This is a genomic window from Parvibaculum sp., assembly GCF_030694575.1.
GTDB lineage: Bacteria > Pseudomonadota > Alphaproteobacteria > Parvibaculales > Parvibaculaceae > Parvibaculum.
The window spans coordinates 109,206-151,181 of record NZ_JAUYUS010000100.1 but is presented as its reverse complement, the minus strand read 5'-3'; the positions used below and the strand labels follow the sequence as shown (position 1 = coordinate 151,181).

The following is a 41,976-nucleotide window of genomic DNA, read 5'->3' as shown; positions in this document are numbered from 1 at the left end:
CTTCCGCACGACGGACGTGACGGGCGTGGTGACGCTGCCGGAAGGGACCGAGATGGTGATGCCCGGCGACAACGTGAAGATGAACGTGACGCTGATCGCCCCCATCGCGATGGAAGAGAAGCTCCGCTTCGCCATCCGTGAGGGCGGACGTACCGTCGGCGCCGGCGTCGTCTCCAAAGTGTTGAAGTAAACAAGGTGACTGGGGCGCGGGAGACCTCGCGCCCCCACTTCTAAAGTCGCGAAAGCGCAGGGCCGAGAGGCACGAGGACGAAAATGCAAAGGCAGAAGATCCGCATCCGGTTGAAAGGCTTCGATCACCGCGTGCTCGACGTTTCGACCCGGGAGATCGTCAATACGGCGAAGCGTACCGGCGCGCAGGTGCTCGGTCCGATCCCGCTTCCGACACGGCTCGAGAAGTTCACCGTGCTGCGCGGCCCGCACATCGACAAGAAGAGCCGCGAGCAATTTGAAATTCGGACACACAAGCGTGTGCTCGACATCGTAGACCCCACGCCCCAGACGGTCGATGCGCTGATGAAGCTCGATCTTGCTGCCGGTGTGGATGTCGAGATCAAGCTCTAAGTCGAGCCGGATCGTCGATCAAAACGAGGAATGGGACCCATGCGTTCCGGAGTGATTGTCAAAAAGGTCGGTATGACCCGTCTCTTCATGGAAGACGGTCGTCATGTCCCGGTCACGGTGCTGAAGCTCGACAACTGCCAGGTTGTCAGCCAGCGCACGGATGAAAAGAACGGCTATACGGCGGTTCAGCTCGGCACAGGCCGTGCCAAGGCGAAGAATGTTGCGAACGCCCAGCGTGGCCAGTTCGCGCGTGCCTCGGTGGAGCCGAAACTGGAACTCGTCGAGTTCCGGGTGAGCCCGGACAACCTGCTCGATGTAGGTGTCGAGCTCACGGCCGATCATTTTATCGCCGGCCAGTATGTCGATGTCAGCGGTACCTCGATCGGTAAGGGTTTCGCGGGCGTCATGAAGCGCCATAATTTCGGCGGCCTGCGTGCCACGCACGGTGTCTCCGTCAGCCATCGTAGCCATGGCTCGACCGGTCAGAACCAGGATCCGGGCAAGGTCTTCAAAGGCAAGAAGATGGCCGGCCACATGGGCGCGACGCGCATCACGACGCAGAACCTGGAAGTCGTCCGCACGGACGCCGACAAGGGTCTCATCATGGTGAAGGGCGCGGTGCCGGGTTCGAAGGGCGGCTGGGTGCTCGTGCGCGACGCCGTGAAGAGCAAGTTGCCGGAAGGCGTTCCCGTTCCGGGCGCGTTCCGCCGCAACGGCGAGGAAGCTGCCGCTGCTCCGGCCGTGGAAGCTCCCGCAGAGTCACCGGCCGAAGAAGCCGGTCAGGAAGGTGCGTGATGAAAATCGACGTAACGACACTTGAAGCGAAGAAGGCCGGTTCCGTCGATCTGACGGACGACGTTTTCGCGCTTGAGCCGCGCACCGATATTCTGCATCGCATGGTGGCCTGGCAGCTCGCGAAGCGGCAGGCCGGCACGCACAAGACCAAGGGCCGGTCCGAAATCGCGCTCACGGGCAAGAAGTTCGTGAAGCAGAAGGGGTCGGGCGGCGCGCGTCACGGCGACCGCAAGGCGCCGCAGTTCCGCGGCGGCGGCAAGGCTTTCGGTCCGGTCGTCCGCAGCCATGCGTTCGATCTGCCGAAGAAGGTTCGCTCGCTCGCGCTGAAGCTGGCGCTGTCGGCCAAGGCGAAGAGCGACAACCTCGTCATTCTCGACGAGGCGAAGCTTGCCGAGCCGAAGACGAAAGCCGCGAAGGATGCATTCGAGAAGCTCGGCCTCAAGTCGGTTCTCGTAATCGACGGCGAGGAGCTGGACGCGAACTTCGCGCTCGCGGCCCGCAACCTTCCGAATGTTGATGTGCTGCCGGTTCAGGGCATCAACGTGTACGACATTCTGCGCCGCGAGAAGCTTGTGCTGACCAAGGCCGCGGTCGAGAGCCTGGAGGCTCGCTTCAAATGAACGAGCGTTATTACGACATCATCGTGTCGCCGGTAATCACTGAAAAGGCGACGATGGCCTCGGAAGCGAACCAGGTCATCTTCAAGGTGGCTCCGGACGCGACGAAGCCGAAGATCAAGGAAGCGGTCGAGAAGCTCTTCGACGTGAAGGTGAAGGCGGTCAATACGCTGATCCGGAAGGGCAAGACCAAGCGGTTCCGCGGTATCGCGGGACGGCAGAGCGATTTCAAGAAAGCGATCGTGACCCTCGAAGAAGGTCACTCGATCGATGTGACGACCGGGCTCTGATCATGGCATTGAAAAAATATAAACCGACAAGCCCCGCCCAGCGCGGTCTCGTGCTGGTCGACCGCTCCGCCCTCTACAAGGGCAAGCCGGTCAAGGGCCTCACCGAAGGACTGACCAAGTCCGGCGGCCGCAACAACCATGGCCGTATCACGGTCCGGTTCCGGGGCGGCGGGCACAAGCGCAGCTATCGCATGGTCGATTTCAAGCGCCGCAAGTACGACATGCCGGCGACGGTCGAACGGCTCGAATACGATCCGAACCGCACGGCGTTCATCGCGCTGGTGAAGTACGAAGACGGCGAGCTCGCCTACATTCTGGCGCCGCAGCGTCTTGCGCCGGGCGACGTGGTCGTCTCGGGCAACCGCGTCGACGTGAAGCCGGGCAATGCGATGCCGCTGGCGAACATTCCGGTCGGCACCATCGTCCACAATGTGGAGATGAAGCCGGGCAAGGGCGGTCAGATCGCGCGTTCGGCGGGCACCTATGTGCAGCTCGTCGGCCGCGACCAGGGCTACGCGCTGCTCCGCCTGTCGTCGGGCGAACAGCGCATGGTTCCGGCGACCTGCATGGCGTCGATCGGTGCGGTGTCGAACCCGGACCATTCGAACATCACCATCGCGAAGGCGGGCCGTAATCGCTGGCTCGGCTGGCGTCCTCACGTTCGTGGCGTCGTCATGAACCCTGTCGACCATCCGCATGGCGGCGGCGAAGGCCGCACCTCGGGCGGCCGTCACCCGGTTACCCCCTGGGGCAAGCCGACCAAGGGCAAAAAGACGCGCGCCAACAAGGCAACGGACAAGTACATCGTTCGTAGCCGTCATCAGAAGAAGAAGAAGGGTTAAGGGAGCTCGATATGTCACGTTCTCTCAAAAAGGGTCCCTTCGTGGATGGCTACCTCCTGAAGAAGGCGGAAACCACGCGCTCTTCGGGCCGCAAGGAAGTAATCAAGATGTGGAGCCGCCGCTCCACGATCCTGCCGCAGTTTGTCGGCCTCACATTCGGTGTCCATAACGGCAAGAAGCACGTTCCCGTGCTCGTGACCGAGGACATGGTGGGCCACAAGTTCGGTGAGTTTTCGCCGACGCGGACCTACTTCGGTCATACGTCCGACAAGAAAACGAAGAAGGGCTAAGTCATGGGCAAAGCTGCAAACAAGCGTCGCCTGCCCGAGAACGAAGCGCAGGCCATCGGCCGGATGCTTCGGGTAAGCCCGCAGAAGCTCAACCTCGTCGCGCAGCTCATTCGCGGCAAGAAGGTCGAAACGGCGCTCGCCGATCTCACCTTCTCGCGCAAGCGGATCGCGGGCGACGTGAAGAAGATCCTGCAGAGCGCGATCGCGAATGCGGAAAACAACCACGACCTCGACGTCGACGATCTCGTCGTCTCCGAGGCCTATGTGGGCAAGAACCTGGTTATGAAGCGCTGGCACGCGCGCGCTCGCGGCCGCGTCGGGCGGATCGAGAAGCCGTTCAGCCAGATCACGATTGTCGTGCGCCAAGTCGAGGAGCAAGCCTGATGGGTCACAAGGTCAATCCAATCGGACTGCGCCTGGGCATCAACCGGACCTGGGATTCGCGCTGGTTCGCCGGCCGTCACGAGTACGGCAAGCTGCTGCACGAAGACATCAAGATCCGCGAGATCCTCGAGAAGCAGCTGAAGCAGGCCGGCGTCTCGAAGATCGTGATCGAGCGTCCGCACAAGAAGTGCCGCGTGGCGATCCACACCGCCCGTCCGGGCGTGGTGATCGGCAAGAAGGGCGCGGACATCGAAAAGCTGCGCCGCGAGATCGGTAAGATCACAGCGTCGGAAGTGCATCTCAACATCGTTGAAGTGCGCAAGCCCGAGATCGATGCGACGCTGGTCGCGGAGAATATCGCCCAGCAGCTCGAACGCCGCGTTGCGTTCCGCCGGGCGATGAAGCGGGCAGTGCAGTCCGCCATGCGTCTCGGCGCCGGCGGCATCCGCATCAACTGCGCGGGCCGTCTCGGCGGTGCCGAAATCGCGCGGACGGAGTGGTATCGCGAGGGCCGTGTGCCGCTGCACACGCTTCGCGCCGACATCGACTACGGCGTCGCGACGGCGAAGACCGCCTACGGCACGTGCGGCGTCAAGGTCTGGATCTACAAGGGCGAGATCCTCGAGCACGATCCGATGGCGTCCGAACGCCGCGCGCTGGAGGGTGGCGATTCCGGTGGTGGCCGTTCGCGCCGCGACGATCGCGGCTGATACGGCAAGAATTGAGCGAAGAGAGTTTCGACCATGTTGCAACCGAAGCGCACTAAGTTCCGCAAGGCCCACAAGGGCCGCATCCATGGCAAGGCCAAGGGCGGAATGAATCTCGACTTTGGGGCTTTCGGCCTCAAGGCGCAGGAGCCGGCCCGCATCACGGCCCGGCAGATCGAGGCGGCGCGCCGCGCGATTACCCGTCACATGAAGCGTGCGGGCCGCGTGTGGATCCGGATTTTCCCGGACGTGCCGGTTTCCTCGAAGCCGACCGAAGTTCGAATGGGTAAGGGCAAGGGCGCGCCGGAATACTGGGCCGCCCGCGTGAAGCCGGGCCGCATCATGTTCGAGATCGATGGCGTTCCGCTCGCGGTCGCCGAAGAGGCCATGCGTCTCGGTGCGGCGAAGCTGCCGATCAAGACGCGGTTCGTTGCCCGTCCCGGCGAGCACGCCTGAGAATTAAGACCCCGCCCCCGGGCGGACGAATGAAAGGGTAAGGCCATGAAGGCCAGCGATGTACGAGACCTGACGCCGGACCAGTTGCAGGACGAGCTCCTGAAGCTGAAGAAGACGCAATTCAACCTGCGTTTTCAGGGCGCCAGCGGTCAACTCGAGAAGGTTCACCAGATGCGCCAGGTGCGCCGCGATATCGCGCGGATCAAGACGATCCAGCGGCAGCGCAGCGCCGAGCCGGCAAGCAAGAGCTGAGGACACGAAAATGCCGAAGAGAATCCTTCAAGGTGTCGTGGTCAGCGACAAGAACGAAAAGACAATCGTGGTGAATGTCGAACGCCGCTTTCAGGACCCGCTCCTGAAGAAGATCGTGCGCCGTTCGAAGAAGTACCACGCGCACGACGAGAACAAATCGGCGAAGGTTGGCGATATCGTGAAGATCCGCGAGTGCCGCCCGATTTCGAAGCTGAAGAAGTGGGAAGTTTTTACGGACGAGGCCTGATCCTTTTTGGGATGCAGGAACCGGTTCGAGCAAGGCGGATGAAGTCATGATCCAGCAAGAGACCAACCTGGAGGTTGCCGACAACTCTGGTGCGCGTCGTGTGATGTGCATCAAGGTGCTTGGCGGCTCCAAGCGGAAGTACGCTTCCGTCGGCGACATCATTGTCGTCAGCATCAAGGAAGCGATTCCGCGGGGCAAGGTGAAGAAGGGCGACGTCATGAAGGCGGTCGTCGTGCGCACGGCGAAGGATATTCGCCGCGCCGATGGCAGCGTCATCCGTTTCGACCGCAATGCGGCGGTCTTGATCAATAACCAGGGCGAGCCGATCGGTACGCGTATCTTCGGCCCGGTGACCCGCGAACTGCGCGCGAAGAACCACATGAAGATCGTGTCGCTCGCGCCGGAGGTGCTCTGATGGCCGCGAAGATTAAAAAGGGCGACAAGGTCATCGTCCTGACCGGCAAGGACAAGGGCAAGAAGGGCGATGTCGTCGCCGTCTTCCCGAAGGAAAACAAGGCGCTCGTGCAGGGCGTCAACATGGTGAAGCGTCACGAGAAGCCGTCGCAGACGACGACGGGCGGCATCGTGTCGCGCGAGGCGAAGGTGCACCTGTCGAATATCGCGATCCAGGATCCGAAGACGGGCAAGCCGACGCGAGTTGGGTTCAAGACGCTGGAAGACGGCCGCAAGGTTCGTGTCGCCAAGGCGTCGGGAGAGACGATCGATGGCTGAAGCTCAATATATCCCGCGGCTGAAGGTTCAGTATCTGGAGAAGGTGCGTCCGGAGCTGACCGAGCAGTTCAGCTACAAGAACCTGCTTCAGGTTCCGCGGCTCGACAAGATCGTGCTCAACATGGGCGTCGGCGAGGCCGTCGGCGACTCCAAGAAGATCAAGAGCGCGTTCGAGGACCTGCAGGCGATTGCCGGCCAGAAGCCGGTTATCACCAAGGCGAAGACGTCGATCGCGACGTTCAAGCTGCGTGAGGACATGCCGATCGGTGTGAAGGTCACGCTGCGCAAGGACCGGATGTACGAATTCCTGGACCGGCTGGTCACGGTCGCGCTGCCGCGCGTGCGCGACTTTCGCGGCCTGAATGCGAAGAGCTTCGACGGCCGCGGCAACTTCGCCATGGGTCTCAAGGAGCATATCGTGTTCCCGGAAATCGACTACGACAAGGTCGATCAGGTCTGGGGCATGGACATCATCGTCTGCACGACGGCGAAGACGGACGACGAAGCGCGCGAGCTGCTTCGCAAGTTCAACTTCCCCTTCACGAAGTGATTTTTCAGCGGTCCGCGAATGGTGGACCCGACGGAGGTTTGAATGGCTAAGAAGAGCGCCATTAATAGGGATCTGAAGCGGCGCAAGCTGACGGCGAAATTCGCCGCCAAGCGGGCGAAGCTGAAGGCCGCCACGATGGACGAGGCGCTTTCGATGGAAGACAGGTTCCAGGCGCAGCTCAAGCTCGCCGAGCTGCCGCGCAATTCCTCGAAGACCCGTATCCATAATCGCTGCGAGATTACCGGCCGCAGCAAGGCTTATTACCGCAAGCTGCGCATGTCGCGTATCGCCCTTCGGGACCTCGCGTCCAAGGGTCAGATACCCGGCATGGTGAAGTCGAGCTGGTAGGAGACACGCGAATGACGATGACCGATCCTCTTGGCGATATGATTACGCGCATCCGCAATGCCCAGCTTCGCGGCAAGGGCAAGGTGGTGACGCCTGCCTCGAAGCTTCGCGGCTGGGTGCTGGACGTACTCGCCGAAGAAGGTTTTATCCGCGGCTACACGCGCGTCGAATACGCGGGCGGCAAAAGCGACTTCGAGATCGAACTGAAGTACAACGAAGGCGCTCCGGTCATTCAGATGATCGAGCGGGTTTCGACGCCGGGCCGCCGTGTGTATTCGTCCGTAAAGACGATGCCGACGGTGCGCAACGGCCTCGGGATTTCGATCCTCTCGACCCCGAAGGGCATCATGTCCGACGTGGCCGCGCGGGAACAGAATGTAGGTGGCGAGGTGCTGTGCCGCGTCTTCTGATGCGCGCACTGCATTCGATGATACTGACGACAGGAAACAGAGACCATGTCGCGAATTGGTAAGTACCCCGTCGAAGTCCCCAAAGGGGTGACGGTGACGCTCGACGGCCAGGACCTGGCCGTGAAGGGCCCGAAGGGTGAGCTGAAGCTCACGCTGGTGGACGATGTGACGGTCGAGCAGGGCGAGGCCGGTCTCTCCGTGCGTCCGCGCGAGGACACGCAGCGCGCCCGCGCGATGTGGGGCCTCAGCCGTACGCTGGTGCAGAACCTCGTTGCCGGCGTCACGAACGGGTTCACGAAGACGCTCGAGATCAACGGTGTCGGTTACCGCGCCGCGATCCAGGGCAAGAACCTGCAGCTGAACCTCGGTTTCAGTCACGACGTGCTCTATCCGATCCCGGAAGGTATCGACATCAAGTGCACGAAGCCGACCGAAATCGTGATTACGGGTATCGACAAGCAGAAGGTCGGTCAGGTCGCCGCCGAGATCCGCGGCTATCGTGGACCGGAGCCTTACAAGGGCAAGGGCGTGAAGTACGCCGGCGAATATATCTTCCGCAAGGAAGGCAAGAAGAAGTGAGCTGCGCGCGATGAGCAACATGAAAACACTCTCTCAACGCCGGGCCATGCGCAATCGCGCCAAGCTCGCAAAGGCATCGGTGATCCGTCCGCGCCTTTCGGTGTTCCGGTCGTCCAAGCATATCTATGCCCAGGTGATCGACGACACGCGCGGCGTGACGGTCGCGGCGGCGTCTTCGCTCGACGAGAAGTTCGGCAAGAAGACGGGCACCGACGTGGCAGCGGCGGGCGAAGTCGGCAAGCTTCTCGCCCAGCGCGCGAAGGAAGCCGGTGTCACCGACGTCGTCTTCGATCGTGGCGGCTACATCTATCATGGGCGCGTCAAGGCGCTCGCTGACGGCGCCCGCGAAGGCGGTCTCAACTTCTAAAGGATTTTTGCTGTGGCACGTAAAGAGAACAGAGACCATCGGGAAGAGCGCGACAGCGAATTCGTGGACAAGCTGGTCCACATCAATCGCGTCGCCAAGGTCGTCAAGGGCGGCCGGCGCTTCGGTTTCGCCGCGCTCGTGGTGGTCGGCGATCAGAAGGGCCGCGTCGGCTTCGGCCACGGCAAGGCACGTGAAGTGCCGGAAGCGATCCGCAAGGCGACGGAAGCGGCGAAGCGCGCGATGATCCGCGTGCCGCTGCGCGAAGGCCGGACGCTGCATCACGACGTGAACGGCCGCCATGGCGCGGGCCGCGTCGTCCTGCGCGCGGCGCCTCCCGGCACCGGCATCATCGCGGGCGGCCCGATGCGCGCCGTGTTCGAGACGCTCGGCGTCCAGGACGTGGTTGCGAAGTCGCTCGGTTCGTCCAATCCCTACAACATGGTGCGCGCCACGTTCGACGCGTTGAAGAACGAGCAGAGCCCGCGCATGGTTGCGGCGCGCCGCGGCAAGAAGGTCAGCGACATCGTCGGCCGCCGTTCGGATGCCGCCGCCGAAGCCGGCCTCGAATAAGCCGAGATCAGAGGAAGACGAGCGATGTCAGCGAAGAAATCCGCCAGCAAGGCGACAGTGACCGTGCAGCAGATCGGCAGCCCGCTTCGGCGCGAGCCGTCGCAGCGCCAGACCCTGATCGGGCTTGGCCTGAACAAGATGCGCCGTACGAAGACGCTGGAAGACACGCCTGCCGTGCGCGGCATGATCAACAAGGTGGCCCATCTCGTCCGCGTCGTGGACGAGGCTTAATTTCTGGACAGGGCGTAAGGCTCGCGAGGCAATCCGATGAAACTGAACGAAATCCGGGATAACGAAGGCGCTCGCAAATCGCGCATCCGCGTCGGTCGCGGTATCGGCTCCGGCAAGGGCAAGACCGGCGGCCGCGGTGTGAAGGGCCAGAAGTCCCGTACCGGCGTCGCGATCAAGGGCTATGAAGGCGGTCAGATGCCGATTCATATGCGCCTGCCGAAGCGCGGCTTCAAAAATCTTTTCCGCCCCGACTACAACTCGGTCAATCTCGGCCGGGTGCAGGCGGCGGTGGATGCCGGCAAGCTCGACAAGGGCGCGAAGGTCGATGCGGCGGCGCTCGTCGCCGCGGGCGTCATCCGCCGCGTGAAGGACGGTGTCCGTCTGCTCGCCCAGGGCGAGCTCAAGGCGAAGCTTTCCTTCGAGGTCGCCGGCGTCTCGGCCAGTGCGAAGGAAGCTGTCGAAAAAGCCGGCGGTTCGGTGACGGTCGTTGCTTCCAAGGCGAAGGCCGCGGCCGAATAAGGCAGCGCTTCGATAACATGCGCCTCCGGCTCCGGTGTGCACAGGGTGAGATGAATGGCATCAGCGGCTGAACAGCTCGCGGCGAACCTCAACTTCGCAGCCTTCTCGAAGGCGACCGAGTTGAAGAAGCGCATCTGGTTCACGCTGGGTGCGCTCATCGTCTACCGGCTCGGCACCTATGTGCCGCTGCCGGGTATCGACCCCGCTGCGCTCGCGCAGGTCTTCAGCCAGCAGCAGTCCGGCCTGCTCGGCGTCTTCGACATGTTCGCGGGCGGCGCCATCGGCCGCATGGCGATCTTCGCGCTGGCGATCATGCCGTACATCTCGGCCTCGATCATCATCCAGCTGATGACGACCGTCTCGCCCCATCTCGCGCAGTTGAAGAAGGAAGGCGAGCAGGGCCGCAAGCAGATCAACCAGTATACGCGCTACGGCACGGTGCTTCTCGCGACGCTGCAGGGCTACGGCATCGCCGTCGGCCTCGAAGGCGCGCAGAACGTCGTCATCGATCCGGGTATCTTCTTCCGCATCACGACGGTCATCACGCTTGTCGGCGGCACCGTCTTCCTGATGTGGCTCGGCGAGCAGATCACGTCGCGCGGCGTCGGCAATGGCATTTCGCTCATCATCTTCTCGGGCATCGTGGCGGAGCTGCCGCGGGCGCTTGCCGGGACGCTCGAACTCGGCCGCCAGGGCGCGCTTTCGACCGCCATCATCCTTTTCCTCGCCGTCATGGTCGTCGTGGTCATCATGGCGATCGTCTTCGTCGAACGGGCGCAACGGCGCCTTCTCGTCCAGTATCCCAAGCGCCAGGTCGGCAACAAGCTTTACGGCGGCGACAGCTCGCATCTGCCGCTGAAGCTCAACACCGCCGGCGTCATCCCGCCGATCTTCGCGTCCTCGCTGCTTCTGCTGCCGGTGACGATCGCGAATTTCACCGCGGGGCAGGGGCCCGACTGGCTCAACAGCGTCACGGCGCTGCTCGGCCACGGCCAGCCGCTCTACATGGCGTTCTATGCCGCCGGCATCATCTTCTTCGCCTTCTTCTACACGGCCATCGTCTTCAATCCGCAGGACACGGCCGACAATCTGAAGAAGTATGGCGGCTTCATTCCGGGCATCCGCCCCGGCCAGCGCACTGCCGAGCATATCGACTATGTGCTGACGCGGCTGACGGCCGTCGGTGCGATCTACCTCACGATCGTCTGCCTTCTGCCCGAGCTGCTGATTTCGCAATACAGCGTGCCGTTCTATTTCGGCGGCACCTCGCTCCTCATCGTGGTCAGCGTGACGATGGATACCGTCTCGCAGATCCAGAGCCATCTGCTGGCGCACCAGTATGAGGGGCTTATCAAGAAGTCGAAGCTTCGCGGGGGCAAGCGATGAAACTGATCCTGCTGGGTCCGCCCGGCGCCGGAAAAGGCACCCAGGCGAAACGGCTGGAAGAGGCGCATGGCCTCGTTCAGCTCTCGACGGGCGACATGCTCCGGGCGGCCGTCGCGGCGGGCACGGAAATCGGCAAGATCGCCGAGGGCATCATGGCGCGGGGCGAACTCGTCCCGAACGACGTGGTGGTCGGCATCATTTCCGAACGGATCGAGCAGCCGGATGCGGCCAAGGGCTACATTCTGGACGGCTTCCCGCGCAACGTGGCGCAGGCGGAGGCGCTGGACGAGATGCTGGCCGGCAAGGGCACCACGCTCGATGCCGTGGTCGAGCTCGGCGTCGACGACGGCATCCTGCTGAAGCGGATCGAGACCCGCGCGGCGGAAACCGTAGGCGGCCCCCGGGCCGACGACAATGCGGAGGCGCTGGCGAAGCGCCTCACGGTCTATCACGAGCAGACGGCGCCCCTGATCGCCTATTACAAGGCCAAGGGCAAGCTCAAGACCGTGGACGGCATGAAGGACATGGATGAGGTAACCCGCCAGATCGAGGCGGTCCTCGGGATTTCAAAAAAGGAAGGGAATTGGCTTAGCCGGTTGACTGGGAAGAAGTAAATTCTATAATCCCGGCCTTCGCGGCGGTGCTTTCAGAGAAAAAACTGGCTAACGGCTGAAAATGGCGGAATTCCGCGGTTTTCGGGCGCTTGGAGCCGGGTTTTTGCTCAGGTGCCGGGTTAGGCGATTCCCGTAGTTAGGAGATAAAAGTGGCTCGTATCGCTGGCGTCAACATCCCGACCAACAAGCGGGTGGTCATTGCGCTGACCTATATCCACGGCATTGGCAACACCAAGGCCAAGGAAATCTGCAGCACGGTCGGCATTCCGGCCGAGCGCCGTGTGAACGAGCTGACGGACGCCGAGGTCATCCAGATCCGCGAGTCGATCGACCGCGACTTCATCGTCGAAGGCGATCTGCGCCGCGAAGTAGCGATGAACATAAAGCGCCTGATGGATCTCGGCTGCTATCGCGGCCTGCGGCACCGCAAGGGTCTGCCGGTGCGCGGCCAGCGGACGCACACCAACGCCCGCACCCGCAAGGGTCCGGCGAAGGCGATTGCCGGCAAGAAGAAGTAACGCACTCGAGGCATTGAAGCCGGGGCGCGTTCCTGCGTTACCCGCGTGACACGAAGGTTTAAGACGGATGGCGAAGGAAAAGACGCGCGTAAAGCGCAAGGAACGCAAGAATATCTCATCGGGCGTCGCCCATGTGAATTCGACGTTCAACAACACCATGATCACGATCGCGGACGCGCAGGGCAATGCGATTTCCTGGTCGTCGGCCGGGTTGATGGGTTTCAAGGGCAGCCGCAAGTCGACGCCCTTCGCCGCGCAGATGGCGGCGGAAGATGCGGGCAAGAAGGCCATGGAACACGGCATGCGCACCCTCGAAGTCGAGGTTTGCGGTCCGGGTTCGGGCCGCGAGTCGGCGCTTCGCGCGCTGCAGTCGGTGGGGTTCACCGTCACGACCATCCGTGACGTGACGCCGATCCCGCACAATGGTTGCCGCCCGCCGAAGCGGCGCCGCGTCTAAAAGACCGGTATCTGGCTGGCGGTCCCCCGGGGCTCGACCGGTCACGTCTGTTCGCACGATTGAATGGTGGAGCGGACGTTAAAGAGATCAGGTGGCGGATGTCTCCCGCCCGGTGCGCCCTCGAAGCGTGCCGCAAACGACGACGAGGTACTTAAATTGATCCAGAAGAACTGGGAAGAGCTTATCAAACCGAACAAGCTCGAAATCAATCCGGGCCATGACGCGCAGCGTTTCGCGACCGTCGTGGCCGAACCGCTTGAGCGTGGCTTCGGCCTGACGCTCGGCAATGCGCTGCGTCGCGTGCTGATGTCGTCGCTGCAGGGCGCGGCCGTTACCGCGGTGCAGATCGACGGTGTGCTGCACGAATTCTCCTCGATCGCCGGCGTGCGCGAGGACGTGACGGACATCATCCTGAACATCAAGAATCTCGCGCTGCGCCTTCATGCCGAAGGCCCGAAGCGCATGTCGCTGTCGAAGAAGGGCCCTGGCGTCGTCACCGCCGGCGACATCACGGCCGGCGCCGACATCGAAGTGCTGAACCCCGAGCTCGTGATCTGCACCCTCGACGAGGGCGCCGAGATCCGCATGGAGTTCACCGTTGCGCTCGGCAAGGGCTATGTCGCCTCGGACCGTAACCGTCCGGAAGATGCGCCGATCGGCCTGATCCCGGTCGACAGCCTCTACAGCCCGGTGAAGCGCGTTTCCTACAAGGTCGAGAACACCCGCGAGGGCCAGATTCTTGACTACGACAAGCTCACCATGCAGATCGAGACCAACGGCGCGATCACGCCGGACGATGCGGTGGCCTATGCCGCGCGCATCCTGCAGGACCAGCTCCAGACCTTCGTGAACTTCGAAGAGCCGGAGCAGAAGCATGTCGAGGAGAGCCGCCCCGAACTCGAGTTCAACGCGGCGCTTCTGAAGAAGGTGGACGAGCTCGAACTCTCCGTTCGCTCCGCCAACTGCCTGAAGAACGACAACATCGTCTATATCGGCGACCTGATCCAGAAGACGGAAAGCGAAATGCTCCGCACTCCGAACTTCGGCCGCAAGTCGCTGAACGAGATCAAGGAAGTCCTTGCCCAGATGGGTCTCCATCTCGGCATGGAAGTCCCGAACTGGCCGCCGGAGAATATCGAAGAGCTGGCGAAGCGGTACGAAGACCAATATTGAGTAAGCAACGCCGCGTCCTGACGACGCCGCACTAAACTGAGGAGTAGGGCCCATGCGCCACGGAAATTCCGGCCGCAAGCTCAATCGGACCGCAAGCCACCGCAAGGCCATGTTGGCGAACATGGCGATCGCGCTCATCAAGCATGAGCAGATCGTCACCACGCTGCCCAAGGCCAAGGAGCTTCGTCCTTACGTCGAGAAGCTCGTGACGCTCGGCAAGCGGGGCGACCTGCATGCGCGCCGTCAGGCTTATGCGGCGCTGCCCGACAAGACCTGGGCGGCGAAGCTGTTCGACATTCTGGGCCCGCGTTACCAGGAGCGTCAGGGCGGTTACATCCGCGTGCTGAAGGCGGGCTTCCGCCACGGCGACAGCGCCCCGATGGCGGTCATCGAATTCGTCGACCGCGACGAGAGCGCCAAGGGCCAGGACTCCGGTCCGGTGCTCGTCGAGGGCGAAGAAGAAGCCGCCTGATCCTTCGGGCGCTTCGGAAGATTTAAGGGCGGTGCTTCGGCGCCGCCCTTTTTCTTTTCCGGCCTCTCCCTCACCATGACAACACCGTAACGCTTTCCTCCCCAATTCCTCCTTGTCAGCGCGCACGGCGCCCACCAAAATTCCCCCGCGGCATCTATCGGGGGCTTTTGAGGCCGAATGCCCGTCCTTGTGCCGGGGCGTGCGCAATGGTGGTGGAAATGTTGTCGGAGTCTTCATACGGGGGAGCGTTTTCGATGGCGCTCGCCGCCGTCGTGCTGATGGCGGTTCTCGCCTTCTTTCCCTGGGCCGCGCGGGCGCAGGATGCGAGGGAGGTGCCGTCGAGCCGGGGCCAGGTTCAGCTTTCCTACGCGCCCGTCGTGAAGCGCGTCGCGCCCGCCGTCGTCAATGTCTACACCAAGCGCGTGGTGCAGGAGCGGGCGGGCTCGCCTCTCTTCAACGATCCCTTCTTCCAGCAGTTCTTCGGCAACCGGTTCAGCTTCGGCGTGCCGCGCGAGCGCGTGCAGCAGTCGCTCGGCTCGGGCGTCATCGTCGATCCCTCCGGCCTCATCGTCACCAACTACCACGTCATCAAGGACGGCCAGCAATTCACCGTCGCGCTTGCCGACCGGCGCGAGTTCGACGCGCAGCTCGTGCTCTCCGACGAGCGCACCGATCTCGCCGTGCTCCGCATCGACGCCGGCAAGCAGAAGCTGCCGCATCTCACCTTCAAGAATTCGGACTCGGTCGAAGTCGGCGATCTCGTGCTCGCGATCGGCAATCCGTTCGGCGTCGGCCAGACGGTGACGTCGGGCATCGTCTCGGCACTGGCGCGCACGCATGTCGGGGTTTCCGACTACCAGTTCTTCATCCAGACGGACGCCGCCATCAATCCCGGCAATTCCGGCGGCGCTCTCGTCACGATGGATGGGCGTCTCATCGGCATCAACAGCGCCATCTATTCGCAGACCGGCGGCAGCATCGGCATCGGCTTCGCGATCCCCTCCAACATGGTCGAGAGCGTCGTCGCTTCCGCGCATAATGGCGATCATGTGCGGCGGCCCTGGTTCGGCGCCTCGCTTCAGCCGGTCGATGCGGAACTCGCGCAGTCGCTCGGGCTCGACAGGCCGGGCGGCAGCCTCGTCCGCGACATCTATGCGGGCGGCCCGGCGGAGAAGGCGGGGCTGAAAGTCGGCGACGTCATCCGCACCATCGACGGCTTCGACGTCGAGGATCCGCAGGCGGTGCGCTACCGCTTCGCGACCAAGGGGCTCGGGGGCAAGGCGAGCGTCGGCTATACCCGGGATGGCGCGAAGCGCGAGGCGCAGGTTGCGCTCATCGCGCCGCCGGAAGACCCGCCCGCCGACGAAACGAAAATCGCCGGCCGCAATCCCTTCGCCGGCGCCACCGCCGCCAATCTCTCGCCCGCGATTGCCGACAAGCTCGGCCTCGACATCGTCGGCGAGCAGGGCGTCGTCATCGTGAATGTGGAGCCGGGCTCCGCCGCCAATCAGATCCAGTTCCAGCGCGGCGACATCATCGTCGAGGTCGCGGGCACGAAGATCGGCACGGTGCGCGATCTCGTCCGCGTAACGGCGGCCACACGTCCGCAATGGGACTTCTCGGTGAAACGCGGCGACCGCGTCTTCTCGGCGACGGTGGGCGGGTAGAGGCCCTAAGACCCCTCGCTGTCGCCCATCTGCGATTGCAGGTAGTTCTCCAGCCCCACCGACTTCACCAGGTCGAGCTGCGTTTCGAGGAAGTCGATATGCTCTTCCTCATCCTCCAGAATGTCCTCGAAGATTTCGCGGCTCACATAGTCGCGCGCCTGCTCGCAATAGGCGACGGCCTCCTTGTAGAAGGCGTGGCCCTCATATTCGAGCTTCAGGTCGCATTCCATGCACTCGACGACGTTCTCGCCGATCAGCAGCTTGTCGAGGTCCTGCAGGTTCGGCAGGCCTTCGAGGAAGAGAATCCGCTCGATCAGCTTGTCTGCGTGCTTCATCTCGTCAATCGATTCGCGGTATTCGACCTCGCCGAGCCGCTTGAACCCCCAGTTCCGGAACATCCGGGCGTGCAGGAAATACTGATTAATCGCGGTCAATTCGAGCTTCAGGGCCTTGTTCAGGAACTCGATGACCTTGGCATCGCCACGCATGTTCAACCTCATTCATTCGCATCTCGCACAAGGGTATGCCGGAGACGCAAAAGATCAAACCCGCATTTCAAAAAATGCAGTAATTACAATCAGTTGCAAATGAGTTTGAGAATATCTCGCGGGATCAGTCGGCGGCGGCGAGGATGTTTGCCAGCGCCGCTTCGTTACGCGCTTCCTCGATATAGGAGGCCAGCGCGGGCAGGCAGCGGCCGCATTGGGGCTTGCAGCCCATGGCGCGGTGAACGGCGGCGGGGGTTTCCAGATGCGGTGCCTCGGCCAGCGTCTCGCGGACGGTCCGGCAGTTCTTGGCATTGCACACGCAAACGATCATCTGAACTCGTTTCCCGCCCGGCTTTTTTGCCCAAATCCGGGGGTTTTCCCCTCGGAGGTGGGTACACTGCCAAAAGTGCGAATGGTTTGCAATAGCGTTGTGAATGCGAATCCATTGCATAAGTGTCGCAGGGGGTCTGGCCCCGTGAGGGGCCGCCGGAAACGTGCTAGATAGCGGCCCATGAGCAATCTTTTCGAAGCCGCCGGAATGGACGAGGGGGCGCCGCGCCCGCTGGCCGACAGGCTGCGGCCGAAGGTGCTCGAGGAGGTCGTGGGGCAGGAGCACCTGATCGGCCCCAAGGGCCCGCTCGGGCGCATGCTGGCGCAGGGCCATCTCTCCTCGGTCATTTTCTGGGGCCCGCCCGGCACCGGCAAGACCACCATCGCGCGCCTGCTGGCGGATCGCGTCGGGCTTCATTTCGAGCCCATGTCGGCGATCTTTTCCGGCGTCGCGGACCTGAAGAAAGTCTTCGAGGCGGCGCGCGGCCGCCGCTCCACCGGCAAGGGCACGCTTCTCTTCGTCGACGAGATCCACCGCTTCAACCGCGCCCAGCAGGACAGTTTCCTGCCCGTCATGGAGGACGGCACGGTGACGCTGGTCGGCGCCACCACCGAGAACCCCTCCTTCGAGCTCAACGCCGCGCTGCTCTCGCGCGCGCAGGTGCTCGTGCTTAACCGGCTGGACGATGCCGCACTCGAGGAACTTCTCGCCCGCGCGGAAAGCCACTACGGCGAAAAGCTGCCGCTGACGGAGGATGCCCGCGCCTCGCTCCGCGCGATGGCCGATGGCGACGGGCGTTATGCGCTCAATCTCGCGGAAGAGGTTCACGCCCTCCGGGTGGCGCAGCCGATGGATACGGCGGCCCTCATTACCGCCGTGCAGCGCCGCGCGCCGCTCTACGACAAGGGGCGGGAGGGACACTACAATCTCGTCAGCGCGCTGCACAAGTCGATCCGGGGGTCGGATTGCGACGCCGCGCTCTACTGGCTCGCGCGCATGCTGGTCGGCGGCGAAGACCCGCTCTATATCGCGCGCCGCCTCGTCCGCGCCGCGATCGAGGATGTCGGCCTCGCGGACCCTGAAGCCGTGCATCAGGCGCTCGCCGCCAAGGACGTGTTCGATTTTCTCGGTGCGCCCGAGGGCGAACTGGCGCTGGCGCAGGCTACGATCTATCTCGCCACCGCGCCGAAATCGAACGCCGCCTATGCCGCCTTCGGCGCGGCGAAGCGGTCCGCCCGCGACACAGGCTCCGTCGCGCCGCCGGCCCACATTCTCAACGCGCCGACCAAGCTCATGAAAGAGCTTGGCTATGGCGCCGGCTACGAATACGACCACGACGCGCCGCAGGCTTTTTCCGGTCAGGATTATTTCCCGGAGGAAGTCGGGCGGCAGGAATTTTACGAGCCCGTCGAGCGCGGTTTCGAGCGCGAGATCGGCAAGCGGCTAGCCTATTGGCGAAAGCTGAGAGAGGAGAGGAACGAATGAATTCCATTTTCGCCGTCGCCGTGGGCGGCGCCATCGGTGCCGCTGGCCGCCATTTGTTCAATCAGCAGATGGCGCGGCTTTTCGGGCTGAACTTTCCCTGGGGCACGTTCGGCGTGAACATTCTCGGTTCCTTGGTCATGGGGCTCATCATCGGCTTTTTCGCCCTCAAATACGATCCCTCGCCCGTGATGCGCAGCTTCATCACCACCGGCATTCTCGGCGGCTTCACCACCTTCTCGGCCTTCTCGCTCGACGCGGCCAACATGATCCAGCGCGGCGATCTTGGCCTCGCCGCGCTTTACATGGCGGGCTCCGTCGCGGGCGCCATCGGCGCTCTTTTCATCGGCCTCTGGATCGTAAGGGCGCTTTTTCCGGCATGAATCAGGTATCCCAAATCGACGTCTCGGAAGAAGAAGACGGCCTCCGGCTCGACCGCTGGTTCAAGCGGCGTTTTCCGATGCTCACGCATGGCCGCCTCGAAAAGCTGCTGCGGACGGGGCAGGTGAGGGTCGACGGGGCGCGGGCGAAAGCGAATGCGCGCCTTGCCACGGGACAGGTCGTGCGTGTGCCGCCGCTCGGCGAGGATGCGGAGAAGCAGGCGCCGAAGGCCGTTCACGGCCCGAGCGAGAGCGACGCGGAATATCTCCGCTCCCTCGTCATCCACAAGGACAAATCCGTCCTGGTACTGAACAAGCCCGCCGGCCTCGCCGTGCAGGGCGGCACGAAGACCGAACGGCATCTCGACGGCATGCTGGATGCGCTCACCTTCGAGGCGAAAGAGCGTCCGCGCCTCGTGCACCGGCTCGACCGGGACACGTCGGGCGTCCTCATCCTCGCGCGTACGGCGAAAGCCGCCGCCGCGCTCGCCCGCGCCTTCAAGCAGAAGGACGCGCAGAAAATCTACTGGGCGCTCGTCGTCGGCGTGCCGTCTCCGCGTCAGGGCACCATCGACCTCGCGCTGTCGAAGCAGGGCGGCCCGCGCGCCGAGCGCGTCTTCGCGGCGGAGAAGGGCGACGAGAACGCGCGCGACGCCGTCACGCATTTCTCTACCGTCTCGACGGCCTCCTGGAAGCTTGCCTGGGTCGCCTTCATGCCGCTCACCGGCCGCACGCACCAGATCCGCGCCCATGCCGCCGCCATCGGAACGCCCATCGTCGGCGACGGCAAATATGGCGGCGTCGACGCGCATCCGGGCGGTGAAATTGCGCGCAAGCTTCATCTCCACGCCCGCTCCATCGACATCGCGCATCCGGATGGCGGCCGCCTCTATGTCGAAGCGGGCCTGCCGCCCCACATGAAGGCAAGCTGGCAATTGCTCGGCTTCGACGAGCGCGACGCAAAGGATGCCTTTGCGGGGCTGGAAGAATGACCTCTCCCCTCCGCCTCGTCGTCTTCGATTGCGACGGCACGCTGATCGACAGCCAGCACATGATCGTGGCCGCGATGCACCACGCCTTCGAGGCGCATGGCCTCGATCTGTTGCCGCGCGAGCAGGTGCTTTCCATCGTCGGCCTTTCGCTCGACGAGGCGATCCATACGCTGGTGCCGCATGTAGAGGAGCCGCTTCGCCGCCGCCTCACCGAAGCCTACAAGGGCGCCTTCCATGAATTGCGCGTCCGCAAGGATCTTGCCGAGCCGCTTTTCCCCGGCGTGCGCGAGGTGCTGGAGGCGCTGGCCGCGCGCGAGGACACGCTGCTCGGCATCGCCACGGGCAAGTCGCAGCGCGGCCTGCGCCACGCGCTCGAAACGCACGGCCTCGGTCATTATTTCGTCACGCTGCAGACGGCAGACGACGCGCCCTCGAAGCCCCACCCCGAAATGCTCCGCCGCGCCATGCGGGCGGCGGGCGCCGCCCCTTGCGATACCGTCCTTGTCGGCGACACGAGCTACGACATGGCGATGGCGCGGGCGGCGGGAGCACATGCGTTCGGCGTCGATTGGGGCTATCATGAGCCCGAGATGCTGCGCGTCGCGGGCGCACATCTTGTGCTGTCGGATTTTTCCGGCCTCGCGCCCGCGCTCGATGCGATCTGGACTGACAGCGATGTCAGGGAGTCGGAAACCGCCGGAGGAGCATAGGCCATGAGGAAATTTCTTCGCTTCGTCGTCATCGTCGCCGTGCTGCTCGCGGGCGCGCTCTATGCGCTCACTTTCGTCGATCTCGGCCGCTTCAAGCCGCAGATCGAGGCGGCGGCGAAGGATGCCACGGGCCGCGTACTGACGATCGAGGGGCCTCTCCACATCGGCTTCTCGCTGGTGCCGACCGTCGTCGCCGAGAAAATCCGTTTCGGCAATGCGGATTGGGGCACGCGGCCGCAGATGGTCAGCGCCGAAAAGCTGGAACTCCAGGTGGCGCTGCTGCCGCTCCTCACCGGCGGCATCGACGTGCGCCGGGTGACGCTCGTCGGCGCCGACATCTGGCTCGAAACCGATAAGCGCGGCCGCGGCAACTGGGAATTCGGCGAGGCCGCCGCGCCCGCGCCGGAAGCGAAGACAGAAGGCGGCATGTCGCTCGCGCGCGTGCCGCAGCTCGACATTTCCGATCTCAAATTCGCCTATCGCGATGGCGAAACGGGAAAGGTCAGCGAAGCCGCCTTGCAGGAAGTGTCGCTCGTCTCGAAAGGCGCGGGCTTCCACGCCATCGTCGAAGGCGATGTGAACGGCTCGAAGGTTTCCTTCTCCGCCGACATTTCCGGTAACACCGAACGGGCCTCCCTCAGCGATGCCTCGCTCACCGTCGCGGATACGAGCATCGGCGGCGATCTCGCGCTCGACCTCCGCAAAAAGCCGAAATTCACCGGCGCGCTCACGGGCTCGGCCTTCGACGTGACGCCTTTCCTTGCCGGTGGCGGGGGAAGCGGGAAGGGCGGGCCGGTCTTCAGCCGCGATCCGCTGCCGCTCGACGCGCTCACTGCCGCCGACGCCGACATCGATTTGTCGCTCGGCGAGTTGCGCTACGGCAAACTGGTGCTCACCGATCTCAAGCTGCCGCTCAAGCTCGACAGCGGCAAGCTCGCCGCGCCGCTCACCGCCAAATATCGCGGCACGCCGGTCAAGCTCGCGCTCAGCGCGGACGGCGCCGCCGGCCGCGTCGGCATCGATGCGAATGCCGCCGGCTTCGACATGGGCAAGCTCCTCACCGATCTCGACCTGACGACGATGTTGAACGCGAAAGCGGATTTCGGCGCGAAGCTCAACGGGCGCGGCAAGTCGCTGCACGCCATCGCCGCGTCGCTGTCCGGCCAGACCAATCTCGTCATCGGCAAGGGCACGATCAATTCGCGCGCCTTTGCCATCGTCTCCGACGATCTCGTCAATGTGCTGATCCCGAACGGCGAGAGCGGCGACACGGCGCAACTCGTCTGCGCCATCAGCCGGTTCGATTTCAACGGCGGCGTCGGCAAGGCGTCGGCGCTGGCGCTCGAAACGTCGAGCCTCGTCACCACGGGTTCCGGTACGGTCGATCTCGGCAATGAGAAGATCGACCTCCTGTTCAAGCCGAAGCCGAAAAAGGCAAGCCTCGTCAGCCTCGCTTTCCCCGTCCGTCTGTCCGGTCCGCTCACATCGCCCACCGCCGGTCTCGACCGCACGGGTGTCGTCACGGGCGTTGCCACCGCCGTCGCGGGCACGGCGCTCACCGGCGGCGTCGGTGCGCTGTTGCCGCTGATGAGCACCGGCTCGGAGTCGGTCGCGGCCGGCGGCGATTGCAGCGGTGCCGCCGCCGCCGCAAATGAATCCTCCGGTATCGCCGGCACGATCGGCGGCGCCGCCGAAGGCGCGGCGAAAGGCGTCGGCGGCGCGATCGAGGATATCGGCAAAGGCCTCGGCGGCATTTTCGGGAGGTGAGGAGGAGGAAGAGGCTTCGTCATTTCCTTTCTTCCCACCCTCCCCCTGTGGGAGGGTCGAACGATCGAAGATCGTTCGGGGAGGGGGACTCCGCTCCGACAAAGAGAACGCGCTCTCGACTGAATTTTTATTTTCTTTCGCAACCCCTCCCCAAACGGCTTGCAGCCGTTTGACCCTCCCACAGGGGGAGGGTGAAGAAGAGGGAACACACGGACACCAATGACCGACAACGATAAAGCCGAAGACGCAGCCGCCGCCATTTTCGATCTGGCGCGCAACCGCACGCTCGACGAGCAGGTCGCGCATCCGGGCCGCGAGAAGCGCCGTGTACTGAAGCGCTTCTATAAAAGAGCCGAGGCAGCGCCGCACGAGAAAGGCCACGCGATCCTGCTCGACGGGCGCACGGTGAAGACGCCCGCGAAGGAGCCGCTCGCCGTGCCGGTTCCGGCGCTCGCCCGCGCCATCGCCGATGAGTGGGAGGCGCAGGCGGAAGAGATCGACCCGCGCGTCATGAAGCTCACCAAGCTCGCCAACACCGCCATCGACCTCGTCGCGCCGCGCCGCGACATGGTGATCGGCGAACTCGTCACCTATGCGGGGACGGACCTTCTCTGCTACCGGGCGGACGCCCCCGCCGAACTTGCCGCGCGCCAGTCCGCGCTCTGGGACCCGATGCTCGCATGGGCGGCCGGGCTCGGCATTTCCTTCACCGTCACCACCGGCCTCATGCATGTCGCGCAGCCCCAGGCCGCGCTCGATGCCTACCGCGCGCAGGTGGCCGCGCTCGACCCCTTCCGCATTGCCGCCCTCCATAACGCCGTCACGCTTACGGGCTCCGCCGTCCTCGGCCTCGCCGTCGTCCTTGGCCGCCTGACCTCGGACGAGGCCTTCGCCGCCGCCCATCTCGACGAGGCCTGGCAGATGGAACTCTGCGGCGAGGACGAGGAGGAGGCCGCCCGGCTCGCCGCCCGCCGGGCCGAGCTTCTGGAAACCGGCCGTTTCCTCGCCCTCATGGATGCCTGACGCAGCGTCCTTCCGGCCTTCCGCCGGTTCATTAATTGCTTCCGCCCCCTCAATAAGAATGGCGTCCAAGCCATTGGCAAAAACGAGATTTCGGTGCTATTCAGGTCGCCTCGCGCGACGCGACAGCGCCAGCGGGCCGCTTCACTTGAAGCCCGTATCCCGGCGTTCGGAACAAGGTCAGATACCCGCCCCTCGGGTGGCGGTTTCTCCGGTTATTGAGGGGGCGGCATGAAGGACATTCTTCGTCGGCTTGAAGAGCGGCGCCAGGAGGCGCGGGCAGGCGGCGGGCAGAAGCGCATCGATGCGCAGCACGCCAAGGGCAAGCTCACCGCGCGCGAGCGCATCGAGCTGCTGCTCGACGAAGGCTCCTTCGAAGAGTTCGACATGTTCGTCGAGCATGACAGCCATGAATTCGGCATGGAGAAGCAGAAGATCCCCGGCGACGGCGTCGTCACCGGCTGGGGCACGGTCAATGGCCGCCCCGTCTTCCTCTTCGTGAAGGACTTCACGGTCTTCGGCGGCTCGCTGTCGCGCAGCCACGCGAAGAAGATGACCAAGGTTCAGGACATGGCGCTGAAGACCGGCGCCCCGATCATCGGCCTCTTCGATGCGGGCGGCGCGCGCATCCAGGAAGGCGTGGACGCACTCGGCGGCTATGGCGACGTCTTCACGCGCAACGTCATGGCGTCCGGCGTCATCCCGCAGATTTCCGTCATCATGGGCCCCTGCGCCGGCGGCGACGTCTATTCGCCCGCCATGACCGATTTCATCTTCATGGTCCGCGACACCTCCTACATGTTCGTGACCGGCCCCGATGTCGTGAAGACGGTGACGAACGAAACCGTCACCTCCGAACAGCTCGGCGGCGCGTCGATCCACACCACCAAATCCTCCGTCGCCGACGGCGCCTGGGACAATGACGTGATCGCGATGACGCAGATCCGCCGTCTCGTGGATTTCCTGCCGCTTTCCAACAAGGACGAAGTGCCGGAGCGCCCCTTCTTCGACGACGCGCTCCGCGTCGAGACCTCGCTCGATACGCTCATCCCCGCCAACCCCAACATGCCCTACGACATGAAGGAGCTGATCCTGAAGGTCGTGGACGAAAGCGACTTCTTCGAAATCCAGGAGAGCTTCGCGAAAAACATCATCACGGGTTTCGCGCGCGTCGAGGGCCGCACCGTCGGCATCGTCGCCAATCAGCCGATGGTGCTCGCCGGCGTGCTCGACTCGGATGCCAGCCGCAAGGCGGCGCGCTTCGTGCGCTTCTGCGACTGCTTCAACATTCCGATCGTCACCTTCGTGGACGTGCCGGGCTTCCTGCCGGGCACCGCGCAGGAATATGGCGGCCTCATCAAGCATGGCGCCAAGCTTCTCTTCGCCTATACGGAAGCGACCGTGCCCAAGGTCACCGTCATCACGCGCAAGGCCTATGGCGGTGCCTATGACGTCATGTCCTCGAAGCATATCCGCGGCGACATCAACTATGCCTGGCCGACCGCCGAAATCGCGGTCATGGGTGCCAAGGGCGCGGTGGAAATCATCCACCGTCAGGACATCAAGGACCCGGAAAAGATCGCGGCCCATACCAAGACCTATGAAGACCGCTTCCTCAATCCCTTCGTCGCGGCCGAGCGCGGCTATATCGACGAAGTCATCATGCCGCATTCCACGCGGGTCCGCATCGCGCGGGCCCTCGCGCTCCTTCGCCACAAGGAGCTCGAGAACCCGTGGAAAAAGCACGACAACATTCCGCTCTGAGAGGCGATCCCATGTTCAAGAAAATCCTGATCGCCAACCGGGGCGAAATCGCCTGCCGCGTGATGAAGACCGCGAAGAAGATGGGCATCAAGACGGTGGCCGTCTATTCCGACGCCGACAAGGACGCGCTCCATGTCGAGATGGCGGACGAGGCCGTACATATCGGCCCGCCGCCCGCCGCACAGTCCTATCTCATCATCGACAAGATCATCGCCGCCTGCAAAGAGACCGGCGCCGAGGCGGTTCACCCCGGCTACGGCTTCCTGTCGGAGAATGCGAAATTCGCGCAGGCGCTCAAGGATAACGACATCGCCTTCATCGGCCCGAACATCAAGGCCGTCGAGGTGATGGGCGACAAGATCGAGTCGAAGAAATTCGCCAACGCCGCGAAAGTGAACACGGTGCCGGGCTATCTCGGCGTCATCAAGGATGTCGCCGAAGCCACCAAGATCGCCAACGAGATCGGCTATCCGGTCATGATCAAGGCCTCGGCCGGCGGCGGCGGTAAGGGCATGCGCATCGCCTGGTCGGAGAAGGAAGTCGCCGACGGCTTCACCTCCTCCATGTCGGAAGCGAAATCCTCCTTCGGCGACGACCGCGTCTTCATCGAGAAGTTCGTCACCCAGCCGCGCCACATCGAAATCCAGGTGCTCGGCGACAAGCACGGCAACGTCATCTATGTGATGGAGCGCGAATGCTCCATTCAGCGCCGCAATCAGAAGGTCATCGAAGAGGCGCCGTCGCCCTTCCTCGACGAGGCGACGCGGAAGGCGATGGGCGAGCAGTCCGTCGCGCTGGCGAAAGCCGTCAACTACGAAAGTGCGGGCACGGTCGAGTTCATCGTCGACAAGGACCGCAATTTCTACTTCCTCGAAATGAACACGCGCCTGCAGGTCGAGCATCCGGTGACCGAGCTCATCACCGGCATCGATCTTGTCGAGCAGATGATCCGCGTCGCCTATGGCGAGAAACTCTCGATCAAGCAGTCGGATGTGAAGATCAAGGGCTGGGCGATCGAAAGCCGCGTCTATGCGGAAGATCCCTACCGCAATTTCCTGCCGTCGACCGGCCGCCTCGTGCGCTACCAGCCGCCCGCGGAAGGCACGCATAACGGCCTCACCGTCCGCAACGATACCGGCGTCTACGAAGGCGGCGAAATATCGATGTTCTACGATCCGATGATCGCCAAGCTCTGCACGCATGGGCCGGACCGTCTCGCCGCCATCGACCACATGGCGGTCGCGCTCGACCAGTTCCACATCCAGGGCATCCAGCACAACATTCCCTTCGTCAACGCGATCATGGAGCATCCGCGCTTCCGCGAGGGCCGGATCACCACGGGCTTCATCGCCGAGGAATATCCGGATGGTTTCCACGGCGTGCCGATGTCGGATGACCGCGCGGTGAAGCTTGCCGCCATCGCCGTCTTCATGAACGAGGTTCATGCCGCGCGCGCGGTGCAGATCAGCGGCCAGCTTGCGGGCCGGCCGCGCAAGCTGCCGAAGGAATGGGTCGTCTCGGTCGACGAGTGGAACCAGCGCGTCGAGGTCGAGGATGCGGGCGGCGCCTGCCGCGTCGTCTTCCTCGACGAGAAGGGCGGCCGCAAGGAAACCCATCTCGTCCGTTCGGAATGGGTGCCGGGTCAGGCCGTCTTCCGCGGCGAGGTCGATGGCGTCACGATGGTGGTCGAGATCGTCCGCGCCAAGCAGGGCTATCACCTGCGCTATCGCGGTGCCTCCGCCCATGCCGTCGTGCGCACGGCCGTCGGCCACCGCCTCAACGCGCTGATGCCGGAGAAGATCGCCGCCGACACCTCGAAACTCCTCCTCTGCCCGATGCCCGGCCTCGTGAAAGCCATTCACGTCGAGGTCGGCCAGGAAGTGAAGGCAGGCGAGGCGCTCGCCGTCGTCGAAGCGATGAAGATGGAAAACATCCTCCGCGCCGAAAACGACTGCACCGTCGAAAAGATCAACGCCGCCCCCGGCGACAGCCTCGCCGTCGACGCGGTCATCATGGAATTCGCGTAGGCCCCTCACCCTTCCGCCGTCTGACGACGGCTCCCTCCCTCTCCCCAAAGGGGAGAGGGAAGGGGCCCGCCCAAGGCGGGAGGGGTGAGGGGGCGCGCCACCCGCTGCCTTCAATGCAGCAGCCCCCACAGCACTGTCTCCCACCTCCCTCCCGCGCTATAGTCCTCCGGGGGCGGCAAGAATCGCAGGGAGATACCATGCGCGGCGGAATCCGGTCGGCCTTTTTCATCCTCGTTCTCGTCCTTGCGGGCGGTCCGGCCCTCGCGGCGCCCGAGGCGCCTGCCAGCCGCGCCGTCGAATGGAAAAGCGGCGACGATGTCTTCGCCGCCGCCGAGGAACTCACCATCGACCGCGAGATCGCGGGTTCGCTCACCGCCGCCGGCCAGATCGTGATCCTGACGCGCGACGCCGACATCGCGGGCGACACATGGATCGCCGGCCGCCGCGTCGCCGTCGAGGGCGAGATCGGCCGCGACCTCTCCATCCGCGCGCAGGAGGCCCTCGTCAATGGCCGCGTGAAGGGCGATGTCAGCTTCTACGGCCTCGACCTCGCGCTGGGCCCCGATGCGCGGATCGACGGCAACGTCACCTATTACTCGCCATCCGCCGCCGAGATCGACAGGGGCGCGCGCATCGCCGGCGAGATCAACGGCAATGCCTTCGAGCCGCCGGCGGAGAAGGAGCCGCGCGGCGTCACGCGCGAGCGCTGGCGAGAGAACCACATGCGAGAGCAGTGGGACGGCCGCGGCCTCGCCGCGCCCGGCTATCACATGACGGCGGGGGGCGCCGTCTTCTTCGGTGCGCTCGCCGTTCTCTTCGCGCTCGCCGCGCCCGTCACCTCGCGGCGGATGCGCGACGGCCTCGCCGGCGAGCCCGTGCTCGCTTTCGGGCTCGGGCTTCTCTGGCTCGTCGGCGTGCCTGTGCTGATCGTCCTCGTCGCCATCACCATCGTCGGCCTGCCGCTCGCCTTCCTTCTGCTGCTGCTCTGGCCGCTCGGCATGATCTTCGGCCTCGTCGCCACGCTCGCGGCGTCCGGCGAATACATCGCGAGCCGGTTGCGCGAAACGGGCAAGGGCACGCTCGGCCGCATCGTCGGCATCATCCTCGCGACGGCCATCATCTGGATCGGCATCTCGATCCCCGTCCTCGGCGCGCTCATCTGGCTCGCCGTGGTCGCGCTCGGCATCGGCCTCCTCTATATCGGCTTCCGCACGATCGAGCGCACGCCATTGTGAGCCTCGCAGCCGATGTCATCGCGCGCCACCCCGCGCTCCTCCCCGGCATCAAGCGGCAGGCGGAGGTGCTGCTGGCCGCCTATGACGGCAATCCTCGCCTGTCCTCCATCTTCGCCACCCAACAACGCTGGCTGATGGCGCACATCGGCCTTGCACTTTATTTCCGGCGCGGGCCCGCCGACCTCCGCAACGGTCTCACCGTAGCGCGCTTTCTCGACAAGGTCAGCGATCACGGTGTGGCGAGCCAGAACACGGCGGATGCCTTCGCCAGGGAAATGCTCAAATATGAAATCGTGCGTCTGCTGCCGAACGAGTACGACCGGCGCCTCAAGCCGATGGAGCCGACAGAGGCAACGCTCGACGCCATCGCGAGTTGGGTCGCGCTCCATCTTGCGACGCTCGACAGTCTCGACGGCGGCGCGCGCGCTGCCGATTTTGCGGCGAATCCAGCCGCACTCGCCGCGCTTCAGCCAATGATCGCCGAGGGGTTGCTGACGCTGGATGCCATTCGCGAGCCGGCGGGCACGTTTTCGCTCTTCACCTGGCTCAACAATGGCGGCGTCGTCATGGAACGGATGATTGCCGGTCTCGGCGATGCCGAAGCCGGCGTCCCGCGCGTGCCGACCTCCATCCATTCCGTCGCCGGCATGGCGGAGTGGTTGCGCCTGTCGCGCACACATCTCACCCGCAAGCTGCGCGAGGCGCAGGCGCTTGGCAGCATCGGCTGGGAAGGCGAGCGCGGCCGCTCGCCGATGTGGGTGTCGGCGGATTTCCTCGCCGAGATCGCCGCCGCGCAGGCAGCGAAACTCGCCGTGATCGACGCGGCATACGATGCGTGTTTCGGTGGTCGGGAAATGTTGACGGATTAAAGCCAGTCCCCTTTCTTCCACCCTCCCCAAAATTCCCCCCAATAAAAGTCAGCCCGGAACCGTTGCGGACAATTGACCGCCAGCAAGCGCCCTCATAGCTTCTGCGCATCGGCCGACGCGCGAATGGGGTTGCGTCGGCCGTCATCGGAAAATAGCGACATCGGCGGCGATGGTGCGTCAGCACCGTCCATGGCGGAGCCTTGCCTGGCGCAAGGCGGTCGCGTGAGCGTGGGAAAACGGGGCAATGAAACAATCTGCAATACGGAACTCTGGACAGAACGCGCGCACCTTCCGTGCCGCGCTCCTTGTCACCACGGCGCTCACCGCCTGCGTCTTCGCCGCCTCGCCCGCCGGCGCCACCGACTGGACCGGCGCCATCGGCGATTGGTTCGATCCGGCGAACTGGAACAGCGGCGTCCCCACCTCCGGCGATCAGGCAAACATCAACAATGGCGGCACGGCTGAGATCGGGGCCGATGGCGCCGCCGCGTCGAGCGTCTGGATCGGTCAGAGTGCGGGGCAAAGCGGTGCCGTCGAGGTGACCGGCCCCGATGCGGAGCTGACGGCGGCCGGCGGGGTCGTTGTCGGATTTTCCGGCAGCGGTGCTCTCGATATTACAGATGGCGGCATCGTGAACAGCGGCGCCGGCGGCGGCATTATCGCACTCACGGCTACCGCGACGGGCACCGCCACGGTGGACGGTGCCGGATCGGTCTGGACGGGCGCCAACTTCACGGTGGGCAATCAGGGGAACGGTTCGCTTCACATCACCGGCGGAGGCGCGGTCGATGCCACTTCCACAAGCGCGATCGGCTTTTCCTCCGGCGGTGTCGGCACGGTAACCGTCGACGGAGCGGACTCGACATTCAGCACCGCTTACAGCGTTTACGTCGGTTATGAGGGCGAGGGTACGCTCGACATTACGGATGGTGGCAGCGCAAGCAGCCAGTCCGCTTTTGTCGGCTTTCTGTCCGGCGGCTTGGGTCATGTTGTTGTGGACGGAGCGGATTCTGCATGGACGGTCGATTGGGATATCGCCGTCGGTTATGAGGGCGACGGCACTCTCGACATATCCGGCGGCGGCATGGTGAGCAGCTTCAGGGGCTATATCGGCCAGGAGGCCGGCGGAAGCGGCGCCGTGACGGTGGACGGCGAGGACTCGACATGGATTGCTGACTCTGCGATCGAGGTCGGCGGTGCGGGCACCGGTACGCTCACCATCACCAATGGCAGCACGGTGAGCGCTGACAACGTCTATGCCGGCAACCTGGGAGGAAGCTCGGGCACGATCACGGTGGACGGCGAAGGCTCGTCCATGACCGGTAGCGATACAATCCATATCGGGAACTACGGCGATGGCGTCCTGACGGTCGCCAATGGCGCGACGGTCGAGTTTCTCTACGCGGTCGCGGCCCTTGGTTCGAATGCCAGCGGTACCATCAACATCGGCGCGGCGGCCGGCGATTCTGCTGTCGCCGCAGGCGCATTCAATGTCGACGAGCTCCATTTCGGTTCCGGCACGGGCGAGCTTGTCTTCAATCACACGAATTCCGGCTATGTGTTCGGTACGGATATTTACGGAGCCGGCGCCTTGCGTGTTCTTGATGGCAGTACGACGCTGTCGGGCAACAACTCCGGCTTCTCCGGGACGACGACGGTCGAGGCGGGGACGCTCATCGTCAACGGTTCGCTCGGCGGTACACTCGACGTCGCCAACGCGCGGCTCGGCGGCTCCGGCACGGTCGGCACCACGGTGCTCGGTGCAGGCGCCGTCATCGCGCCGGGCAGCTCGGTCGGCACGTTGACCGTCGCGGGCGACCTCACCTTCGACGCCGACTCGACCTATGAAGTCGAGGTGGGCACGTCATCGAACACCGTCGATCTCATCTATGTGACGGGTACGGCATATCTCAACGGTGCCAGCGTCGCGCATGTCGGGCTTGCCGGCTCCTATCCGTGGTACCTGACGCGGACGATCCTGACCGCCGATGGCGGCCTCGACGGGACGTTCGGCGGCATCGCATCCGATTTTGCCTTTCTGACGCCGGACCTCAGCTACGATGCGAACAATGTCCGCATGACGCTCCTGCGCAACGACATCGACTTCGCCGAAGTCACGACGACGCCGAACCAGCAGGGTGTTGCCTCCGCCACGAACGGGCTCGGGCCGGGCAACCCGATCTATGATGAAATCCTGACGATGACCGAAGAGGAAGCGCGCGCCGCCTTCGATGCGCTGTCGGGCGAGGCTTATGGCAGCGCGGGCAGCGCCGCCTTCAATTCGGCGCAGCAGTTGCGCGACGTGCTGCAGGTCCGCCTGCAGATGTTCTCCGGCGCGCGGGTCGCGTCGTCGGCGGGATACGCTCCGGCGGCGGGCGACGCGCTTGCCGCCGATGCGCCTGCCGTCTGGGGCCAGCTCTTCGGAAGCTGGGGCACCAACGACGCCACGGCGACGGCGGCGAAGCTCGACCGCCGCTCGTCCGGTTTCCTCGGCGGTGCCGACAAGGCGGTGGGCGAGAATAGCCGCGTCGGCTTCGCGCTCGGCTACAGCCGTTCGACATTCGACGTATCGGCGCTGTCCTCCTCCGGCGACAGCGACAATTTCCACGTCGCCGGTTATGCGGGCGCGACGTTCGGGGTCATCGATCTCGGCGCCACGCTCGGCTACAGCTATGGCCGCTCGGAAGCGGAGCGCACCGTCATCGTTGGCGGACTGACGAATGATCTTGCCGCGGACTATGCATCTCACACAGTCCAGGCATCGGTTGAGGCCGGCATGGATGTCGGCATGGGTTCCGCCGTGCTGACACCCTTTGCCGGCCTCGCCGTCACCCATGTCCGCAGCGAGGGCTTCACGGAAACGGGTGGGCCCGCCGCGCTCACCATCGCCGCGTCGGACAACACCACCGGCACCTCGACCCTCGGCCTGCGCGCCCGCCGCGAGACCGGCCAGGTCGCGCTCTCCGGTTCGCTCGCCTGGCGCCACGCCTTCGGCGATGTCGATCCCGCCACCCGCGCGGCCTTCGCTTCCGCGCCCGCTTCGCCCTTCACCACGCGGGGTGCGCCGGTCGCGGAGGACACGCTCGCGCTGGGCGGGGATATTGCCTTCCGGCTTGGCACCGATACGAAGCTCACGCTCGGCTATGCGGGCGAATACGCATCGGACGCCCGCGACCACGGATTGAAGGCGGAGGTGCGCGTCGAGTTCTGAGGCGGGGGGAGGAGAGGAGAGCGGATCGAATTTATCCCCGCGCACTTATCCCCGGTGCCGCCATGCGAATCTCGTCCAAAGGACCGGGGATAACCGGTTGTCAATCCGTATACGGATTATATGAAACCGTGATTTGCGACGGTTCGATGACAGTCGCGTGACAGTCCCTGATCCATCGTGAGGGGATAGGCCCGCAAGCCGCGCTGCGGAAACGGAAATCGGACTTGTCCCCGTTTCCATCCGTTTGCTGACGAAAATCAGTCCCGTCCGAACACGCCGTCGAAGGTTTTTCGGAGCGCCATGTCGACATCGGCCATGGTCGCCGTCCGGCCGAGATCGGCGAGGCTCGTCACGCCGAACTGGCTTATCCCGCACGGCACGATCCCCGAAAAATGATCGAGGTCCGGTTCGACGTTCAGGCTAACCCCATGAAATGTCACCCATTTCCGGATGCGCACGCCGATGGCGGCGATCTTGTCTTCCGCCGTCAGACCCTTTTCCGGCCGCCTGACCCATACGCCGACGCGGTCTGTCCGCGTCTCGCCGGTCACGTTGAATTCGGCCAAAGTCGCGATCAGCCAGCGTTCGAGGTCCTGCACATAGGCGCGCACGTCGGGCTTCCGCCGTTTCAGGTCCAGCATCACATAGGCCACGCGCTGGCCTGGCCCGTGGTAGGTGTACTGCCCGCCGCGTCCCGTCCTGAAGACGGGAAAGCGTTTGGGATCAATAAGATCGCTGTCGTCCGCGCTGGTGCCGGCGGTGTAGAGGGCAGGGTGTTCGAGCAGCCAGACAAGCTCGGGCGCCGCGCCCTCCGCGATCGCCGCCGCGCGTTCCTCCATGGTTTTCACCGCCTCCTCGTAAGGCACGGGAACGTCGGAAATCCGCCATTCCGGGGCTTCCAAGGCGGGGTTTTCGAGGATGAGCGGCTTAACCATGGAGTAACTCTAGCATGCGACTTTAGGCACCGTGTAAGGGAGTACCGGGCAAGTGGGGCTTAGCGTGAATTCCGTCAACAATGTCTTCGTCGAGCTTTCAGTCGTGCTTGGCAAATCCACCATGCCGATCCATCAGCTATTGAAGATGGGCCGCGGCGCCGTGATCGAGCTCGACACCAGGCAGGACGAGGAAATCTGGGTCCTCGCCAACAACGTGCCGATCGCGCGCGGCGAAATTGTCGTGCAGGGGGAACGGGTTGCGGTTTCCATCACCTCCGTTCTGATGGGCGGCGAGAACTAGGTTTCCGCCTGTCTCCTCCATTGCGTTCACGTCGGACAAGGGGCCTTTCGGGCCCCTTTTTTGTATTTCTCCTAAGTTCAGTGTGAATTACAATAATATACGGACGTGAGTTGAATTATACGGCATAGTTGTTATGTCTTGCGGGAATTAGAGCGCCCGCGCGTCAGAAGGCCACCTTGGGAGGTGCGCATGTTTCCGATCCTGATCGATCTCGGCTCCCTCAAAGTGGTCCTTGTCGGCGAGGGCGAAGTGGCTGAAAAGCGCCTCGCCGCGCTCGATGCAGCGGGGGCGGCCCATCTCGAGGTCTATTCGCAGGCGCCCACGGCGGCGCTGGCGAAGCAGGCGGGAAAGCGGCTCAAGGGCGCGCGCCCCGCCGCCGAAGCGCTCCAGGAGGCTCATATCGTCTTCCTGGCGGGTTTGGACGACAGGGAGAGTGCCGCGCTGGCGGGCAAGGCAAGGGCCGCTGGGCGGCTCGTGAATACGGAGGATGTGAAGCCGCTCTGCGACTTTCACGTCCCCTCGATCCTCAGGCGCGGCGATCTCACGATCTCCGTTTCGACCGGCGGCAAGTCCCCCGGTCTCGCGCGGCGCTTGAGGCGGCACCTGGAAGGTCTCTTCGGACCTGAATGGGCCGGGCGGCTCGATGAACTCGGCCGGCAGCGCAAGGCATGGCGCGCCGAAGGCATCGAAATCGCGGAAATCGGCCGCAGGGTCGATGCCTATATCGAAGAGAAAGGCTGGCTGTCATGACAGCGATCGATTTGAGGCGGCGCCCCGGCACCGCGGCGATGAGCGAAGGGCGCGCGGCCATCATGGACGCGGCGACCGTTGCCTCGCCTGCGCTGGCCCGCCTGCGCGAAACCCATAAGGGCCTTGGCGGCGTTGAGCTTCTCGAGGCGATGATCAAAACCGAATTTCCGGGCAAGATCGCCGTCGTCTCGTCTTTCGGCGCGGAATCGGCCGTCCTTCTCCACATGGTGGCGCAGGTCGATCCGACGACGCCGGTGATATTCCTCAATACCGGCAAGCTCTTCGGCGAGACGCTGCGTTATCGCGACCGCCTGCAGGAAAAGCTCGGCCTCACCGACATCCGAGCGGTCGGCCCGCACCCGGCCGACCTCGCGGCCCAGGACCCGAATGGCGGTTTGTGGAACGCCGATCCCGATGCCTGCTGCTATGTCCGCAAGGTGCTGCCGCTGGAGCGCGCGCTTCGGGGATTCGACGCTTCGATCACGGGCCGCAAGCGTTTCCAGACCAGTGCCCGGGCAGGCATGGACCCGATCGAAGAGGAAAAAGTCCGCGGCACGGGCGAGCCCGGCTCAGACCTCGGCACGCGCTTCAAGATCAATCCCTTGTCCTATTGGGGCCAGGACGATCTCGAACGCTATGTCGACGAACACAAGCTGCCGCGCCATCCATTGGTGAAGGACAACTATCTTTCCATCGGCTGCATGCCCTGCACGGAGCGCGTGCCGGAAGGCGGTTCCTACCGCGATGGCCGCTGGGTCGGGCGCGACAAGGACGAGTGCGGCATCCATCTGCCGAACAATCTGGACGGCGACGGGATTTAGCCTGCCTTTCCCGCTATTTGCCGCTTGAGCAAGTGTCGGGGATTTGTTACATCCCCCCGGCTCACGAGACATGCGGTCGTGGCGGAATTGGTAGACGCGCAGCGTTGAGGTCGCTGTGGGGTAACTCCCGTGGAAGTTCGAGTCTTCTCGACCGCACCATCATTGGCCCGGCCTTTTGGCCGGGCTTTTGACTCTCGGGTTCAATTCCGGTTTTTCGCGGTTTCGTCCCCTTTTTTCCGCCATGCGCGGCTGGCGGGGCCCGGGCAAATAACGCACACTCGCCCCAGTTCGTGAGCGCGATTCATTCTGGGAGCAGTGCCGTTTGGCCGATCCGGCAACCACCGACGTAGTGGAAGACCTCGCGGAGGAAGCGCTCTCGCCGACCTTCGTGCGCTCGGTCGTCGATGCGGTCGATCGTGCCGACAAAGCGCAGGCCCGCGAACTGGTGCTGCCGCTACGGACTGCCGACCTTGCCGAGCTTCTCGAATTGCTGCGGCCCGACGAGCGCCAGGATCTCGTCGGCATGCTCGGGACCGATTTCAATCCGGAGGTCCTCAGCGAACTCGATGAAAGTGTGCGCGACCATGTGATCGAACTGCTCGATCCGAAGGACCTTGCCGCCGCGCTGACCGAAATGGATTCGGACGACGCCGTTTATCTCCTCGAGGATATGGACGAGGCGGAACAGCGCCGCATTCTCGAACAATTGCCCGCGAGCGAGCGCGCCGCGCTGGAACAGTCGCTCGACTATCCGGAATACAGCGCCGGCCGCCTGATGCAGCGCGAGCTCGTTGCCGTGCCGCCGCAGTGGGACGTCGGCCAGACGCTCGACTATCTGCGCGAGGCGGAAGAACTGCCGCATGAATTCTACGAAATCTTCGTTGTCGATCCGGCATACCGGCCTATCGGCACGGTGCCGCTCTCGCGCGTCACGCGCTCCAAGCGGCCGGTGCTGATCTCCGAAATCATGGAGACGGAGCAGACGCTTATTCCGGTGGAAATGGACCAGGAAGAAGTGGCGCTCCAGTTCAGCAAATACGACCTGATCTCGGCTGCCGTCGTGGACGAGGGCGGGCGCCTTGTCGGCGTGGTCACCGTTGACGACATCGTCGAGGTTATCAGCGAGGAAGCGGCGGAGGATATTCGCCTGCTTGCCGGTCTCGGCGAGGAATCGATATCGGATTCCGTGCTGCAGACAAGCCGCAGCCGCGTCCCTTGGTTGCTGGTCAATCTGGTAACTGCCGTTCTCGCCGCCTCGGTAATCGCGCTTTTCGATGCCACGATCGAAAAAATGGTCGCCCTTGCCGTCCTTATGCCCATCGTCGCCTCGATGGGGGGGAATGCAGGCACCCAGACCATGACGGTCACCGTGCGCGCGCTTGCTACGCGCGATCTCGTACATTTCAACGTGCGCAGGACGATTTCGCGTGAGTTCCTTGTCGGCATTCTCAACGGAATGATTTTTGCCGCAATTCTCGGCGCGCTTTCCGCTCTGTTGTTTGGCAACGAGTGGCTCGGCGCGGTCTTTGCGGGTGCCATAATGATCAATCTGGTGGTCGCGAGCTTGACCGGCATTCTCATTCCTCTGGGGCTTGATAAACTCGGTGCCGATCCGGCGGTTTCTTCGGCGGTTTTCGTGACGACCATGACGGATGTCGTCGGTTTCTTTTCGTTTCTGGGGCTCGCGGCGCTGATCTTGTTTTATTGAGTGCGTATCGGGGGCAGGAGGAGTTTTGCGATGTCCGGTTGGTCTGGTCTGCGCCATCTATTCGCATTTGCGCTGTTCGGGTTGCTCCCGGGCGTGGCTGTGGCGGAAGGTTGGAGCGATGGTTCGCCAATGACCACCGGGCGTGCCTTCGCGGGCGGCGCACTTGTCGGCAATGAACTCTATGTCATCGGCGGCGACAGCACGTCCGGCCCGCGCAGTGTCGCGGAAATTTATGACGTGCGCGGGGATATCTGGCGCGCATCGCCGGGACTTCCGGTCGGGCTGCAGCAATTCGGTATCGCAGAGCTCGACGGCAGGCTTTATGTCTCCGGCGGCTATGAGGCGCCGCAAACGGGACGGCCCGACTTCGGCACCTTCAGCGAGCCGACGGCGCTCGCGGCGGAGGGCGGGGATACTGCCAAGACCTGGATTTACGACCCGGCGGTCGGCACATGGGTCAACGGTGCCCCCATGCCCACCGCCCGTGCCGGGCACGGCTTTGTGATGGTCGACCGCAAGATTTACGCGCTGGGCGGCCGTGGTGGCGACGCCTTGCGCGTTCTGGTCTACGACCCCGGCAGCAACCGCTGGAGTGTCACGGGCGACGCGATGCCGGCGCCGCGCGTGGCGGCGGCCACGTTGGCAGTCGACGGGCGCATCTATGTGATCGGCGGCTTGAACAATGGCGTCGCGACGGCACGCGTGGATATTTTCGATCCGGCAAGCGGCCGTTGGCAGAGCGGTCCGCCGCTTCCCGAGGCGCGGTCTGGGCATGTCGCTGCGCTGATGGGCGGAAAGGTTCACGTGACAGGGGGTGAGCAGCGCCGTCCGCCGCGCACTTACGGCGATCACTTCGTCCTCAATGTCGCGAGCGGTTCGTGGAGCCGCGCCGCGCCCATGCCGACACCGCGGCACGGCGCCGTGGCCGCCGCCATGGACGGCAAGTTCGTCGTTGTCGGCGGCAGCCCGGGTGCCGGCGTCTACACGGTCTTCACCGAATCCGATGTCGTGGATATCTACGCCGAATAGACCCCGCTTCACCCCAAAAGGGGCAGTGACTGCGAGACAAGGGCGCGGCAAAGTCGCCCGGTAAAAAATCAGGGAATGCCAGCATGCTTGCGAACGACTATCCATCGCTCGATTTCGACCTCGGTGAAACCGCGGACATGATCCGCGACACCGTGCGCGCCTTCACCGCCGACAAGATATCCCCGCGTGCCGCCGAGATCGACCGGACGAACGAGTTTCCTCGCGATCTCTGGCCGCAGCTCGGTGAGCTTGGGCTGCTGGGGATTACCGTCGAGGAAGAATATGGCGGGACGGGGCTCGGCTATCTCGAGCATGTCGTGGCGATGGAGGAAATCAGCCGGGGTTCGGCGAGCGTCGGGCTTTCCTATGGCGCGCATTCCAATCTTTGCGTCAACCAGCTCCGCCGGTGGGGCACTGACGCGCAGAAACGCAAATACCTGCCGAAGCTCATGTCGGGCGAGCATGTCGGCGCGCTTGCCATGTCGGAGCCGGGCGCGGGATCGGATGTCGTATCGATGCGGCTCAAGGCGGAGAAAAAGGGCGACCGTTTCGTGCTCAACGGCAGTAAGATGTGGATCACCAACGGCCCGGACGCGGAGACGCTGATCGTCTATGCGAAAACGGATGCGAGCGCAGGCCCGAAGGGCATAACCCCGTTCCTGATCGAGAAGGGAATGAAAGGTTTCCGCCCGGCGCAGAAGCTCGACAAGCTCGGCATGCGCGGTTCGAACACGGCCGAACTCGTGTTCGAGGATTGCGAGGTGCCGGAGGAGAATGTTCTGGGCAAGCTGAACGAAGGCGTGCGCGTGCTGATGTCCGGTCTCGACTACGAGCGCGCGGTACTCGCCGCCGGGCCGCTCGGCATCATGCAGGCCTGCATGGATGCCGTGATCCCTTACGTCCATGAGCGCAAGCAGTTCGGAGAGCCGATCGGTACCTTTCAGTTGATGCAGGGCAAGCTTGCCGACATGTATTCCACGATGAATGCCTGCCGGGCTTACGTCTATGCGGTGGCGAAAGCCTGTGACCGGGGGCAAACCACGCGCAAGGACGCGGCGGGCGCGATCCTCTACGCCGCCGAAAAGGCGACCTGGATGGCGCTGGAAGCCATTCAGGCCTTGGGCGGCAACGGTTACATCAACGACTATTCCACCGGCCGCCTGCTGCGCGACGCCAAGCTCTACGAGATCGGGGCGGGAACAAGTGAAATTCGCCGCATGCTGATCGGCCGCGAACTCTTCAACGAGACGGCCTGATGTCGGAGGTTTACAGGCTGCTCGGCGGACCGGGTTCTCCTTACTCGCACAAGGTAAGGGCGGTGCTGCGCTACCGGCATCTGCCACATCGCTGGATCGTTCCGCTCGGCGCCTTTCGGGGCACGGGCGCGCTCGGGGAGGGGACCGAGATCGCCGGGGCGGGCAAGCGGCAGGTACCGGTGATCCAGTTTCCGGATGGCTCCTATCATTCCGACTCCACGCCGATCATCGACGAACTGGAAAAGAGCCATCCGGGCCAGCGCCCGGTTGTACCCGATGATGAGGGAACGGCTTTCCTCGCACGGCTGATCGAGGAAGCGGCGGACGAGTGGCTTCCCCTGCCGATGTTCGACTACCGGTGGAACGAGGAGGCGGATCGCGCCTTTTGTCCGCGCCGCCAGATGGCGGGCTGGCTCGGCGCGGTGCCGGAAGCGGAACTCGGCGAGGCCGCCGCCGCTTTCCTCTCCCGGCAGGAGACACTGCGCGAGATACTGGGCGGTACGGCGGAAAACCGGCCGCTGCTGCAATCGACCTATGACGAGCTGCTCGGCTATATGGAGGCGCATCTCGCGACGCAGCTCTTCCTCTTCGGCTCGCGCCCGTCCATCGCGGATTTCGGCCTTTACGGTCAGCTCAGCCAGTATTCGGTGGACCCGACCACATCGAACCTGATGAAGAAAAAGGCAGTGCGCCTGTTCCAGTGGGTGCAGCTCATGGACGATGCTTCCGGCATCGACGGCGAGTGGAGCGCAGCCGATGCACCGCTTTCCACCGGCGTGCGGGGATTGCTGAAACTCGCGGGCGAGGTGGCGCTGCCGATGCTGCAGGCGGCGGCGGATGCGCATCAGGCGGGCAAGGACTTCCATCCGATGGTGGCGGAAATTCGGGGGCACGGTTTCAAGACCATCGCGCGGCCCTATCAGGCGCATACGCTGCTCTGGCTCAAGCAGCGATATGCGACGCTTGACCGGGACACGCGGGCCCGCATCGAACCGGCGCTTGCCGAAAGCGGCTGCCTCCCGTGGCTCACCCTTCGCGAAGGTGAGGCCGAGGCAACACCGTCCTATGGCATGGCCTGAGGATTACTTCATCAGCTTCAGCGCGCGGAAGATCGTCGGCGCCCCGTAAGTCGCATAAAGGCCGATGCAGGTGACGGCGACATAGGCGGTGATGGCGGCCGGCATGCCGGCGGCATCGCCGCCCTTTATGATCAGGCCTCGAACGACGAACAATCCGACCACACCAGCCACGGCCATGACGGCCTGAAGCCACCAGGCGGGCAGGACCGGTTCTTCCGGCGCGGCCTTGCGGTCCATCGCGGCACCGGCGAACCAGCCGAGCAGCATGAAGAGCACGGCCGCGATCTGGTCCGGTTCGCGTTCATTGGGCCAGATGACCCATAGCAGCGGAATAGCGGCGATGATGACCGCGAAATCCATCCAGGCGGGCAGCCGGCGCCACTTCGCCACGATGTTCTCATGCACCAGCACGGCGAAGACCGCGATACTGATCAGGCCAAGGGCAACACCGACCAGCACGTCCTCGACGTCGTGGACGCCGAGATAGAGACGGCTGAAACAGACGCCAGCTGCGATGAAGACGGCGGCGGCCCAGGCCCAGGGGCGGCGTATCTCGTAAGCGAGCCAGAGCCACATGGCGACCGCTACCTGTGCATGGCCGGAGGGCAGGCCGTAGGAGTCCGACACGCGATCGGCATCGAGCTGGAAGGCCGGGTCGGGCCGCGCGTCCAGCCAGAAATCCTTCAGCCATCCGTTCACAAGCGCGGTCACGGCGATGAGGACGGCGAGGCGGGTGAAAAGGGCTCGGTCCCACAGCCAGTAGCCGACGGGAAGGAACATCAGGAAAAAGGGCGTATAGCCGAGCCAGGTGAAGCCATTGAAAATGACCGTGGCGGTGTCGCTGCGTAAAGGCACCACCCAGCTCAGATCGTGCAGGAAATTTTCCACAGTCATCCCCCCGTCTCTTTGGCGTTTTATCGTTCTGGGCTAGGTTCAGCCCGAATCCCCGCCCTTGCGGCCAGTCTAACCGTGGAAGCATGCCAATGTCACAAAACCGTCATGAAGCCGATCCGGTCGTCATCGTCAGTGCCGCCCGGACGCCGATGGGTGGCTTTCAGGGTGCGCTCGCGGGAAAGACCGGACCGGAGCTAGGCGCCGTCGCCGTCCGGGGCGCGGTCGAGCGGGCAGGGCTGTCGCCGACGGCGGTGGACGAGGTTCTGATGGGCTGCGTGCTGTCCGCAGGTCTCAAACAGGCGCCGGCGCGGCAGGCGGCGCTGGGCGCGGGGCTCGACGAGGGCACGCCGTGCACGACCGTCAACAAGATGTGCGGCTCGGGCATGAAGGCCGTCATGATGGCGCATGACGCGCTTATGGCGGGGCATGGCGAGGTCATCGTCGCGGGTGGCCTCGAAAGCATGAGCAATGCGCCCTACCTTCTGCCCAAGGCGCGCGGCGGCATGCGGCTCGGTCATGGTGAGGTCAAGGACCACATGTTTCTCGATGGGCTGGAGGACGCCTATGAAGGCCGCCTGATGGGCGCCTATGCCGAGGAAACGGCGAAGCACTACCAGTTCACCCGCGGCGCGCAGGATGCCTATGCGGTCGAATCCCTGGCGAGGGCGAAACGCGCGGTCGAGGGTGGCACCTTCTCCCATGAAATCGTACCCGTCGAGGTTCAGACCCGGAAGGGTGCCGTCGAGGTCGTCAACGACGAGCAACCGCTGACGGCGGACCCGGCGAAAATCCCTACCCTGAAGCCGGCCTTCGCGAAAGACGGCAGCGTGACGGCGGCCAATTCGAGTTCGATCTCGGACGGCGCGGCTGCG

At 64.1% G+C, this 41,976-nt stretch carries 51 protein-coding genes, 1 tRNA gene and 1 pseudogene (1 of these 53 cut by a window edge); 49 read left to right on the top strand and 4 right to left on the bottom strand.

The features are described from left to right. The 29 genes and pseudogenes from tuf to Q8S60_RS14635 form a co-directional block, all read left to right on the top strand. Window positions 1-190, top strand: a pseudogene (tuf, locus tag Q8S60_RS14775) (elongation factor Tu); the annotation flags it as partial. 83 nt (window positions 191-273) lie between these two features. Beyond that, window positions 274-582 (top strand): 30S ribosomal protein S10, encoded by a 309-nt coding sequence (gene rpsJ, locus Q8S60_RS14770; RefSeq protein WP_012111657.1) that lies wholly within the window; start codon window positions 274-276, stop codon window positions 580-582. A gap of 39 nt (window positions 583-621) precedes the next feature. Then, window positions 622-1,377 (top strand): 50S ribosomal protein L3, encoded by a 756-nt coding sequence (gene rplC, locus Q8S60_RS14765; RefSeq protein ID WP_305278260.1) that lies wholly within the window; start codon window positions 622-624, stop codon window positions 1,375-1,377. After that, entirely contained in the window at window positions 1,377-1,997 is a 621-nt protein-coding gene (gene rplD / locus Q8S60_RS14760; RefSeq protein ID WP_305278259.1) for a 50S ribosomal protein L4, read from the top strand. Before rplC ends, rplD begins: the two co-directional genes overlap by 1 nt. Further along, window positions 1,994-2,284, top strand: coding sequence for a 50S ribosomal protein L23 (locus Q8S60_RS14755; protein ID WP_305278258.1), 291 nt, complete (start codon window positions 1,994-1,996; stop codon window positions 2,282-2,284). Before rplD ends, Q8S60_RS14755 begins: the two co-directional genes overlap by 4 nt. A gap of 2 nt (window positions 2,285-2,286) precedes the next feature. Further along, window positions 2,287-3,126, top strand: a complete 840-nt coding sequence (gene rplB, locus Q8S60_RS14750; protein ID WP_305278257.1) for a 50S ribosomal protein L2 — start codon at window positions 2,287-2,289, stop codon at window positions 3,124-3,126. A gap of 11 nt (window positions 3,127-3,137) precedes the next feature. Further along, the gene (rpsS, locus tag Q8S60_RS14745) at window positions 3,138-3,416 is read left to right on the top strand and encodes a 30S ribosomal protein S19 (protein WP_305278256.1); all 279 of its coding nucleotides are present in this window, start codon (window positions 3,138-3,140) and stop codon (window positions 3,414-3,416) included. 3 nt (window positions 3,417-3,419) lie between these two features. Further along, window positions 3,420-3,800: a 50S ribosomal protein L22 gene (gene rplV / locus Q8S60_RS14740; RefSeq protein WP_305278255.1), complete on the top strand. Its 381-nt coding sequence runs from the start codon at window positions 3,420-3,422 to the stop codon at window positions 3,798-3,800. After that, window positions 3,800-4,510, top strand: coding sequence for a 30S ribosomal protein S3 (gene rpsC, locus Q8S60_RS14735; protein ID WP_305278254.1), 711 nt, complete (start codon window positions 3,800-3,802; stop codon window positions 4,508-4,510). The genes rplV and rpsC overlap by 1 nt, the downstream gene beginning before the upstream one ends. Window positions 4,511-4,543: 33 nt before the next feature. Beyond that, window positions 4,544-4,963 (top strand): 50S ribosomal protein L16, encoded by a 420-nt coding sequence (rplP, locus tag Q8S60_RS14730; RefSeq protein ID WP_293506779.1) that lies wholly within the window; start codon window positions 4,544-4,546, stop codon window positions 4,961-4,963. Window positions 4,964-5,008: 45 nt separating this feature from the next. Next, window positions 5,009-5,215: a 50S ribosomal protein L29 gene (gene rpmC, locus Q8S60_RS14725; RefSeq protein ID WP_305278253.1), complete on the top strand. Its 207-nt coding sequence runs from the start codon at window positions 5,009-5,011 to the stop codon at window positions 5,213-5,215. A 10-nt stretch (window positions 5,216-5,225) separates the two neighbouring features. After that, the gene (gene rpsQ / locus Q8S60_RS14720) at window positions 5,226-5,462 is read left to right on the top strand and encodes a 30S ribosomal protein S17 (RefSeq protein WP_305278252.1); all 237 of its coding nucleotides are present in this window, start codon (window positions 5,226-5,228) and stop codon (window positions 5,460-5,462) included. Between the two features lie 46 nt (window positions 5,463-5,508). Beyond that, window positions 5,509-5,877 carry a 50S ribosomal protein L14 gene (gene rplN, locus Q8S60_RS14715; protein WP_012111668.1) on the top strand — a complete coding sequence of 123 codons (369 nt, stop codon included), beginning with the start codon at window positions 5,509-5,511 and terminating at the stop codon, window positions 5,875-5,877. Then, entirely contained in the window at window positions 5,877-6,194 is a 318-nt protein-coding gene (gene rplX, locus Q8S60_RS14710) for a 50S ribosomal protein L24 (protein WP_305278251.1), read from the top strand. Before rplN ends, rplX begins: the two co-directional genes overlap by 1 nt. Further along, window positions 6,187-6,744 (top strand): 50S ribosomal protein L5, encoded by a 558-nt coding sequence (rplE, locus tag Q8S60_RS14705; RefSeq protein ID WP_305278250.1) that lies wholly within the window; start codon window positions 6,187-6,189, stop codon window positions 6,742-6,744. Before rplX ends, rplE begins: the two co-directional genes overlap by 8 nt. 42 nt (window positions 6,745-6,786) lie before the next feature. After that, on the top strand, window positions 6,787-7,092 hold the full coding sequence (gene rpsN, locus Q8S60_RS14700; protein WP_305278249.1) for a 30S ribosomal protein S14: 306 nt from the start codon (window positions 6,787-6,789) through the stop codon (window positions 7,090-7,092). A gap of 11 nt (window positions 7,093-7,103) precedes the next feature. Beyond that, the gene (gene rpsH, locus Q8S60_RS14695; RefSeq protein WP_305278248.1) at window positions 7,104-7,502 is read left to right on the top strand and encodes a 30S ribosomal protein S8; all 399 of its coding nucleotides are present in this window, start codon (window positions 7,104-7,106) and stop codon (window positions 7,500-7,502) included. A 45-nt stretch (window positions 7,503-7,547) separates the two neighbouring features. Beyond that, the gene (gene rplF / locus Q8S60_RS14690) at window positions 7,548-8,081 is read left to right on the top strand and encodes a 50S ribosomal protein L6 (RefSeq protein WP_305278247.1); all 534 of its coding nucleotides are present in this window, start codon (window positions 7,548-7,550) and stop codon (window positions 8,079-8,081) included. Between the two features lie 10 nt (window positions 8,082-8,091). Then, window positions 8,092-8,448 (top strand): 50S ribosomal protein L18, encoded by a 357-nt coding sequence (rplR, locus tag Q8S60_RS14685; RefSeq protein WP_305278246.1) that lies wholly within the window; start codon window positions 8,092-8,094, stop codon window positions 8,446-8,448. A 3-nt stretch (window positions 8,449-8,451) separates the two neighbouring features. After that, window positions 8,452-9,018 (top strand): 30S ribosomal protein S5, encoded by a 567-nt coding sequence (gene rpsE, locus Q8S60_RS14680; RefSeq protein ID WP_370867310.1) that lies wholly within the window; start codon window positions 8,452-8,454, stop codon window positions 9,016-9,018. Window positions 9,019-9,042: 24 nt separating this feature from the next. Next, complete coding sequence (gene rpmD / locus Q8S60_RS14675) at window positions 9,043-9,249, top strand: 50S ribosomal protein L30 (protein WP_012111676.1); 207 nt, start codon at window positions 9,043-9,045, stop codon at window positions 9,247-9,249. Between the two features lie 36 nt (window positions 9,250-9,285). Then, window positions 9,286-9,768 (top strand): 50S ribosomal protein L15, encoded by a 483-nt coding sequence (rplO, locus tag Q8S60_RS14670; protein ID WP_305278244.1) that lies wholly within the window; start codon window positions 9,286-9,288, stop codon window positions 9,766-9,768. Window positions 9,769-9,822: 54 nt separating this feature from the next. Next, the gene (gene secY / locus Q8S60_RS14665; RefSeq protein ID WP_305278243.1) at window positions 9,823-11,154 is read left to right on the top strand and encodes a preprotein translocase subunit SecY; all 1,332 of its coding nucleotides are present in this window, start codon (window positions 9,823-9,825) and stop codon (window positions 11,152-11,154) included. Beyond that, a complete protein-coding gene (locus Q8S60_RS14660; protein ID WP_305278242.1) occupies window positions 11,151-11,768 on the top strand; it encodes an adenylate kinase in 618 nt (205 codons plus the stop codon). Before secY ends, Q8S60_RS14660 begins: the two co-directional genes overlap by 4 nt. Window positions 11,769-11,917: 149 nt before the next feature. Next, window positions 11,918-12,286, top strand: coding sequence for a 30S ribosomal protein S13 (gene rpsM, locus Q8S60_RS14655; protein WP_305278241.1), 369 nt, complete (start codon window positions 11,918-11,920; stop codon window positions 12,284-12,286). 67 nt (window positions 12,287-12,353) lie between these two features. Then, window positions 12,354-12,743: a 30S ribosomal protein S11 gene (gene rpsK / locus Q8S60_RS14650; RefSeq protein WP_012111681.1), complete on the top strand. Its 390-nt coding sequence runs from the start codon at window positions 12,354-12,356 to the stop codon at window positions 12,741-12,743. Between the two features lie 156 nt (window positions 12,744-12,899). After that, on the top strand, window positions 12,900-13,916 hold the full coding sequence (locus tag Q8S60_RS14645) for a DNA-directed RNA polymerase subunit alpha (protein ID WP_305278240.1): 1,017 nt from the start codon (window positions 12,900-12,902) through the stop codon (window positions 13,914-13,916). Window positions 13,917-13,968: 52 nt separating this feature from the next. Beyond that, a complete protein-coding gene (rplQ, locus tag Q8S60_RS14640) occupies window positions 13,969-14,388 on the top strand; it encodes a 50S ribosomal protein L17 (RefSeq protein ID WP_305278239.1) in 420 nt (139 codons plus the stop codon). 254 nt (window positions 14,389-14,642) lie between these two features. After that, complete coding sequence (locus Q8S60_RS14635) at window positions 14,643-16,055, top strand: DegQ family serine endoprotease (protein WP_305278238.1); 1,413 nt, start codon at window positions 14,643-14,645, stop codon at window positions 16,053-16,055. Between the two features lie 5 nt (window positions 16,056-16,060). Here the strand turns inward: Q8S60_RS14635 and bfr are convergent, their stop codons facing one another. Together bfr and Q8S60_RS14625 are read right to left on the bottom strand one after the other, a co-directional pair. Further along, window positions 16,061-16,543, bottom strand: coding sequence for a bacterioferritin (gene bfr / locus Q8S60_RS14630; protein WP_305278293.1), 483 nt, complete (start codon window positions 16,541-16,543; stop codon window positions 16,061-16,063). Window positions 16,544-16,667: 124 nt separating this feature from the next. Further along, the gene (locus tag Q8S60_RS14625) at window positions 16,668-16,874 is read right to left on the bottom strand and encodes a bacterioferritin-associated ferredoxin (protein WP_305278237.1); all 207 of its coding nucleotides are present in this window, start codon (window positions 16,872-16,874) and stop codon (window positions 16,668-16,670) included. 180 nt (window positions 16,875-17,054) lie between these two features. Here Q8S60_RS14625 and Q8S60_RS14620 point away from each other — a divergent pair, with 180 nt between their 5' ends. The 11 genes from Q8S60_RS14620 (at window position 17,055) to Q8S60_RS14570 (ending at window position 32,331) form a co-directional block, all read left to right on the top strand. Further along, the gene (locus Q8S60_RS14620) at window positions 17,055-18,359 is read left to right on the top strand and encodes a replication-associated recombination protein A (protein WP_305278236.1); all 1,305 of its coding nucleotides are present in this window, start codon (window positions 17,055-17,057) and stop codon (window positions 18,357-18,359) included. After that, a complete protein-coding gene (gene crcB, locus Q8S60_RS14615; RefSeq protein WP_305278235.1) occupies window positions 18,356-18,739 on the top strand; it encodes a fluoride efflux transporter CrcB in 384 nt (127 codons plus the stop codon). Before Q8S60_RS14620 ends, crcB begins: the two co-directional genes overlap by 4 nt. Next, on the top strand, window positions 18,736-19,728 hold the full coding sequence (locus Q8S60_RS14610; RefSeq protein ID WP_305278234.1) for an RluA family pseudouridine synthase: 993 nt from the start codon (window positions 18,736-18,738) through the stop codon (window positions 19,726-19,728). Before crcB ends, Q8S60_RS14610 begins: the two co-directional genes overlap by 4 nt. Continuing rightward, window positions 19,725-20,438, top strand: a complete 714-nt coding sequence (locus Q8S60_RS14605) for an HAD family hydrolase (protein WP_305278233.1) — start codon at window positions 19,725-19,727, stop codon at window positions 20,436-20,438. Before Q8S60_RS14610 ends, Q8S60_RS14605 begins: the two co-directional genes overlap by 4 nt. Window positions 20,439-20,441: 3 nt before the next feature. Next, the gene (locus Q8S60_RS14600; RefSeq protein WP_305278232.1) at window positions 20,442-22,205 is read left to right on the top strand and encodes an AsmA family protein; all 1,764 of its coding nucleotides are present in this window, start codon (window positions 20,442-20,444) and stop codon (window positions 22,203-22,205) included. A gap of 219 nt (window positions 22,206-22,424) precedes the next feature. After that, complete coding sequence (locus Q8S60_RS14595) at window positions 22,425-23,228, top strand: ATP12 family chaperone protein (protein ID WP_305278231.1); 804 nt, start codon at window positions 22,425-22,427, stop codon at window positions 23,226-23,228. Between the two features lie 228 nt (window positions 23,229-23,456). Next, on the top strand, window positions 23,457-24,989 hold the full coding sequence (locus tag Q8S60_RS14590) for an acyl-CoA carboxylase subunit beta (protein ID WP_305278230.1): 1,533 nt from the start codon (window positions 23,457-23,459) through the stop codon (window positions 24,987-24,989). An 11-nt stretch (window positions 24,990-25,000) separates the two neighbouring features. Beyond that, window positions 25,001-27,016, top strand: coding sequence for an acetyl/propionyl/methylcrotonyl-CoA carboxylase subunit alpha (locus Q8S60_RS14585; RefSeq protein ID WP_305278229.1), 2,016 nt, complete (start codon window positions 25,001-25,003; stop codon window positions 27,014-27,016). Between the two features lie 197 nt (window positions 27,017-27,213). Beyond that, window positions 27,214-28,251, top strand: coding sequence for a hypothetical protein (locus Q8S60_RS14580; RefSeq protein ID WP_305278228.1), 1,038 nt, complete (start codon window positions 27,214-27,216; stop codon window positions 28,249-28,251). Then, window positions 28,248-29,120: a hypothetical protein gene (locus Q8S60_RS14575; protein WP_305278227.1), complete on the top strand. Its 873-nt coding sequence runs from the start codon at window positions 28,248-28,250 to the stop codon at window positions 29,118-29,120. The genes Q8S60_RS14580 and Q8S60_RS14575 overlap by 4 nt, the downstream gene beginning before the upstream one ends. A 244-nt stretch (window positions 29,121-29,364) precedes the next feature. Then, window positions 29,365-32,331: an autotransporter domain-containing protein gene (locus Q8S60_RS14570; protein WP_305278226.1), complete on the top strand. Its 2,967-nt coding sequence runs from the start codon at window positions 29,365-29,367 to the stop codon at window positions 32,329-32,331. A gap of 257 nt (window positions 32,332-32,588) precedes the next feature. Here Q8S60_RS14570 and lipB read toward each other — a convergent pair whose 3' ends face one another. Continuing rightward, the gene (gene lipB, locus Q8S60_RS14565; RefSeq protein WP_305278225.1) at window positions 32,589-33,266 is read right to left on the bottom strand and encodes a lipoyl(octanoyl) transferase LipB; all 678 of its coding nucleotides are present in this window, start codon (window positions 33,264-33,266) and stop codon (window positions 32,589-32,591) included. Window positions 33,267-33,330: 64 nt separating this feature from the next. Here lipB and Q8S60_RS14560 point away from each other — a divergent pair, with 64 nt between their 5' ends. The 8 genes from Q8S60_RS14560 to Q8S60_RS14525 all read left to right on the top strand — a co-directional run bounded on the left by Q8S60_RS14560 (window position 33,331) and on the right by Q8S60_RS14525 (window position 40,210). After that, the gene (locus tag Q8S60_RS14560) at window positions 33,331-33,567 is read left to right on the top strand and encodes a FliM/FliN family flagellar motor switch protein (protein ID WP_305278224.1); all 237 of its coding nucleotides are present in this window, start codon (window positions 33,331-33,333) and stop codon (window positions 33,565-33,567) included. A 189-nt stretch (window positions 33,568-33,756) separates the two neighbouring features. Then, window positions 33,757-34,317, top strand: coding sequence for a bifunctional precorrin-2 dehydrogenase/sirohydrochlorin ferrochelatase (locus tag Q8S60_RS14555; RefSeq protein WP_305278223.1), 561 nt, complete (start codon window positions 33,757-33,759; stop codon window positions 34,315-34,317). Between the two features lie 62 nt (window positions 34,318-34,379). Then, on the top strand, window positions 34,380-35,138 hold the full coding sequence (locus Q8S60_RS14550) for a phosphoadenylyl-sulfate reductase (protein WP_371134392.1): 759 nt from the start codon (window positions 34,380-34,382) through the stop codon (window positions 35,136-35,138). A 72-nt stretch (window positions 35,139-35,210) separates the two neighbouring features. Continuing rightward, a tRNA-Leu gene (locus Q8S60_RS14545) sits at window positions 35,211-35,297 on the top strand. A 163-nt stretch (window positions 35,298-35,460) separates the two neighbouring features. Continuing rightward, entirely contained in the window at window positions 35,461-36,846 is a 1,386-nt protein-coding gene (gene mgtE / locus Q8S60_RS14540) for a magnesium transporter (RefSeq protein WP_305278221.1), read from the top strand. A gap of 129 nt (window positions 36,847-36,975) precedes the next feature. Beyond that, window positions 36,976-37,875 (top strand): kelch repeat-containing protein, encoded by a 900-nt coding sequence (locus Q8S60_RS14535; RefSeq protein WP_305278220.1) that lies wholly within the window; start codon window positions 36,976-36,978, stop codon window positions 37,873-37,875. Between the two features lie 83 nt (window positions 37,876-37,958). Next, window positions 37,959-39,131, top strand: coding sequence for an isovaleryl-CoA dehydrogenase (locus tag Q8S60_RS14530; RefSeq protein WP_305278219.1), 1,173 nt, complete (start codon window positions 37,959-37,961; stop codon window positions 39,129-39,131). After that, complete coding sequence (locus Q8S60_RS14525) at window positions 39,131-40,210, top strand: glutathione S-transferase family protein (RefSeq protein WP_305278218.1); 1,080 nt, start codon at window positions 39,131-39,133, stop codon at window positions 40,208-40,210. Before Q8S60_RS14530 ends, Q8S60_RS14525 begins: the two co-directional genes overlap by 1 nt. A gap of 3 nt (window positions 40,211-40,213) precedes the next feature. Here Q8S60_RS14525 and Q8S60_RS14520 read toward each other — a convergent pair whose 3' ends face one another. Further along, the gene (locus Q8S60_RS14520) at window positions 40,214-41,104 is read right to left on the bottom strand and encodes a phosphatase PAP2 family protein (RefSeq protein WP_305278217.1); all 891 of its coding nucleotides are present in this window, start codon (window positions 41,102-41,104) and stop codon (window positions 40,214-40,216) included. A gap of 89 nt (window positions 41,105-41,193) precedes the next feature. Here Q8S60_RS14520 and Q8S60_RS14515 point away from each other — a divergent pair, with 89 nt between their 5' ends. Beyond that, window positions 41,194-41,976, top strand: the 5' portion of a protein-coding gene (locus tag Q8S60_RS14515; RefSeq protein WP_305278216.1) for an acetyl-CoA C-acyltransferase. 417 nt of this gene lie beyond the right edge of the window; only the first 783 of its 1,200 coding nucleotides appear in the window; the start codon lies at window positions 41,194-41,196; the stop codon falls past the right edge of the window.

Coding starts and splice junctions, on each gene's coding strand:
- Q8S60_RS14550 (WP_371134392.1), top strand. CDS start 34,380: ATGGACGCGGCGACCGTTGCCTCGCCTGCGCTGGCCCGCCTGCGCGAA.
- rpsS (WP_305278256.1), top strand. CDS start 3,138: ATGTCACGTTCTCTCAAAAAGGGTCCCTTCGTGGATGGCTACCTCCTG.
- Q8S60_RS14625 (WP_305278237.1), bottom strand. CDS start 16,874: ATGATCGTTTGCGTGTGCAATGCCAAGAACTGCCGGACCGTCCGCGAG.
- Q8S60_RS14585 (WP_305278229.1), top strand. CDS start 25,001: ATGTTCAAGAAAATCCTGATCGCCAACCGGGGCGAAATCGCCTGCCGC.
- rplV (WP_305278255.1), top strand. CDS start 3,420: ATGGGCAAAGCTGCAAACAAGCGTCGCCTGCCCGAGAACGAAGCGCAG.
- Q8S60_RS14580 (WP_305278228.1), top strand. CDS start 27,214: ATGCGCGGCGGAATCCGGTCGGCCTTTTTCATCCTCGTTCTCGTCCTT.
- Q8S60_RS14525 (WP_305278218.1), top strand. CDS start 39,131: ATGTCGGAGGTTTACAGGCTGCTCGGCGGACCGGGTTCTCCTTACTCG.
- Q8S60_RS14520 (WP_305278217.1), bottom strand. CDS start 41,104: ATGACTGTGGAAAATTTCCTGCACGATCTGAGCTGGGTGGTGCCTTTA.
- rplQ (WP_305278239.1), top strand. CDS start 13,969: ATGCGCCACGGAAATTCCGGCCGCAAGCTCAATCGGACCGCAAGCCAC.
- rpsQ (WP_305278252.1), top strand. CDS start 5,226: ATGCCGAAGAGAATCCTTCAAGGTGTCGTGGTCAGCGACAAGAACGAA.
- rplB (WP_305278257.1), top strand. CDS start 2,287: ATGGCATTGAAAAAATATAAACCGACAAGCCCCGCCCAGCGCGGTCTC.
- rplD (WP_305278259.1), top strand. CDS start 1,377: ATGAAAATCGACGTAACGACACTTGAAGCGAAGAAGGCCGGTTCCGTC.
- Q8S60_RS14605 (WP_305278233.1), top strand. CDS start 19,725: ATGACCTCTCCCCTCCGCCTCGTCGTCTTCGATTGCGACGGCACGCTG.
- rpsK (WP_012111681.1), top strand. CDS start 12,354: ATGGCGAAGGAAAAGACGCGCGTAAAGCGCAAGGAACGCAAGAATATC.
- rpsN (WP_305278249.1), top strand. CDS start 6,787: ATGGCTAAGAAGAGCGCCATTAATAGGGATCTGAAGCGGCGCAAGCTG.
- rplN (WP_012111668.1), top strand. CDS start 5,509: ATGATCCAGCAAGAGACCAACCTGGAGGTTGCCGACAACTCTGGTGCG.
- Q8S60_RS14535 (WP_305278220.1), top strand. CDS start 36,976: ATGACCACCGGGCGTGCCTTCGCGGGCGGCGCACTTGTCGGCAATGAA.
- rplO (WP_305278244.1), top strand. CDS start 9,286: ATGAAACTGAACGAAATCCGGGATAACGAAGGCGCTCGCAAATCGCGC.
- Q8S60_RS14755 (WP_305278258.1), top strand. CDS start 1,994: ATGAACGAGCGTTATTACGACATCATCGTGTCGCCGGTAATCACTGAA.
- rplP (WP_293506779.1), top strand. CDS start 4,544: ATGTTGCAACCGAAGCGCACTAAGTTCCGCAAGGCCCACAAGGGCCGC.
- bfr (WP_305278293.1), bottom strand. CDS start 16,543: ATGCGTGGCGATGCCAAGGTCATCGAGTTCCTGAACAAGGCCCTGAAG.
- Q8S60_RS14595 (WP_305278231.1), top strand. CDS start 22,425: ATGACCGACAACGATAAAGCCGAAGACGCAGCCGCCGCCATTTTCGAT.
- crcB (WP_305278235.1), top strand. CDS start 18,356: ATGAATTCCATTTTCGCCGTCGCCGTGGGCGGCGCCATCGGTGCCGCT.
- rplE (WP_305278250.1), top strand. CDS start 6,187: ATGGCTGAAGCTCAATATATCCCGCGGCTGAAGGTTCAGTATCTGGAG.
- Q8S60_RS14570 (WP_305278226.1), top strand. CDS start 29,365: ATGAAACAATCTGCAATACGGAACTCTGGACAGAACGCGCGCACCTTC.
- Q8S60_RS14600 (WP_305278232.1), top strand. CDS start 20,442: ATGAGGAAATTTCTTCGCTTCGTCGTCATCGTCGCCGTGCTGCTCGCG.
- Q8S60_RS14555 (WP_305278223.1), top strand. CDS start 33,757: ATGTTTCCGATCCTGATCGATCTCGGCTCCCTCAAAGTGGTCCTTGTC.
- lipB (WP_305278225.1), bottom strand. CDS start 33,266: ATGGTTAAGCCGCTCATCCTCGAAAACCCCGCCTTGGAAGCCCCGGAA.
- rpsC (WP_305278254.1), top strand. CDS start 3,800: ATGGGTCACAAGGTCAATCCAATCGGACTGCGCCTGGGCATCAACCGG.
- rplR (WP_305278246.1), top strand. CDS start 8,092: ATGAGCAACATGAAAACACTCTCTCAACGCCGGGCCATGCGCAATCGC.
- Q8S60_RS14635 (WP_305278238.1), top strand. CDS start 14,643: ATGGCGCTCGCCGCCGTCGTGCTGATGGCGGTTCTCGCCTTCTTTCCC.
- rpsH (WP_305278248.1), top strand. CDS start 7,104: ATGACGATGACCGATCCTCTTGGCGATATGATTACGCGCATCCGCAAT.
- rpmD (WP_012111676.1), top strand. CDS start 9,043: ATGTCAGCGAAGAAATCCGCCAGCAAGGCGACAGTGACCGTGCAGCAG.
- Q8S60_RS14530 (WP_305278219.1), top strand. CDS start 37,959: ATGCTTGCGAACGACTATCCATCGCTCGATTTCGACCTCGGTGAAACC.
- Q8S60_RS14590 (WP_305278230.1), top strand. CDS start 23,457: ATGAAGGACATTCTTCGTCGGCTTGAAGAGCGGCGCCAGGAGGCGCGG.
- rplF (WP_305278247.1), top strand. CDS start 7,548: ATGTCGCGAATTGGTAAGTACCCCGTCGAAGTCCCCAAAGGGGTGACG.
- rpmC (WP_305278253.1), top strand. CDS start 5,009: ATGAAGGCCAGCGATGTACGAGACCTGACGCCGGACCAGTTGCAGGAC.
- rplX (WP_305278251.1), top strand. CDS start 5,877: ATGGCCGCGAAGATTAAAAAGGGCGACAAGGTCATCGTCCTGACCGGC.
- Q8S60_RS14660 (WP_305278242.1), top strand. CDS start 11,151: ATGAAACTGATCCTGCTGGGTCCGCCCGGCGCCGGAAAAGGCACCCAG.
- secY (WP_305278243.1), top strand. CDS start 9,823: ATGGCATCAGCGGCTGAACAGCTCGCGGCGAACCTCAACTTCGCAGCC.
- rpsJ (WP_012111657.1), top strand. CDS start 274: ATGCAAAGGCAGAAGATCCGCATCCGGTTGAAAGGCTTCGATCACCGC.
- rplC (WP_305278260.1), top strand. CDS start 622: ATGCGTTCCGGAGTGATTGTCAAAAAGGTCGGTATGACCCGTCTCTTC.
- Q8S60_RS14610 (WP_305278234.1), top strand. CDS start 18,736: ATGAATCAGGTATCCCAAATCGACGTCTCGGAAGAAGAAGACGGCCTC.
- Q8S60_RS14620 (WP_305278236.1), top strand. CDS start 17,055: ATGAGCAATCTTTTCGAAGCCGCCGGAATGGACGAGGGGGCGCCGCGC.